Raw genomic sequence first — 57671 nt, 5'->3', positions numbered from 1 at the left:
TAAGCAGTGTTTCCAGCGGTTTTGAGAATCCAGGACACCCCGGGGCCGCTGAGGTGGAGAACGGTGCTCTCGCGTTCGGGCCAGGAAAGATCGCGCACCCGCACGGCATCCGGGCTGGTCAGCGCGCCGCCGCTAAGCGAGCCGCCGGAACGCCCGTCACCAAGGGCTCCGCAGCTAAGCGAGCCACTGCCGGGCGCCAAGCCACCACGCAGCTCCGCCCACGCGGCTGTAAACGCCGCATACTGCCGCTCGGTAAGCAGTGTTCGCAGTGTGAGCGGTGTGTGCAGCGGGTCCATGGCGCCTCGATGAATACCGGTGACTATCGCGGGCAAGCGCTTCCGTTAGCGGGTGACCCGGCTGAGCAGCGAGGCGACCCAGGTGCGCGCGGCACCGAAATCTTCGTCGGAAGTCCCGGCGTGCAGGCGCGTGGCCTGCCGATCCGCGCGCGCGTAACTACCCAGGAACGTCACCTCCGGGCAGATGCGATGCAGCCCGACCAGCGCCGCCTGCACCCGCTCGTCGTGAATATGGCCCTCGGCATCCAGGGAGAACGCGTAACGGCCCAGCTGATCGCCGGCCGGGCGCGACTCAATACGCGATAAATTAACGCCAACCGCGGCGAATTGTTGCAGCATCTCCAGCAGCGCGCCGGGCTTCTCCGAGGCTAGACGCACCATCAGCGTTGTTTTATCCGAGCCCGTCGCCGGGGGAATCTCCCCGGGTTTACTCACTTTAATGAAGCGCGTGACGGCATTGCGGTTATCGGCGATCTCATCGGACAGTGAGACGAGCCCGTACACGCCGGTGGTGGGCACCGCACAAATCGCCGCATCAAAATCCGCATCCGGGTTCTCGGCCAGTTCGCGCGCGGCGGCGGCTGTGGAGGTAGCCGGCACGTGCACGGCATCGGTCAGGTGCTCGGCGATCCAGGTGCGGCACTGCGCCCACGCATGCGGATGGGTGGCGACCCGGCGAATATCCGCGGCGCGCGTGCCGGGCCGCACCGCCAGCGAGAACGCAATCGGAACCAGCATTTCCCCGCGAATTTCCAGCGGCGAGCCGGCGGTGAGGGAATCGAGAGTGGCATTAACCCCGCCTTCCACCGAGTTTTCGATGGGGACCACGGCGGCGTCGGTCTGCCCGGCGCGTACCATCCGCAGCGCCGAGGGGACATCCACGGCGGGCACGAAAGTGGCGGTGTCCTCGCTGGCTACCTGCTGCAATGCGGCAAAGCAAAACGTGCCGCGCGGGCCGAGGAAAGAATAGCGGACCGGTTCGGTAGCGGGCGAGGATTGCATGGTGTCCTTTCGTGCGTGGAGATTGCGTGAAGAAATAGTACGACGGCGCAGCTGGGCGGCGGTGCACCTGCCCGCGCTGTCGCCTGGTTATTGTATCCCGCCCCGGGGTGGGGCGTTCGGGGCGTCCGAAAGTGTCGTAAGCGCCGAGTAGGCTGGTTCCATGCGGAATTCTCACGGTAATAGTCACGGCGGGCGCGCGATGCGACTGGCCGGGCTCTGGGCGGCGGTGCTTGCTGTTGTGGCGATGCTGGTTTTCGGGGCCACGCTGAGTGCGGCGCCTGCGTCCGCGCGCGCGGTGAGCCTGCCGGAAGCGCAGGGTGAGCCGGCTATGCAGCTTAGCTCGGCAGGGCAAGCGGCACCGGAGCAAGCGCGCCCCACGGTGGTGATCGGGGTGGCCGGGTTGCGCTGGGAAGATGTCAGTGAGAAAAGCACCCCGCGGCTCAGTGCAGCTTTGGCAGGTTCGGGCACGGAAAATTTGGGCGGTTACGGCGCTGCGCTCGCCAATATTTCCGTGCGCACGGCCGCGCCCACCACCTGCGCGGTGGATGGCTGGGTGAGCCTCGGGGCCGGTGCCCGCGCGGCGGTCACTCCTGCTGGCAGCGGCTGTGTAGCGCCGGAATCCCTGGTTACCCAGGACGGTACGGTGCGCGATGCGGCGCAGATAAGTGAAGAAAGCAGCGCCGCCCACTACCCGGTGGTTATGGGTGCGCTAGCGCAGGCCGTGGCTCCGGAGCGGGCGCTCGCGGTGGGCCCGGGCGCTGCCCTCGCTCTCAATCGCCAGGCAGAATCACGCATCGCCTACCGGGATCTCGCTGATGTCCTAGCGGATAGCTCGGTACTCGCCGGGCGGGACCTCACCGTCATTGACGCGGGGAGTTTTGATGCGGGAAATACCGATTCGGGAACTGTCGATGCGGGGAATACTAAGGCCGGAAGCGCCAGTGCCGGCAGTGTTCCTGCTGGGAGCCTCGCCAGCCTGGATGAACGCCTCGGGGATATCATCGCGCGTGTTACCGCGCACCAACCGCAGGCCCGCATCATCATCACCACTGTGGCCGACCGTGCGGAGCGGGCCGAACTTGGCTTCTTCGCACTGCTGGAGCCGGGCGAAACAACGGCGCTCGCCCGTTCCGCAACCACCCGCACCACTGGCCTCGTTCAGCTCATTGACCTGGCACCCAGCGTGCTCGCCTGGCACAACGGCGCCCCCACGCCGCTCACGGTAGATAACGGTGGAAAAACCACACTAGCCACGGCCAATGCCACCCTGCACGGCCAAGCACTGCGCGCAGATCTAACTGCGCAGCTGAGCCCGCAGTTCTACCTCCTGCTCGCCGGCCTCGGGCTGGTCTGCTTCGCGGTTATTGCCGCCCACCTGGTTCGTTTCCATCGTTTCCCACCCGCAACAGTGGCAGCGGCTGCTGACAGTTCTGCCGGGGCTTCAGTTTCGCAGGCTGTTACCGCACCCGCGCAGCCTACCCGGGCCGAGGCCCGCCGTGCCCGCCCCACCGGTTTCGCCCAACTCTTGGCCTGGCTCGCGGCCCTGCCCGTGAGCGCACTCCTCATCGGAATTATTCCGTGGTGGACCTTCTCCCGCCCGCTACTTGGCTGGTGGAGCAGCCTGGCCGTTCTTGCCGCGCTCCTCGCCACCTGGGCGCTAGCCGGGCCGCGCCACCGTGCCCTGGCAGGGGAGCGCTGGATCGCCGCCCCGCTAGCACGGCTGGGAACACTCAGCGCCACCGTGATCGCGGTAGACGTCCTCGTCAGCACCTTGGGCGGAGGATACTCCCTCGCCAACACCTCGGTTATGGGATCCCTCCCCACCGTTGCCGGGCGCTTCTTCGGCTTCAATAATTCGGTCTTCGCTATCTTCGCTGTCGGCACGCTTGCCGCAGCAGCCGCCCTCGCCGCACGCATACGCAACGCCGGCAGTTCGGCCACACCCAATAACCGGGCAACCCGTATGGCTGGCTTCGCCGTACTCGCGGTGGGTGCGTGCGCCATCGCCCTGGATGGGCTTCCCGTTTTCGGAGCGGATGCCGGCGGCCCGCCGGCCCTCACCCTCGGCTTCGCCTACCTCGCCTGGCACACCTGGGGAAAACGCTGGACCTGGTGGAATACCGCGCTTGCGGCCATCGCCGGGGTGGCGGTTTCGGCTGGCCTGGCTATGCTTGACCGCGCTGTGGGATCCACCACTCACCTAGGTAACTTCGTGGGCAGGGTGGAACACGGCGGGGCTGGCGCCGTCGTCGCCCGAAAACTATCTCAAGCATTCTTTGGCCTGCCGCCCCTAGTCGCCGGCGCGCTGGGTGCCACACTCCTCGTGGGAGTATGCGTGGCGGTGTGGCTAGTGACCTCGGGGCGCTGGGATCTGCGGGCCCGGCCAGCAACTGCGCAGGTACACGCGTGCGTTACAGCCCATCCGCACCTGGCTGCTGCGGCGGCCGCGGGCTTCCTCGCCCTCGGCTACGCCTCCCTTATTAACGACTCCGGCCTGGTCATCCTCGGAGTCGGAGTCGCACTACTCGCCCCCACCTTTGCCCTTGGGCTCATGCGGGCCGGGGCGAGCAGCGCGGAATATCTTGAAGATATTAATGGGCAAAAGCCGGGTGCAGCTGCGCCCAGCAACGCCTAGGAATCTGAGTCAGAAGACTTTGCCTCTTCCTCTTCTTTAGCACGGAGATACTCGTCGGTAATTTCCTTCACCTTGGCTGCAACTTCGTTCTGATCGTCGGTACTTAGGTTGCTCGCAAGATTTGCTAGACGTTCTATCGCTTTGTCGAGAATCGGATCAATGGCCATATCGGGTCCTCCTTTTTGGTTAATCTTCGGTTTCCTGTGCCATCCACCTTACCTGAGTTGTGTGACGCGAATCGGTAGAGTTCCCCAATAACCACAAGAAAAACCGGCTGGCAGATAGCAGCCAGCCGGAAAGAAAAATAGCGAGATTAGATTGCGGAGGACGGAGGGATGAGCGCTCAGGAATGCTCCAGCACCAGCGCGCGATAAGGAGCGAAATGCTCGATGCCGCTGGAACTGGCAGCGCCGCGTGACTCCGCGGGCACCTTGACACCGTGGAAGCGGCGCGACCACACCGCACGGAAAACATCACGGTACTGCCCGGCCCGGTGTAGAGTCCCAGCCACATCATTCCCGGTGGCGCGATGGCGAATATCGCACGGAATCTCCTGGAGAGTCAGGCCAGCCACCAGCATATCGATGGTCATTCCCACCTCAACGCCCCAGCCCTTCGCGAGCGGACGCGCCGCATCAAAAGCCGCCGCCGTCATACAGCGCTGCCCGGACAGCGGCTGAAGCGGAGACCAACCAGTAGCCCGCTCAATCGCGCGGCGCCCCAAACGAGTCACAAAACCGTGACCGCCCGCCCCCTCCTGCGGAGGCAAAGCTGCAATCGCGCAATCCACCCGGCCATCCACAACCGGCCCGATAAGCGGAGCGCACTCAATAGCCGAATCGCCCAGATCCGCGTCAAGGAAAAGTAAATGGCGGGGCGGGCGACCCTCAACATCGCGCATGCGGACCACCTTCGCCCCGGTCTCCATCGCCGAAGCCTTCCCGCGATTCACCGAATGGCGCACCACCGTAGCCCCGGAAGCGCGGGCAATAGCCTGGGTTTCGTCATCCGACCCGTCGTCAACAACCACCACGAGGTCCACACCCGGAAGCGCATACGCTGCGCGCACAGTACGCCCCACGTACTGCTCCTCGTCCTTCGCGGGCACGACCACCGCGACCTGACCGACTTTACTCACGGCATAAGTGTATAGGGAAAAACGGGGCCTTTGCTTACCGTTTCTATAAACTAGTGGAAGTTCACTAAAGAGGGCCGGCTGAGCGAGAGGCTACCCAAGCCGGGGCATCGGCGCTGCTGACCGCAAGGTCACCTGACGGGAAACCAGCCCGGCGCGCGCCCGCGCCGCTTAGCGCAAGGTCACCTGGCGGGAAACCAGCCCGGAGCGAGCTCGCTTTTCTTCCGAGGTGAGCGGCTCGGTTGAAGCAATAGCCGCACTCAGCTTTTCCGCGAACTTCGCCAGCGGCTCTTCCAATTCCTCTGCTTCGGTGCCGCGCGCCAATTCCCACACCGGGACCGACAATCCGTAGGCGCGGAACGCACCGATGAAGCGGGCGTCGTCGTCCCAACGCTCCTCGCAGGAAACGCGCAAACGCGCCAAACCGTCCAATACGGCATCGCGCGGTTCGGGGCGAACCCAGCGCAAAAACTCGCGCGACATCCGGCACCAGTAAGCACCGTTCACGGATTCGATGCGCGCGGCGGGAACCATATCCGCGCGGGCATCACGCAAAGCCGCCTGCGATTCGGGGGTGGCGGCTTCCTCTTCCGTCATCCAGAAAGCCGGATCTTCTTGCAGTTCCAGCTCGGAGAACGAGGCCACAATATCCTGCAAACGCGGGGAGCCGGCCTCCGGCTGCGTGCCACCCGGGTAGCTTTCGCCCGGCTTGAGCTCCAGACCGGCGAGCACACGCGTGGCAATATCCAAAGAAGCGTCGCCAGAATTCATAACCGTCTGCATCGCGACCAGGAGCTGGCCGTCCGTGCGCCGCAGCGCGCCGACCATATTCGGCAGCAGCGTGCCAAAAATAACCTCTTCGCTGCCGTACTCCTCGGTGAGGGTGACGGTCATGGTCGCCAGCGGCAGCAGATCGCGCATCGCCACCAGCTCCGCCTCGGCATCCAGCCCCTCAAAAGGCCGTTCAACGAAAGGAATAATCGCGCGCTTCTTCTTCGGGGTCGCCGAATCCTTCTTGCGGTTCTTCTTAGCCATAAGTCCTCGTCTTCTCGCTTCTATGCAGGGTGATGCCGTTTACCCTCGAGATTCTACGTGAGATGCGGCCCGCGGGCGATGGTCACGTTAGAGTTGCGTTATGGATCTGCTCATAACGACGACGCCGCAGCTTGCCGGCCTCACCGTATCTCCGGCCCTCACCGCATCCCTGGCGGGCGAGCTCCTTGCCGCGCCCGCCGCGGATCCGACGGCGGTATCCATTATCCGCTGGGTGGGAATCGCCGCGGTTGCCGTGGGTGTTGCCGTCATTATTTGGCGCTGGTGGGCGAATCGCGACTAGGGGCGCCTTGACTTTGCATCGGCGGAGGCCAGCGCCGGCGCGGCGCGAGCGCGGGGCGCTGCGGCGATAGGCCGGCGCGGCGCGACGCTGCGATAGAGTGACGCTGTGCTTGCCTGCGGAGTTGGAATTGCTGTCGGTTTCGTTGTTGGCCTGCTTGGGGCTGGCGGCGGCATCCTCACTATCCCTATTCTCCTCACCATTTTCGGGCATAGCGCGCACCAAGCTTCCGCCGAATCCATCATTATCGTGGGGGTCACGTCGTTAGTCGGCATGATCTCCGCGGCCCTGGCCCGGCGCGTGCGCTGGGGAACTGGCCTGATATTCGCCCTGGTGGGCATCCCGGGAACTCTGGCGGGAGCTTTCCTCGCCGGCGCGGTATCCGGGCAAGTCCTGGTGTGGTCGCTGAGCGCTCTGCTCGTGGTGGTGGCGCTGAGCATGTTCTGGCGCGCCGCGCGTTCGGGCGGCGAATCGGGTGCGGACGGCGAATCTCGCGATGGTGCTGGCACGCGTGCGGGTAGCGAATCACGTGTGGGTGCCGCGCCAGAAAATTTGGACACTCCGGAAAAGCTAGCCGCGCCGGAAAACCCTCCCGCCTCTGCCCCGCGCTGGCACACCTACCTCGTCACCGTCCTGGGAGCTTTCGGCGCGGGAGCGCTCTCCGGCTTCTTCGGAGTGGGCGGCGGCTTCGTGGTGGTCCCCGCCCTCATCTTGCTGCTGCGCATGCCCGCCCGCTACGCGAGCGCCACCTCGCTGCTCGTCATGAGCATCAATATGGCGGTGGCCGGGCTCGGCCGCATCCCGCAATTCGCGGCCGGCCTCGATGTGGACTGGCTGGTCGTCGCGCTTTTCACTGCCGGCTCGGCGTTGGGAAGCATCGGCGGGGAAGCCGCTGGCCGGCGCATTCCTGATCGCATCGCCACCATCCTCTTTGGCGTGCTGCTTCTCGCGGTAGCGGCCGGCACCCTGGCCAGCGACCTCCTCTAAGTGGGGCGTGGGCCAGGAGGCGGCGTCGTCGTTCTTAAAACCGGAACGGGTGAGCACTGTTCACCGTGTAAACGGTGCTCACCCGCGTGGTTCTGGTGTTTTAGTCGACGACGCCGTACAGGCGGTCCCCGGCATCGCCCAGACCCGGCACGATGTAGGCCTTCTCGTTGAGGCCCTCATCGATGGAAGCGACGACGATCTTGACGTCCGCATCCTCGGGCAGGTGCGATTTCACTTCCTCCAGGCCCTGCGGGGTGGCCAGCAGGCACACGCAGGTGACATCCCGCGCGCCGCGTTCGAGCAGGTAGTTGATGGATTCGTGGATGGTGTGGCCGGTGGCCAGCATCGGGTCAAGAACAAAACACTGCCTCCCGGTCAGATCATCCGGGAGGCGGTTAGCGTAGGTGACGGCCTCGAGAGTTTCCTCATCGCGGCGCAGGCCGAGGAAGCCAACTTCGGCGGTGGGAAGGAGCTTCGTCATTCCTTCCAGCATGCCCAGGCCGGCCCGCAAAATCGGAACGACGATGGGCGCCGGGCGGGCCAGCTTCACGCCGGTTGTGGTAGCCACCGGGGTGGTGACCGTTACTTCGTGCACCGCCACATTCCGGGTGGCTTCATAAGCGAGGAGAGTCACAAGCTCCTCGGTTAGCTGCCGGAAAATTGCCGACGGGGTGGTTTCATCACGGAGGACAGAGAGTTTATGCGCGACCAGAGGGTGGTCAATTTCGAGGATGTGCATGCTTTAAGGATAGCGGTACCCGGCGGGCGACGCGCGCGGGCGGCTCGGCTTGAGGCTCGTGACACAGGCGGCTCGCCGTGGGGCTCGTGACACAATGGAGCCATGCGGGGAGATATGCGAGCCGATTCGCGGGGGAGTGCGGATGCGCCCGAGGACACGCCTGAGGATAGGTGCGGCGATATGCGGGCGGCGGAAAAGCTATTTATGCGCGAAGCGATGGAGCTGGCGGCACGGGCCGCGGCGGGTGGGGATGTGCCCGTCGGCGCGCTCGTGGTGGTGGACGGCGCCGTGGTGGCGCGCGGNAGAGGAAATCCCGGTCAGGTATGCCAAAGCACGCCGGAAGTACTCTAGTTACGGCGGGGAGATCAGCCCGGCACCGGAAAACCTAGTCGAGCGTGACTTCCACGCTGATGAGCCCGGACGGCTTTGGCTCACGGATATCAGCGAGTTCCACGCAGCTAACGGGAAGGTTTATCTCTCCCCGATTATTGACTGTTATGACGGGAAAGTCGTGGCGTATACGAGGGGATTACACCCAACCTCAGTGTTGGCTGATTCCTCCCTTGAAAACGCCCTGGCAACCCTCCCGCACCAGCGTCTAAACGAGCTACAAGCCGGCCAGAGTGAGCATCCACTCGTGATCCATTCGGATCGGGGAGTCCACTACCGGTCTGTGTCCTGGATTGAGCTTACGCGGCGTTACGGGTTGACGCGGTCGATGTCGAAGAAGGGGTGTAGTCCGGATAATTCTGCTTGTGAGGGGTTTTTCGGGCGGATGAAAACCGAGATTTATCACGGGAAGAAGTGGGCTACAACCGATGAGTTATGCGAGGCGATAGACGAGTATATGTTCTTCTATAACCAGAAGCGTATTACCTTGAAGTTCGATGGTTTAACGATTGTGGAGCATCGTCAAGCGGTTTTAAGCGATAATGTCCAATAAACAGTCCGCAGCCCCAAAAGTGGGTCTAATGACGGCGTGTCGTTGGCTTGGATCCGGATCAGATCCGTACGAATCGGGTACACAAACGAAGTGCGAGGGAGAGCACCGTTTGTCCCCGATTTCGTGTCTCTAACGCGCACTATGGCGCCTACACGGCCCAGAAAGCGGCTCTGACGCCTCTGCCCACCCCGTGGCTGTGGCGCATGGCAGCCCGGACGGAACGAGTTTTCCGTCAAGGCATGTCACGCAACGGATGTCAAGGAAGCAAGCTTATTGAGGTGCCCGACCTCAATAAGGCCGACTTTTCGTTGGTATGACAGGGCAAACTCCCGGTATAAGACCCACCATTTGTCTATTAGCCCCGTAGGTGAAGCTTCAACAGCGAGCCCACAACAGGGTGCAAATCTACGCACTATTTTGGCCGGATTTCTGCTCTGGATTTGCACTACGCGACTCCGATGGTCCCCAATTTGCATCCTGAGGCATTCCCCGGTGCCCAGCTTCCCCGGCCGGTAGCTGCGCCGTCGGCCGAAGTGACATTGCTGGCCGAAGCTGCGCCGTCGCCGCAGCTGCGCCGTCGTACCGCACGAAACTGCGCCATAAACGCAAGCGCTCCAAAAATCTGCAAAATATTATTTATGTTACGTAAAACTGCGCGGCGTAAAATCAACATAAAACTTTTGTGAAAATGATCAATCACACAGCCGCGACCTGCGCAAACGCTGAATACCTTAAGAATTAACTCTCCAATTGTGATTTACTTGAGTTGAGTTTACTCATCACTCATCTAAGGTAAGGACACACCACATGCTCACGCGAAACCTTTCGAGGGTGCTGGCGGTGATCGCTGCTATTGCGATGGTCGTCGTTGGGCAACCCCTGCGGGCGGAGGCGGCGCCTCAGTCTGTTGATTTTAACTACGTGATCGGTGAGAAGATACAAAAATTTGAGTTCACCGCTCACAATCCAGATAACCCTTCGGAAAGTATTACCTATCCGAGCGACCCGGCCAAGCGTTACAACTACAAGCGAATTCCGGCGGGCTGGGTGCTCAACGGTCAGATCGTTATGCAGCCGGGCTGGAAGATTACCAGCACGGGCTCGGATCTGCTTTACCCCGATAACCTCGAGCAGAGCGTGACCGGGATCGGGAAGGACGCCGTCCTCACGTACCACGTGAAGGACGTGAAACCGACCGAAAATATTTACTTCCAGCAGATCTCCTACGAACAGTTCAATTACGCCACCTATGACCTCAACGGCGGTACCTGGACCGATAAGATTCCGACCGATCCGCTGCATCAGGCCCAGGATGGCTCGTTCTACAGCATGTTCATCACCCCGCACGGCACCGTGCAGAAGCCCACGGACCCGGTGCGCGAGGGTTACACCTTCCTCGGGTGGATTGGGAAGAGCACTCTCAATATTCCGGCCGTCGAGCCGCCCTACAAGTACAACGTGTACACAGTGGATAAACCTTACCGTTTCGACGAAATTGACCCGAACCGGCTGCTGGGATACCGCCGGCAAAACGTGGTCAATCTGACCGCGGCGTGGGCCAAGGAGCCGGCCCTCGAGGTGAAGAACATCGAGATTTGGGAGGGTGAGGCATTCACTCCTTCGGATATGGTCGTCTCCGCCACGGATTTTGCCGGCAAGGATCTGACCGATCCGGCCAACGGTGGCTCTGTCACGCCCGCGGGCGATTATGACAATGCTGTTGCTGGCGAATACCCCATCACTTTCACGGCGAAGGACAGCAAGGGCGGTATGGTTACTCGCACCGCGAAGCTGATCGTCAAGAAGCGTTGGACCCCGCTCATTCCCGCCCCGGAGCTCACGCTCAAGAACGTGGAAATCAAGGCCGGTGAGCCTTTCGATCCGGTGGATATGGTGGTTTCTTCCAGCGGCACGGCCGTGCCCAGCCCGGATAACGTATACGATCCGAAGACTCCCGGTACCTACACTCTCACCTTTACGGTGACGAACGAGCAGGGTGTGAAACGTACGGCGACGGCGCAGCTAGTTGTCAAGCAACCTTGGGTCATCATCGAAGCTGCTCCGGAGCTGAGCCTCAAGGATATGACCATCACCGTGGGTGATCCTTTCGATCCCGCGGATATGGTGGTGTCCTCCAGCGGCACCGCGGTGCCCAGCCCGGATAATGCCTATGACCCGAATACCCCGGGAACCTATGATTTGAGCTTCACGGTGACCGATGAGAAGGGTGCCACGGTAACTCGGACAGCGAAGCTGACCGTCAAGCCGAAGCCCGAGCCGGCACCGGAACCTGCGCCTGAGCCTGGAACGGAAACTCCGGAGCCGGGTGAGCCTGGAACTCCGGGTCAGCCGGGCAACCCGGGCCAGCCTGGTGACCCCGGTCAGCCTGGGCAGGCATCGGGTACGACGCCCAGCACGCCTGAAACTCCCGGAACTCCTGGTGAACCCAGCCAGCCCGGCACAACCGGTGCGACCGCTACCCCCGGCAAGCAGGGCACGGTAGCCAAGGCGGGCAGCCGTTCCCTCGCCCATACCGGTAGTGATGCGGCGGCGCCCTTCGCTCTGGGTGGCATGCTTGTTCTGGCAGGCGGAGCCCTCGTGGCTACTCGCCGCAAGAATTCTTAGGGCTGCTTGCTAATTGCCGGTGCTCTATTCTGCCGGTTATTCTGCCGGCTCGCTATCCCGCTAAGGCACTAGCAAAAACACGTGTGGGGGCACCTCCGATTGGGGTGCCCCCACACGTGTCTGCGGTTCTTATCAGCGGTCTGCGGTTGCTTTCGGTCACGCTCGCGGTATAGATGCTCGCGGCCCAGTGCTTACTCACCGCCCGCGCTTAGCGCCACTCTCTACCCATGCGGCACGTACTCACATTTGCTATGCTCGGCCGGCTCCAGCTGGAAAGTGGAATGCTCCACCTTGACCGGGAAATGCTCGGCGACGCACTGCTGGAGCTGATCGAGGATCCGCGGGGCGTGCCCGTCGAAGAAGCACTCATCCTCAACCACCACGTGGGCGCTGAGCACCGGCAGCCCGGTGGCGACCGTCGTCGCATGCATATCATGCACCCGAATCACGTGCGGCAGATTCTCCATATGCTGGCGCACTTCGTCCAGGTCCAGGCCCTGCGGCGTCGCCTCCATCAACACGTTGAGCGCAGTGGACAGAATCCGCAGCGCACGCGGAATAATAAGAATTCCGATGAGGATCGCGGCAATCGCGTCCGCGCCGCCCCAGCCGGTGAAGTAGATCGACGCCGCCGCCACGATCACCGCAACCGAACCGAGCGCGTCATTGCAAACTTCCAGGAAGGCGGCCTTCATATTGAGGCTGGCGCCGCGCCCGGTGAAGAGGATCAGCATGGAAGCGATATTGCCCAGCAGGCCGATAATGCCGAAAATCAGCAGCGGCGCAGCCGGCATCTCCGGCGGGTCGGTCAGGCGTTTGATCGCTTCGATGATCACGAAAATACCCACGCCGAGGAGCAGCGTCGCCTGCAAGCACGCGGAAATAATCTCCGCCCGAGCATAACCCCAGGTGCGGCGGTTGGTTGCGGGTTTGGTGGTGAGGTGAGCGGCCACCAGCGCCATGACCAGGCCGGCGCTATCGGTGAGCATATGGCCGGCATCCACAAGGAGGGCCAGCGAGCCGAGCCAGAACGCCCCGATCACCTCGGCGATCAGAATCGAGAAAGTAATACCGAGCGCCCAGGCGATGCGCCCGCGTTGCGCCCCGGCGCCGTGCACATGCCCGGGCCCGTGCTCATGGCCGCTGGCATGATCATGACCGGCAGCGGGAGCTACCGCGGTGGGCGTACGAGCCAGGTGGCATAGGTGCGCGTTGTCGCCATCCTCGCTAACTTCGCCATTTTCGCCGTTTTGGCCGGCCACGCTAAATGATTCGCCATCCTCCTCGGATGGCGTGCTCTCCTCCGACGCCGATGCGGCGGAGGCGCCAGAACTGCGCTGAGCGCAGGTGCATTGCCCGCCGGCGTGGTCGCCGTGCTCACAATGATAATAATTATTATTATGCATAACATAACCTCCTTGGGGCTCTGAGTGTACCTGCCCGCCCGTGTTTTCGGCAGGGTACGGCCTGTGATGCAGGGCATGTACGACGACGCCTATGTGGCCACGCGCATAATATGCAGTGATGTGGGCCGGGGAGGTGAGAAAGTCCGGGACGGTGAGCAAGTCCGGCGAGGCGGCGGGCGGAGCCAGCCGGTTGGGCCAGCGAGCCGCGGCGGCGAGGTAGCGGCCCGGGCCAGAATGCAAAGCACCCGGGCGCTAATTCCGTGAAAGGAATCGGCGCCCGGGTGAATGAATGCGCAATAGGCCCACGGGGGTGCTGATGAGGGCGACGCCCCTACTGCATTGTGATATCTATTCCGCAGGAGTCCATGACGAGGATGAAGTTGAGCAGGTCAGTCATGAACTTGGGGTCCTCAATTTCGTTGCCGGCCATGATGTCGCCCTTGCTGGCGCGTTCGATGACATCGATGAACTGGTCGGATAGCTTGCCCTGTGCGGCATTGCCGATGCAGGTGCCGACGTCGTCACGCGCAGGTTTACCAAATGCTGCGGTGAAGCTCGGGTCCTTGAGGAAGGTATCGAAGAGCGCTGCGATTTTTTCCGGCGGGTAGGTGTAGGTCAGCCCTTCTTTGCCGTCCTTACCTGTTGAGCTGCCCGAGTCACCGGAGGGTGCGGGGGCGGGCGTGGTAGGCGAATCAAGGATGGGTGCCTTGCTGGTTTCCGGAGCGGCCGTGGCGTCCGGGGTGGCGGGTGCGCTAACCGAAGGAACCGAGCTGGGATCGGGCTGCGCATCATCGCTGGCCTTATCCCGGTTGAGGAAGAAAATAAGGCCAACAACTAGAGCGATCAACGCGATGATTCCCACGCCGATACCAACAAACAGGCCGGTTTTGCTCTGCTTGGGCTGCTGACCGTAGCCGACCGGATAACTCCCGCGCGGACCATTCGGGCCGCCAGGTCCGTTCGGGCCACCTGCGCCGGGGTACTGATTGCCCGAGCCGCCCGGGTAGCCGGCGCCGCCATATTGCCCGCCGGGATAGCCCGGGCCGCCGTACTGCCCGCCCTGGCCGGAACCGTATTGCGGGGCCTGACCCGGATAATTACCCCGCTGCGGGTAACCAGCCTGGCTGCCGTAGTGATTGCCTTGGCCAGCCTGGCCGGGATACTGGGTGCCGGTGCCGGCGCCGGCCTGAGCTCCCGGATATGCGGGGCCGCCGTAGTGCCCGGCTTGCCCGGGTTGTCCGGCTCCGTACTGCCCGCCCTGCCCGGCGGCGCCATACTGGCCCTGACCGGGATAAGCGGCGGTAGGTGCACCGTAGGCCTGAGTGGGGTAATCGCCCGAAGGTGAGCTGGGCGTGGAAAAAGCTTGGGTGGGCGCGCTGGCAGCATCAGCTGCGCCGGCGGCTTCGGGCGCGCTGCCCGTGCCGGGAGTGGTGTTCTCGGAGCCGTGCGGAGGGAAAGCTCGGGTGGGTTCGCCGCCCTGCGGCGAACGGGTTGCGTCTTCTTCGCTCACGATAAATCCTAACGATGCGCGGGAGCGGCGCCCGGCAACTCCACGCGCTGACCGCGTACGGTAACCGGCGAAAACGCCCCCGATGTGACAGGTGGCTAGCCGCTTTCCGCGCGCCTCCGGATATGCCGGAGCGCCCGGTTACACGAGCCAAGCCACATTCATTCAATCAGAGAGCGGCCGGGAGCGGCAAGCAAGTTTCGCGTTTGCCAAGCTCAGGGGCCTTCGGCCAGCAGAGAAACATCCGCTACTTCGCGCTCGCATTCAGTGTCACGCGCGTCCAGCCTCACGCGCAGCTCAGCCCGTGCTACTTCACCGCAGCCGCCACACTCACCCTCGCGCCATCCCCCGCGCGCCGCTCCGCCGTCGCCTTCTTACGCAGCTCAGCCTGGGTGCGCTGCGCGGCCCGCTGCTCCGCGCTTTGCCAGAGCCGAGCCGGCTCCCCGAAGCGTAGCCCCAAGAACCACCACAGCGCCTCGATTAGCGCCGCGCCAACCGCACCCACCAGCGTGCCCAGGGCCATCGCCCCGGAGTTAGAGGAATCCAGCATGAACACGCGCTGCGTGAGGGGCCACAGGAAAATCACCCCGTAACCCACCAGCGGCAGCAAAATAAGAAGAATCTTCCACCAGACATAGGGCCGGGCCACCACCACGAGCACCCACGAGGAGGCAATAATCATCGTCAGGAGCGTCGCGGTGGACACCTGAGTCGCATATGCCGAGCTAGCTGCGCCGTCGTACAACATGACGTAGGTAATAAAAGTCGCAACCCCCACGATCAGGCCCGCCGGGAAACCGAAACGCATGACGCGCTGCACGAAACCGGGGCGGGCGGCGTCGTTATTCGGCGGCAGGGAGAGGAGGAAGGCCGGGATGCCGATGGTGAACCAGCCGGTGATCGTCACGTGAATTGGTACGAAGGGATAGGGCAGTGCGAAGAGTAGCACCGCGATGGCGAGCACCGCCGAATACACCGTTTTGGTGAGGAAAAGCCGCGCCACGCGTTCGATATTTCCGACCACGCGCCGGCCTTCGCCCACCACATGTGGGAGGGAGGCGAATTTATCGTCGAGGAGCACGATTTTCGCGACCGAGCGAGTGGCGGAGGTGCCCGAACCCATGCCGATGCCCAGGTCGGCGTCCTTGAGGGCGAGTACGTCATTGACGCCATCGCCCGTCATCGCGACAGTGTGTCCCGCCCCGCGCAGCGCCGCGACCATGGCGCGCTTCTGATCCGGGGTCACCCGCCCGAATACGGCATTCTCGTTGATCGTTTCCGCGAAGCTCGCCTCCGGGATGGTGCGCGCGTCCACGGGAGTGCCCACATCGACGCCGAGCTGCGTGGTCACCGCACCGACCGCCGCGGCATTATCGCCGGATATGACTNCGCCCAGCTGGGCCAGGGCTTCCCGGGCGGTGGCCTGAGCGCGCGCGGCGGAAGTGGCGGCGTCGTCGTGCTGTTCCCGCGCGGTGCCGGAACTGGAACCGGCGCAAGAACTCGCGCCGCCGGAATCAGAACCGGAATCAGAACCGCTGCTCACAGCCGCGCCGGGCACCAACTCGAGCCCCGCGAAACGCAGGGTATTTTCGGTAAGAGTGCCGGTTTTGTCCACGGCGACGGTATCCACGCGCGCGAGGCCTTCGATGGCCGGCAGCTCATTGACCAGCACGTTCAGGCGTCCGAGCCGGATCACACCCAGCGCGAAAGCGGTCGAGGTGATGAGCACCAGGCCTTCGGGGATCATCGGCACCAGCGCGCCGGTGACCGAGAGCACGATGTCGCGCCAGTGCGCGCCGATGGCGGCCCAATCCAGGCCCACCACGCGGATCTGGCCCCAGATGGTCAGCAGCCCCACGGGCACCAGCACCCAGGTGATGGCTTTGAGGATGCGGTCGATCCCGTTTTGCAGCTGGGAATCGACGAGCGAGAATTTCGAGGCGGCGGAGGTGAGTTTGGCGGCGTAGGCGTCGGCGCCCACGCGGGTGGCGCGGTAGCTGCCCGAGCCGGAGGAGACGAAGGAGCCGGACATCATCGCGGCGCCGGGTTCCTTGTGGATGGAATCGGATTCGCCGGTGAGGAGCGATTCGTCCACCTCGAGGTAATCGGCTTCGGTGACGAGGCCGTCCACCACGACCTGCTCGCCGGCGGCGACCACGATAATATCGCCGAGCACCACCTCTTCGCGCGCGATTTCGTGCACCTCGCCCTCGCGGCGCACTCGCGGATGTGCTTCGCCGATAACCGCCAGGGAATCGAGGGTGTGCTTGGCGCGCAGCTCCTGAATAATGCCGATAATCGAGTTCGCAATAATGAGCAGGCCGAAAGCGCTATTGATCCACGAACCGGTGAGAATCACGGCAATAAATAGCACGCCGAGCATGAAGTTAATGCGGGTGAAAACGTTATCGCGCACAATCTGCGCGGCCGAGCGCCCCGAGCGGTCCGGGAGGGTATTCGCCTTGCCCTCCGCGGCGAGCTGGGCGGCCTGCGCGGCGCTGAGCCCAAGGGCCGGGTCGCTCGCGGGCACGTGCTCGTTGCCGGTGGTGGGGTCGGTGGCGGGATCGGTCAGGGCGAGGGACTCGGGTTCCCGTTGCGCGGGTTTGCTTGCGGCGGGGGCCGGGGCGGTGGGCGCCGGGCCGGGCGCGGTCGAGTCAAAGTCCCGCTGCGCGGGTGCGGCGTCGTTCATAAAAAACGATTCTAGGCAAGGAAGCTGGACGGCGGGTGAATGTTTCTTGGGTGCGGGGCGCAATGGGGCTGGGACGGCGCGGGCGGTGACGCAACGGCGCGGGCGGTGCGCAACGGTGTGGGCGGTGCTCGAACGGTGCGGGCGCGCCGGGTTGCGGTGCCCGTCACACTTACGCGCCGTGCGGCGGTAGCATGAGGTATGGCACGAAAGAATATTTTCCGCAGCGTCGCGGGAATCTGCGCGGTTGCGGCCCTCGCTTCCTGTAGTAGCACGACGACGCCGCAGCAGGCCGCAAGCACCCCGGCACCGTCGGCCGGTTCGGCAAGCGCTACCCCAACGGCGGGCGCGGCGGGGTCATCAAGCAATGCAGCGCCCTCGCCTGCTGCGGCTGGCTCGCCCGGTGCGGAACCCGCATCGGGGGAGGCGATCATGGCGGAAGCTCTGCGTGCGGTCGATGGCATGACGGAGTTCGAGGTCGGGGTGCTGCGCACCAATAACAGCTCTGGCCTGGATGATTGGGCTTCGCGACTCAGCGTCAATGAGCTGGTGCAGCGCTATGACGGGGATAAGGTGCTCGAATATACCATCAACGGGCAGCCTCCCAATAAGGCGAGCCTGGCGCCGCTTTCGAAGGACGATATGCGGTTCCTGATTCGCAGCGCCGATTACGGCGCCGAAAATGAGCGCGGGGTTGTATCGGGGGAACTGCGTCAAGGCACGAAACTTCCTTCACTGGGTACCCAGCTCATGGATACCTGCGCGCAGGATGGCGACTGGGTCATTCTCGCGGGCAGCGTGGGATATAACCGGCGCACCGGGGTGATCGAATACGTGGATTACATGGTGGAAAGCCCCGATTTCACTCAGGGAGTGCGCGGGCCGGACGGACAGGCTCGGGAGGAAAATATGGCCTGCCGCACCGTCTGGGACTTCCGCTCCGTGAACGGCTCGGTGATCGATAAGCCACCGGCGAGTTAGACCTCTTCAACGAGAGCCGCAGCGGTGTAATCGTCGGTAATCAAGGCGTCAAGATAGCCACCCACCAGCACTGCTTCTATAGCGGCAACCTTTTCCGTGCCGTAAGCCACCCCCACCACAAAAGGGATATCGCGCAGTTTAGAGGGGTGGAGGCACACGGTACGGCGGCACAAGGACACATCAACATGCTTTCCCTGGGCGTTAAGGTAGTGCCCGTTGAGGTGCGCCACCGCGTGTTTCCGAGCCAGCTCACGTTGAATCGGATGGGTGATCCATTTGCGCAGCAAGGGGCTAGAACCAGCTATGGACACCGCCCCGACTCCCACCAATGCCACATCGGCACGAGCGGCTAAATCCAAGGTGCGATGCACCGATGGTTCCTGGCTCATCGCCTGCGCAGCTAACTCGGTTTCAAACACCAGCGGTACGGGAAGAACCCAGTGGTTGCCCCCGAGTTTCTTCGAGGCGGCTCGGCATAAATCCGGGCTATCTATGAAGGGGAGTCCCGAACCGGTCATTCCCAGAATAGGAACGACACAAGACGAGGTCCAGGTGCGTCGGGGCAGTTTCGCTACCGTAGCGGCCACCGCGCGACCATTAGAAATTGCCACGGTAGAACGAGGGTTGCAATGTGCCAGCAACACATCTGCCGCGGCGGAGTCAATGGCAGATTTAGTGTCCGCTTCGCTGGTGGCGACCACTCGTACTTCCTTGAGCTGGTAGGTATCGAGTAGCTGTTGCTCCAAACCAAGGAGACGTGCCGAGGGATGGGAAATTTCTATTTTCACAATCCCGGCCGCGCGAGCCTGTGCCAATAACCGGGAAACCGTCACTCGAGAGTAGCCAATTTCAGCAGCTATGTCGCTTTGCTTGGCATTATCAAGGTAGTACCTTTTGGAAACTTCCAGGAGTAATTCGAGGTGCTCGCGGTCATAAATAGTATGTGCTTCCTTGGACATATGTTCAGCATAGCTGATAGCACCACTTTCGGAGTGATGATTATCGCCGTTATTCGGCGTGAATCTGGTGCTCATTCATCAATTCACGGAACATATGTTCAAAATACTCCTTTTCTGCTTGACAAACTCTATCTACGCTGAATGCCAGGCCTCAGATAGAGGTAGTCAGTTGCAATCAAAGGAGAATGCAATGAGTTACGCACGCACAATCAAAGGTGATGTGGCGCCGGAGACCCTCGGGGTTGTAAATGCGCATGACCACTTGATTCGTACGGGAGCCGGGGAAGTGTACATTGACCCCGATCATTTGCTGGCGGATGTGGACAAGGCCGTCGAAGAAGGAACATACTTTGCCGAGGCTTCGCTGAAGTGGAGTCCTCACGGCGGCACGGTTGTGGACATGTGTCCGGCTAACTCGGGGCGTGACCTGGAGAAGTTGCTGGAAGTTAATAACCGGGTGCCGAATCTGCAGGTGATTGCCTGCACCGGTTTCCACCGCGAAAAGGTCTACCTCGAGACCCGTTCGCACTGGGTCAGCCGCTACACGGTCAACCAGATTGCCGACCTGTTGATTAAAGACATTACAGAAGGTATCGACCGTTTCGACTACTCCGGGCCTATCGTGGAACGCACCAAGATGAAGGCCGGGTGTATCAAAGTCGCGACTTCCTACGGCATGATTACCGATTTTGAATACAAGTGCATGCGGGCATGCGCTATTGCTTCCATTGAGACAGGTGCACCGATTAACACGCACACCACGTACGGCACCTGCGGGATTGAACAGGCTCGGGAGCTCATTAAGCTCGGTGTGCCGGCGGACCAGATTGCCATCGGCCACATCCAGCGCAATGCCGATGTGTGGTATTTGAAGCAAATCCTCGATACCGGAGCCTGGCTGGAGATTGACGGCACTCACCGAATCAAGTACCAACCGGATTCCAACCGGATCATGGAGCTGCGCGAACTTGGAAAACTGGGATACGGCAAGCGGATTATCCTGGGAACCGACTCGGGTAAGGCCTCCTATCAGAAAGCCTACGGTTCCGTGACAGGGGTTGACTTCAATCCTGCCGTGGATGGACCTCGCATGCTCGACGAAGGTTTTGATCGCGCTTACGTGGAAGACCTGCTGATGTACAACGCGCAGCGCTTCTTCACCATGCGTAAGGACAGCTAAGATGCGGCCACAACTGCAAATTGCCCTCGATACCTTAACTATGGAAGACGCGCTGGCGCCCCTGCAAAAAGCGCACTCCCAGATTGACATTATCGAGTGCGGCACCATCTTGATTATCAATGAAGGCCTACGGGCAGTGCGAGAAATCCGCGCTTTGTTTCCCGAAAAACCGATTCTGGCCGATGTACGCATCGCGGAAGCGGGTTCCCTCATTGCCCGGAATTGCTTCGAGGCGGGAGCGTCGTGGGTGTCCTGCGTGGCGGGTGCATCGCTGACCACTATTGAACAGGTGGTCAAGGTAGCCGAAGGTTTCCACGGCGAGGTGCAAGTGGAACTGGCTGAGGAACACTACACCCTGGAAAAAGCCCGGAAGTGGGCGGATATTGGGGTGAAACACGCCATCGTGAAGCGCTCGCGTGACTTGGAAGCCGCGGGGAAACTCACCTGGGGACCTCATGACTTCGAACGCATCGCGCAGTTGAAGGAACTCGGTTTCACGGTAACTATCACCGGAGGGATGAGCGTGGCTGACCTCGACGCATTCTCGGGGCAATACCCGGATATCATCATCGCGGGTCGCACTATCACCCAGGCCGAAGATCCCCTGGCGGCCGCCACCGCCCTGCAAACCAAGATAAGGCAGGTGTGGAACGCGTGACGCAGCGAAAAGAATCCACTGTCACCCTGGGAATCTACGAAAAAGCCTTGCCTAGCACAGATGACTGGGGTGTATTTTTCCGCAACGCCAGGGAAGCTGGGTTTTCCTTCGTGGATCTTTCCATCGATGAAAGCGTCGAGCGCATGAAGCGCCTCGAGTGGGATTACCGCCAACGGCAGAACGTGCGGGAAGCAGCAAGGCAGGCCCATATCCGTTTAGGGGGCATCTGTCTTTCGGCGCATCGGGCAGTCATGCCTGGTTCACAAGACCCGCAGATGCGCCAGCGAGCCCTTGAACTGTACCGGAAAGCGATTGATTTCTGTGTGGACATGGGTATTCCGGTCGTGCAAGTGGCGGGTTACTACGCCTACTACGAACCTCACGACCCCGATGCGGCGCAACGCTACCTGGAAACTCTTGCCCTCGCCTTACCCTACGCGGAACAACGCGGCATTATCCTCGCTATCGAAAATGTGGATGGGAACGACCTCGCAGCTATACCTGACGTGGTCAAAGTTCTCGAGCAGCTGCCCTCGCCCTGGCTGCGCATCTACCCCGATATCGGCAACATTGCCGAACACGGCGGGGATGCAACCAGCGAATTGGCAGCGGGGGAAGGGCGCATGGTCGCTTTGCACGTCAAAGACGTACTTCCCGGACAACCTCGACGGATACCGCTGGGCGAGGGATGTGTCGATTTCCCGGCAGCCTTCCGAGAACTCGCGCGTCAGAACTGGAGTGGCAGAATCATGCTCGAAATGTGGAACGACGACGCTCCGGACTCAATCGCGAAGTGCATCGCCGCACGCGAATATCTTGAGGTGCTCCTGAGGCAATCAAACATTATCGTCATTCCCCCAGAAAGGACGTAACCGTAACTATGCTCGAGCAATTACGCGAAGAAGTGTGTGCCGGCAACTTAGAACTACCACGTCACGGATTGGTTGCCTGGACAGGCGGGAACCTTTCCGCCATTGACGAGGAAACCGGCTACATCGTCATTAAACCCTCGGGGATGCGCTACGAAGACATGACACCCAAGGACATGGTGGTCGTGGCTCCCGACGGCCGGGTAGTGGAAGGGGAACACGGACCGTCCTCGGATACGAGCTCACATCTCTATATCTACCAACACAAAAAGGATGTCAAATCGGTCATTCATACTCATTCCCGCTACGCCACCGCATTTGCGGCGGTAGGGAAACCCATCCCCTGTTGCCTAACAGCCATCGCGGATGAATTCGGCGGCCCTATTCCTTGTGGAGGGTATGCCAGAATCGGCAGCGATGAAATCGGAGCGGAGGTCATCCGTTCCATCGGGGATTCCCCTGCCATATTGATGAAGCAGCATGGCGTGTTCACTATTGGTTCGTCTATTGCCAAGGCGCTACAAGCTGCTGTGATGGTAGAGGATGTGGCTCGCACCGTCGCGATCGCCACCGGCCTCGGGCAGATTGAGGATCTGCCAGCTGAGGAAGTATTAGCCAATCATGATCGTTACCAAAATCGGTACGGCACTATGAATGCAAGTTTAGGAGTTCGACAATGAAGTACGAATTAACCACCATTGGTGAAGGTCAGATTCGGCTGACCTGCCCCAAAGGAGAACACCTCGTTTCCTCCCGGGGATTAAAGATGACCGCCGCGTGTTCTGAAGCGAATGTTGCCGGATTACTGGCCCAGCTAGGCAAGAAAACGGCTTGGTGTACGGTACTGCCCGAAAGCGGCCTTTCCGAAAGGGTTCTCTCGGAATTCCGTTCGGCCGGGATCGACCTGTCTAACGTAGTGATGCGGAAAGAAGGGCGGGTGGCACTCTATTTCCTTGAACCAGGCGAGATGCCGCTACCCGGCAAGGTCACCTATGACCGTTTACACACCCCATTTCGGGACATTGACATCGACGATGTCAACTGGGATGACATGCTAGATACCAAGATGGTGTTCGTCACCGGTATCACTGCTGCTTTGACGGAAAAAACCGCTAAGGTATTGACCTACTTCGTTGATCAGGCCCATGAGCGGAAAATCAAAGTAGCGCTTGACGTCAACTACAGATCCCTCCTGTGGGACGGCGCCCAGGCACGTAAGGTGCTAGAACCGATTGCCCGGAAGTCTTCCATCGTGTTCTGTTCCCGCAGGGATGCTGGCTCGGTTTTCGGGCTCAAGGGTAGCGGCCCGCAAGTTTGCCACGACCTGCGCGAATTCCTCGAGGTTCCGGTGGTTGTTTCCACGGATCAACTGGACGGCACCTATTCTTCTACCGCTGAAGGCGAGAAGGTCTACGACGTGGAACGTGTGCCCGTGATGGATCGGCCCGGGGCCGGAGATTCCTTCGTAGGCGGTACCTTGTATGGCTATCTCAATGGCGATCTCGATGCCGGGGTACGGATTGGGATGCGAACCGCGAAGATCGCGCTAACACATCACGGTGACTTAACCCGTATCAGCCACGGCGAACTGGAAACTGCCGACAACTCTGACATCTTGCGCTAGAAGTGGCGACGTGTAAAGGAGAATTAATGATGAGTAGTTCTGTAACTGCAATGCAGCAAGTTGACTCCCGTCCGCTAACCCGCAACCAGCGCAGTTTGATCGGCATGACCGTGGTGGGTAACATTTCGGAGTTCTTCGATTTGTTCCTCATTGGCTTCGTCATCGCCCTGTTGATGAAAACTCCAGGCTGGGAACTCACCGGAATGCAAGCCGGCATCATCGGAGCGGCTTCCGGCGTGGGTACCGTAGTCGGAGCGATTATGTGGGGCCGCCTCGCCGACAGCTTCGGACGTAAAACCGCTTTCATTAGTTGCATCGTGGTTTTGGTGGTATTCACGGCTCTGTGTCTGACCATCACGCCCGGTCAATGGCTGTTACTGGCTCTCTACCGCGTTGGTGTGTGCATCGGGGTTGGGGGTCTGAACATCACTTCTATCCCCTATGTCCAGGAATTCGTTCCCGCGAAACAGCGTGGCTTACTCTCTGGTCTGACCTCGGTTTTCATTCCTCTGGGTATTTTCTTAGGGTCCTTGGCAACAAAGTTCCTCGGTGAACCCTTGGGATGGAAAGGACTCATTGCCCTGGGGTGTGTACCCGTTGTTCTCGTGGCGTGGGCCTTCTTCGTCCCGGAGTCGCCGCGCTACCTGGTGTCGCGCGGTCGGGTGGAAGATGCACGCAAGGCCTATGCCTGGGCACTCCAGATTCCCGTTGAAGAAGTGGGTGAGCTTCCTGTTTATGAACAAAAGCAAGCGGCATCATACGGAGTTATTTTCACCAAGTATCCCAAAGCGTTGGCGATTGTTACCTTTGGCTCCTTCTGTTTCATCTTAGGTTCCTTCACCATTCAGTCCTGGGGACAGGCCATCCTCGGCGAATCCTTCAAGTTCGATATCTCCACGGTGGTCTACATGTTCATGGGTGTTTCCCTGGCAGATCTGCTCGGACGCTTGGGCTCAGCGTGGATTTCTGACCGCATCGGGCGGCGCACAACCATGCTGATCTGGGGCGTCCTTGGCGGTATCGGCTGCCTAATTGCGGCCTTTGCCAGCCAAATGGATGGATACTCAGCCGGGATTATCTTCTTCATCGGCATCCTCATTGCCATGGCCTTTGGTGACGGCGCCTTCGGTATCTTGAACGCCTTCGGTGCCGAGCAATTCCCCAACGAGGCTCGCTCCACCGGGCTCGGCCTGGGGTACGGGATAGGTGCCACGGCAAAGATATTCGGTCCCTACATGGTGGGAGCGATGATCGGAGGAGGTAAACCGACCCCGGAAGTGGTTCTGGTGCCCTTCGTCATCTTCGCGGTATTGCTCTTCATCGGCGCGGGCATCTATATGTTCGCGAAAGAAACTAAGGCTTTGCAATTAGAAGAAGTCTAGTTTTCTTATGTCGCCATCCGTGATGGTGTAGCCTTGTGTTTCATCAAAGTCCTCCCGAGGAATGAACTGGCTAATTTGTCATTAACCAGGTTCACTCCTCGGGAGGTTCTGTATCAGGGTCAACGCAGGGCCTACATGAATGAAAATAATCTCCGTGCTGGGCCGTGCAATTCTCATTGCGCCCAGCACGCACGCCTCAGGCTAATAAATCGCGACCGGGCCGCAGGGGCCGGGGATCACGTCGATCTCCGCGTCGAAAATCGCGGAGAGGCGCTCCGGGGTCATAATATCCGCCGGGGTGCCGGCATCCATGACCACGCCTTCGCGCATGGCAATAATGCGATCCGAGTAGCGTGCCGCGAAATTAATATCGTGGATAACCAGCACGATGGTGCGGTGAAGCTCGTCCGCGGCCTGGCGCAGGTGGCGCATCATCTGCACCGAATGCGAAATATCCAAGTTATTGAGCGGCTCGTCCAGCAGCACGCAATCGGTTTCCTGGGTGAGGACCATCGCCACGTAGGCGCGCTGGCGCTGCCCACCGGAGAGCTCATCCAGGTAGCGCCCTTCCAGCTCGGTCAGCCCAAGGAAATCAATATAGCGGGAAATGATCTTCTCATCCTCGGCGGTCAGGCGCCCATTCGAATACGGGAAACGCCCGAAGCCGACCAGCTGACGCACCGTCAGGCGGGTAACGAAGTGATTTTCCTGGCGCAGAATCGCGAGAATCTTGGCAAGATCGGCGGATTTCGTCGTCGTCACATCAAGACCCGCCACCGCAATCGCGCCCGCGTCCATACGCATAAGCCGCCCAATCATCGTGAGTAGCGTGGACTTGCCCGCACCATTCGGACCCACCAGGGCCGTCACCCCGCCGTGCGGAATATCCAAGGTGACCGGGCCGATCCGCACCTCCGAACTGTAATCGCGGCGGGTGCCCTCCATACGGATCATCGGATCGGCGCAGCTCAGATCGGCCGCACGCAGATGCGGGGAGACCACCGGCGGCACCGGCGCGGGAACCTCAAGATGCGTGCCTGCTGTTTTCTTGCGGTGGCGCATTACAACCGCCCCTTTCTCAATACGACGACGAGGAACGTCAGGCCGCCCACCAGCTCAATAATGATGGAGACCACGCCTTCCGCCGAGAAAATATTTTTCATCACGAAGAAGCCACCCATGAGCACCGCGTAACCAATCACGGCGGCCATGGGGAAGAGGAAACGGTGATCGTAGGTATCCGCCGCCTGGTAGGTGAGGGTTGCCACGAGGAAACCGAAGAACGTCATCGGCCCCACCAGCGCCGTGGACACCGAGACCAGCACCGCGATAAGTGTGAGCGAAATGAGCAGCATCCGCAGGTGATTGACGCCCAGCGACACCGCCACATCGCGCCCCAGCGCAATCGCGTTGAGGGAACGCGAAATGAGGAGGAGCGCCAGGCCCGCCCCGAGCGCTAGCGGCAGCGCCGCCACGAACACATCCGAACGCGCATTCGCGATGGTGCCGAACATGCGCGCGGACAGCACATCAAATTCGGAGGGCGTGAGCATACGCTGCATAAACGCGGACAGTGAGCCCAAGCCAGTGCCGATAATAATGCCGATAAGCAGCATAATATGCAGGCTGCCGAGCTTACCGCGCAGCAGCCAGCCGTACAGCGCCAGCGCACACGCCACCATAATCGCCACCTGGATGAGGAAGGCCCGCACCCCGGTGAAAGCCACGAATCCGGCCACCCCGAAGAAGAAAATCGTGGAGGTGTGAATCACCGAATACAGCGACTCGAAACCCATAATCGACGGCGTAAGAATCCGGTTGGTGGTCACCGTCTGGAACGCGAGGGTGGCTAGCGACTGGCAAAAGGCCACCAGCAGAATCGAAAACACCGCCTCGGCTCGCATCCGGGTAATAATCCAGAAGCCCTCGCTTCCCACCGCCACCGGAATATTCCACACAAAATAGAGCGCGGTGAAAGCCACGCCGAGTAGCGCGATGCCGATGAGCAGCAGCCAGTAGCGCCGCCGCGCCCGCGGGGTCGCGAAGGCACCCGCGTGGCGGGGAGCTGCGCCCGTGGCACAAGATTTTTCGGGAGATTGTGGTACGACGACGCTCATGAGAGCCTCCGGCGCTGCCGCAGAATAAGGAAGATGAACACGGCCGCTCCCAGGGTGCCGAGGATCAGTGACACCGGGATTTCAAAGGGAGCGATGAGGGTGCGGGATACCAGGTCGCAGACCGTGAGGATCCCGGCCCCGAAAACGCACACCCAGGGGAGGTTGGAGCGCAGATCATCCCCGCGCAGCAGCGAAATAATATTGGGGACGATGAGCCCGAGGAAGGGAATGCGGCCGATCACCACGGTGACCACGCCGGTGGTCAGGGCGATCACCCCGGTGCCGAGCAGCACGATGAGGTTGTAATTCACGCCCAGGCCGGTGGCCACATCCTCACCCAGGCCCGCCACCGTGAGGCGGTCGGCCAGGATGAAAATAAGCACCGTGGCGATAAGAACGATCCACAGCGGTTCGTAGCGCCCGGCCACCACATTAGCGAAACTGCCCTGGAACCACACCCCTAGGGTTTGCAGGGTGTCAGTTTTGAGGGCGAAGAACGTGGAAATGGCGCTGACAACCGCGCCGAGCATAATCCCCACAATCGGCACAATCACCGAGGAGCGCAGCGTGACCCGGCGCAGCACCAGGAAGAAAATAATGGTGCCGATAAAAGCGAAAAGGATGGCGGCCAGCATCTGCTCGATAAGCGAGGTATGCGGGACCAGGAACATTACGACGAGCAGCCCGAGGCCGGCCCATTCGGTGGTGCCCGTGGTGGTGGGTTCCACGAATTTATTTTGGGTCAGCAGCTGCATAACCAGCCCGCACATGGCCATGGCGGCGCCGGCCAGCACCAGGGAGGCGGTGCGGGGGATGCGGGTGGCGAAGTACATGAATTCGCCACCTTCGTGCTCGGCGATATTGTAGGTGCCGGTGGTCATGGATAGGTAGACCAGGCCGGCCAGAATAATAATGCCGAGGGTCAGGGGCAGGGCGCGCAGCAGCCTGCTCGCGGTAGGTCTGCGTGAGGAAAGAGAACTCTGCGGTGGTGTTGTCATGGGCGTACATGCTGCGGGGGCCGGGTTCCCGGCCCCCGCAGGTTGGTTAGCCTCTAGCCTGAGCTACTTGGCGGCCTTGAAGGCCTTAGCCAGGTCGTTGAGGAATTCGATGTAGGTTTGCGGACCTTCATTGACGTAGGTATCCGCGGGCATGGTCAGGATCTGCTTCTTCTGCACCGCCGGCACATTGGCCATGGCGGGGGAGTTGGTTACCAGATCAGCACCGTGAGCTTCGTTGCCTTCGCCCACGCCGGCATCGCGGTCCATAATGAGGATCCACTCGGGGTTGGCCTGCGCCAGAGCTTCGTCGGAAACTTCGTCACCCTTGTGGTTCGAGGTTCCTTCACCCAGATCGAAGGCCGGGGTGAGGTTGAGGAGCGGGTAGAGCGGCCCGAGGGTACGGCCCACGCCCGGGGCGAGGTAACCCATCTTGCCACCGTTGGTGTTGATGGACAGCACCTTCTGGCCGGCCGGGTAGGCATCGCGCGCGGCGGCAATCGCGGCATCCAGATCCGCGTTGAGCTTAGCGGCTTCCTTTTCCTTGCCGAAGATCTTGCCCAGATCCTCGACGTCCTTCTTCATGCCGTCCATGAGGAGTTCGCCGGACTTATTGGCATCCGCATCCTGTTCTTCCTTGGGCAGCTTGATATTCAAGTCAATAATCGCGGCGTTCGGGGCGGCGGCCTTGATCTTGTCATAATGCTGGGCGAAGCGCTGGCCCACGATAACCAGATCGGGGTTGGCTGCGGTAATCGCCTCGAAATTCGGTTCGCGGTGGTTGCCGATATTCACGACCGAGTCATCCTTGACGTACGGATCGTCCTTCGGCATCACATCCTTGGGAGCCGCGAGGAGCTTGACGCCCCACTCATGCAGGGTTTCGAAAGTGCGGTTATCCAGGGAAACCACGCGCTCCGGATTGACCGGAACTTCCTGGGTGCCGTGCGAATCCGTAATCGAAACGCTGCTGGGGGCCTCCGAAGTGGCCTCAGCGGCGGGTTCCGAAGCGGCGGCCGAAGGGGAGGAGGTATCCTTGGCCGAGTCATTGGAGCAAGCACCCAGAGCGAGGGTGCCGGCAGCCACAAGCGCGAAAAAGCCGCGAACTGTCTTCTTCATCGTTTACCTTTGCGTAGAGTAAAAATACGTTAGGGAAGGAAGTCCTAACCCATCCATGAGTGTACTTATATGGGACACCTTAATTCAAGGCTATGTGCATAATGCGGCATTGTGCCAGTTACGCGCTGTGTATAGATCTTAACTAATGTGGCATTTTTTGGAGACACTGTCACGAAACAGGGTTTTGGGGTATCTGCGGTGCTGGCCCCTTAGGACCTCGGGCCGGCAGGCCGCGCGGTAGCGCGGCGGCGTCGTCGTGCTACTAACGTTCCCGCGGGTCGCGGCGGGGTAGAAGCACCTCGGCAGCAAGATGTGGAACGGATCTTGCCACCGAGGTGCAGTCGCTGTGGTGTATAGCCACTGGCGAGGGATAGTTATGCACCCCGTTGAGAATTCGGGAGGCCCACGCCCGCGGTACTACTCTTCAAGGTTACGCTACCGAAGGTTAGTGTGGCGGGAATGGCGCCCCGGGATATGTCACATCTGTGGATAACTCAACAAACGTTGACCAGACCCGGCGTGTTTGGCTCCAACGCGTCTAGCCCTGGCGCGCCCGGCCCTGGCGTTCTTAAACGCAGCGCCCTGGCCTGAGCGCACCTAGTCCCAGTGCTCTTCCGGGCGGGCGGGATCCTGCCACACGGTGTGGAACACGCCCTCGGTGTCGACACGGTGATAGGTATGCGCCCCGAAATAATCGCGCTGGGCCTGGATAAGATTCGCCGGGAGGCGTTCGGCGCGCACGCCGTCGTAGTAGGCCAGCGAGGAAGCGAAGGCCGGGATCGGCACCCCGCGCTGCGCGGCGAATACCACAATCCGGCGCCAGGCCTCGACCGCCCCGGAAATCTCGGAGCTGAAGTAGGGGTCGGCCAGGAGGAGCGGAAGATCGGGCTGGCGGGTGTAGGCCTCGGTGATGCGGTCGAGGAAAGCCGCGCGGATAATGCAGCCCGCGCGCCAAATCCGCGCCATCGCGCCCAGGTCAATACCCCAGGAATTCTCCAGGGAACCCTTGCGGATGAGCTCGAAACCTTGGGAGTAGGCCACCATCTTGGAGGCGTAGAGGGCCAGGCGGATATCCTCGATGAAGCGCTCGCGATCCTCCACCGTGACCTCGGTGGTGTGCCCGGGCAGGGCGCGGCCGGCGGCGCGTTCGGCGGCGTCCCCGGACAGGCTGCGCGCGAAGGTTGCCTCGGCGATCCCGGTGGCGGGCACCCCGAAAGCGGCGGCGTTTTGCACGGTCCAAGCCCCGGTGCCCTTCTGGGCGGCGGCGTCCGCAATCACATCCACGAGCGCGGCGCCGGTGGTGGCATCGCGCTGGCGCAGTACCTCGGCGGTGATCTCAATGAGGTAGGAGTCCAGCTCGGTGGAATTCCAGCGCTCGAAAACGTCGCCAATCTCCGCGGCGCTCATGCCCAGGGCGGTGCGCATGAGGTCATAAGCTTCCGCGATGAGCTGCATATCCGCATATTCGATGCCGTTATGCACCATTTTTACGAAATGGCCGGCGCCGTTGGGGCCCACGTAGGTGCAGCACGGTTCGCCGTTCTTGCGCGCGGCAATCGCCTCGAACATGGGGCCCAGGCGATCATAGGATTCGCGGGTGCCGCCGGGCATAATCGAGGGGCCCTTGAGCGCGCCCTCTTCACCGCCGGAGACCCCGGTGCCCACAAAATGCAGCCCGCGCGCGGAAATCTCCGCTTCGCGGCGCATGGTATCGGTGAAGAGTGAATTCCCGCAGTCCACGATAATATCGCCCGGCTCCATGAGATCGGCGAGCTCCTCAATCACCGCATCGGTGGGCTTGCCGGCCTTGACCATAATAATGGCCACCCGCGGGCGGGCCAGCGAGGCCACAAAATCCGCCATGGATTCGCTCGGGTAGAATTCCCCTTCGCTGCCGTGCTCGGCCATCACCCGCTCGGTTTTCGCGGCGGTGCGATTGTGGATAGCAACTTTGTAGCCGCGGCTGGCGAGGTTGCGGGCCAGGTTCGAGCCCATCACCGCCATCCCGGTCACTCCGATATCTGCAACGCCAACGGGCGGGGTGGGAATAGACATGCGGCTCCTTCTTCTACGACTTCTCAGAACGCCTGATTGAGGTTTCTAACGCATCTATTCTAGAGTCCCGCGCGCAGATCGTGGATGTGTGTTCCGTTCGCTTCCAAGGCGAGGGCGCGAAAAATGACAGCCGGATGAGAATCTTGTCATTTTTCCTCGAAATACGGTCGGTTTCGCGGGTGCTTGTTAGGGTGGCGGTATGAAAATAACACGATTCACGGCCCTCTTTGCCGCTGCTGCCACCGCTGCCGNGCGTGCGGCGCGGCGAATCTGGCAGCCAGATTCGAGCCCGGGGGTGCGGGCGGGGGCGCAGCTAGCGGTGCGGACAAGAGCGCGGCCGGCACGTATATTCTCACCCTCACGAATTCTTCACAGGCGGCCTGTACCCTGCATCCGGATGTGGACATCGAGCTGAAAGACGCCGCCGGGGATGGCGTGTCCGAGAATCTGGAACTGAGCTCCCAAGCTGGCAGCATCGCTCCGGGTTCCAGCGTGAGCTGGACTGTGGCGGTGGCCGATCCAGGGAGTGTGCCCGGGTGTGCGCCCGCTAAGCCTGCCACCCATCTTGAGGTGGATATCGAGGACGGCGGGGAGGATATTGACATTCCCGTCGATCTCACGGGCTGTCAGGATGATGATATCGACCTGCTGAGCGAAGTCCGCTAGCGGGGAATCAACCGGGGCGGGTGGCACAGTCACCCGCCCCGCGTCGTCGTAAAAAGTGTGCTGTGCGTAATGTATACGACGCCACATTTCTGCAATAGGCTGGAGTAAGAGACTCTGTCGGTTTTCAAGGGCTGTGAGGGGGTAGGTATGATCACCGTTTTTGATGTTGCGCGGTTTTTTATTCGGAAATCTCCTACGCGAAGCATTCCCGCTATTACCTTGCAGAAGTTGTGCTTCTATGCTTACGGGTGGTACGCCTACGAAACTGCCCGGCCCCTTTTCCGCGAACATTTTTACGCGATGAAGCACGGACCTGTCATATCCGACCTCTATTCGGCTCATGCTAAAACCATTGAGGTGACGGAAGAGCCGCTTGCGCGTGCCCAGGAGCGTCACGGTTTTTCACCTGCTGAGTTTTCTCTTTATGAAAAAGAGATTCTTGAGGCCGTGTGGGATTACTACAGCCCGCACGATAGGTGGGAGCTTCGGGATATGACTCACGAAGAACAGCCCTGGATTACTGCCTGGAATAACCGGGTAGAAGGAAGCGAGCGGGCCGATCTTCCTAGCTCCGATATTATCGATCACTTCATAGCTAAAAAAGTCCCGGAAGGATTGGAGTTGCCTGAGCGAGCGGTGACGGTTTTTGAAGAGGAACCTGTTGCCGATTTCGATCACGGGTCCTTCGTTGAGGATATTTTGGCGCTGTGTCGGGCATGAGCCTGTTATCGAAGCATGGCCTGGAGCTTACCCAAATTAGCGCAGGCCATGATCTTTCGTCTTTTTCCACGCTTGGCGATGGCGACTATCACGGAACCTGGCTGCGCCGTCATGCTCTGCGCGCGGATAGCGAAGATCTTTGCCGAGTGTGGGTGGTACTTCCGAAAAACAGCAACGTTCCTCTCGGGTATTTTTGTCTTTCCTCGTACTCGGTATTGTGCGATGATGTCCGGCGCAGAGACAAGTATTTCGATCCGAAAAATGGCGGGACCGCTGGCTCCTATAAAATGCATCCGGCTGTTTTGCTTGGAAAATTTGCTCTCGATGCTTCTTGTGCAGGGAAGCCGCCATTTGGTGTTCTCATGATGTACGGCGTTTTTTCTTGTTTCCTGGATAGCATCAGGTTTTCTAGCGCCAGGTATCTTGTCTTGCATACTGGCGATGACGCTTTAGTTCAGTACTATCGCAAAAAGTATGGTTTTNAAAAATGTCGTGAACTGCCAAAAAAATTCGCGAGGCCATCAAAAAAATTGCGGCGGGTTTTGGCGCCTACTTTTTGGATTCCCTGCCATATTGGGATGTTGGCAAGGGGCGGGGCGGGTGGCACAGCCACCCGCCCCGCGTCGTCATCGTTCCTATGTAGTGACGTTCTTAGTTACCCAACGCGGCCGCAACCACGGCGCGCGCTTCCTCCTGGACTTGGGCCAGGTGTTCCGGGCCGCGGAAGGATTCGGCGTAAATCTTGTAGACATCCTCCGTGCCGGAAGGCCGGGCCGCAAACCACGCATTTTCCGTGGTGACCTTGAGGCCGCCAATCGCCGCGTGGTTCCCGGGTGCTTCCACCAGCTTCGCGGTAATCGGCTCACCGGCCAGTTCCGTGGCCGTGACGTCCGCCGGGGAAAGCTTGCCGAGCTTGGCCTTTTCTTCCTTCGTGGCGGGGGCGTCGATCCGGGCGTAAGCCGAGGAGCCGTAGCGTTCCACCTGCTCATCGTGGAGCTGGGAGGGGGACTTGCCGGTTACCGCGGTGATTTCTGCCGCGAGCAGGTCGAGCACAAGCCCGTCCTTATCCGTGGTCCACACCGAACCGTCCTTGCGGAGGAAGGAAGCGCCGGCGGATTCTTCCCCGCCGAAGCCGATCTCGCCGCTCACCAGGCCGGATACAAACCACTTGAAGCCCACCGGGACCTCCACGAGGGTGCGGCCAATGCCGGCCACCACCCGGTCGATAAGCGAGGAGGACACCAGGGTTTTCCCGACGTTCACCCGCTCGGACCACTGCGGGCGGTGCGTGAAGAGGTATTCAATGGCCACTGCGAGGTAGTGGTTGGGGTTCATGAGGCCGGCATCCGGGGTGACGATGCCGTGCCGGTCGGAATCGGCGTCGTTCCCGGTGGCTAGATCGTAAGGAGCGCGGCCGCTTGCATCCGGTTCCATGCGGTGGAGCAGGCCCGCCATCGCGTAGGGCGAGGAGCAATCCATGCGGATCTTGCCGTCCCAATCCAGAGTCATGAAAGGCCAGGCCGGGTCCACTTCGGGATTGACCACGGTCAGGTCAATGCCGTAGCGGTCTGCGATTTCCTGCCAGTATTCGGCCGAGGCGCCGCCCATCGGGTCCGCGCCAATGCGCACGCCCGCCGTGCGGATCGCCTCGAAATCAATGATGGTATCCAGCGCGGTGACATACGCATCGCGGAAATCATAGGTGCCCACCTTCGCGGCCGCATCCTCATAGGGCACGCGGGCGATGTTCTTCCACCCCGCGGCGATGAGCTCATTGGCCCGCGCTGCGATCCACTTCGTGGCATCGGTATCCGCCGGGCCGCCATTGGGCGGGTTGTACTTGAAGCCACCATCGCGCGGCGGGTTGTGGGACGGCGTAATAACAATGCCGTCGGCCAGGCCCGGGCCGTCCAGGCGCAGCGCGTGCGGGGCGCCGTTCGCCTCCAGGATGGCCAGCGAGACCGCCGGGGTGGGAGTCCACGAGCCGCGAGCATCCACCCGCACATCAGCGCCGTTGGCTACCAGCACCTCGATAGCGGTTTTTTCCGCCGGGAGGGACAGCCCGTGGGTATCACGGCCCACGAAAATGGGGCCGTCATAGCCTTGCTTATTGCGGTAGTCCACGATCGCCTGCGTGGTTGCCGCGATATGGGCTTCATTAAAGGCGCCATCGAAAGCTGAGCCACGATGGCCGGAAGTTCCGAAAACCACCTGCTGGAGGGGGTTAGTCGGATCGGGTTCGATATCGTAATATGCCGCCACCAGCTCATCAACATTGATGAGATCTTCGGGGCGGGCCGGGGTTCCTGCGCGTTCGTTCATACATTGAGTATCCCACGAATTGCGCTCCAATCGCGGGACTTGTTCCGCGGGTGGATAACATCGCCGTTGCTGCCGTGCGTACGGCTGTGTTCGGTGCCCTGCGTGCGGCTGTGTTCGGTTCCCTGCGCACGGCTGTCCGCGGCTTCTGTGGTGCGCGCGAGTTCTTCGTGGAAATTCCCCCAGTGCCCGGCGCGCGCGGCCAGTGGAACTTCCTCGCCGGGAGCGACCGGCCCGGGCGCGGTGGAACGTTTCCCGCGGGTGGCCGGCCCGCCGAAAGGCGCACCACCCAGGGCTTCGCGGCCGTGCGGGCTGAGCCATCCGGAGGTATCCGGGCCCAGCGGCACGATCTGGTTGGGGTTCACGTCCAGATGAACCCGGTAATAATGCGAAGTGATGTGCTCAAAATCCACGGTGTCCCCGAAGCCGGGGGTCTGGAAAAGATCGCGTGCGTAGGCCCACAGCACCGGCATCTCGGTCAGTTTCTTTTCATTGCATTTAAAATGCCCGTGGTAGACGGCGTCGAAACGCACCAGGGTGGTAAAGAGGTGCACATCCGCCTCGGTGATGTGATCGCCCATGAGGTAGCGGCGCTGCTCCAGCAGCTCGGAAATATTGCGCAGTGCGGTAAAAAGGCGCAGGTAGGCGCGGTTATAGGACTCCTGACTGCCGGCGAAACCACAACGGTAGACGCCATTATTAATCTCGGTGTAGATATAGCGCATGAGCGCGTCCATGGGCTGGCGCAGTTCCGCGGGGTAAAGATCTGGGGCACCTTCGCGGTGAAAATCGCGCCACTCGGTAGAAAAATCGAGCGTCATCTGCGCAAAATCATTTGTGGCGACGGCGCCGCTAGCAAGATCCACCAGGGCTGGAACAGTAATTCCCAAGGAGAAATTCGGGTCGCGGGCCAGGTAGGCATCGCGCAGGAAATGAATTCCGAGCACCGGATCCACTCCGCCCGCATCGCGGTCAAAAATCCAGGACCGCTCATCGTGGGTGGGGCCGGGGATGCCTAGCGATATAGCATTTTCCAGCCCGAGCAAGCGGCGCACAATCAGCGTGCGATTCGCCCACGGGCAGGCGCGCGCCGCGATGAGGCGGTAACGCCCCGGCTCCACGGGGAAGCTGGTGCTGTCGCGGCTCACGCGCGTGGTGATATAGCGAGCGTCGCGGCTGTAGCCTTCGCCGCGGCGAGTAAATGTTGCTCCGATGGTCATTTCGCCTCCCTGCGCGTTGGTGAGTATTGGGTGTTGATCGGGGCATCGGTTGCTGATGAGCCCTGATCGTTGAAGAATATATCAGATTGGGTGGGCGGGGGCCAGGTCTCCGCGCGCGGTAAGTCGGGTGAAGCGTATAGGTTAGAATATAAGTAATGTAAGTCACTGCATATGCAGTGTGGGACTCGCGAATCAAAGGCGATACGGAGGAGACTTGCGGCAATGACGGTAGACGTGATCGGGCTTGATTTCGCATATAAAGCCCAGCAGGAACAACGCATTATTTTTTCGGGCGCCACGGCGAGCTTTTCACCGGGCCGTTTTTACGCACTCATGGGCCCTTCCGGTTCCGGCAAAACCACACTCTTCCGCATTCTTGCCCGCGAGTTAGAACCTGACGCGGGAAAAATAGTCATCGCAGGCAAAGACCTTGCCAGCATTCCACCGCGTGAATTGCGGGCATCAGTCATGTGCCGGATTTTCCAGGACTATCTTCTCATTCCGTTTTTATCACCCCTCGACAACCTTCTTCTAGCGGCTGAGATCACCACGGGCCGCTCAGGTAAAGAAGATAAAAAACGTGCCCTTGAGCTTTTAGACCGCGTGGGGCTAATAGAGCACGCGTATAGGAACGTTGATTTACTCTCCGGTGGTGAACAGCAACGAGTCGCTATCGCACGAGCATTAATGGGCTCGGCACGAATCCTCCTTGCGGATGAACCCACCGGGGCGCTCGACCGTGACAACACTGAACATATAGCTCTTTTACTCGCTGACCTTGCTCACGAAGAGGGCCTTATTGTTATTGCGGGGACTCACGATAGCCAGTTCGCTGCCCATGCCGATGCCATTGTTCGCATCAGTGAGCATCAGCTGATTCTGGAGTCATGACCATGGGTAAACAGCGCGTCCTCCTCATCCTAAAAATGGCGGGGCAGCGTTCTTTCGCTACCTTGCGAACCGCACTCCTGGCGCTTATTGCCGTAGCGCTAGCGGCCACGGTGGCCGCCTGCGTATCCGCACATGGACGTGCGGTGGAACGCGGTGCTACGGCTTCGTTTGGCTCGTATTTCCAGCAAGTGACGGGAAATGCCGCAGTGCAAAGCTATATGGAAAAGCTTGGGAGCAGCGGGCGCGCGGTGGCCCTTTCCCGAACCCGGGCGAATCTTCTCTCTGCACAAACCCAAAGCGCCACGGTTGCTGATGTGACTATGACCAGCGGCCCGGCAAACATCGGAGTATTGCGCCAGGGAAGTTATCCGGCGCGGCCGGGGGACATCTCCATCAGCGTGGAAGCTGCCCGGCAATTAAACCTGAGCGTGGGTGATGTTCTTGAACTCGTCGATACTCAGGTCGCAGAAGGGGATAAGACCGGAACCGCTGCGGAATTCCGGGTGAGCGGCGTGACCGAAAACCCCGCCTCCATTCGGGAGCTAAGCGGCGTTGCATTGACAGATAGCTCGGAGGTACTCGGTCAAGCCGATGTGTGGCTTACCAATGAATCGTTGGCGCCGATTGAAGTTGAGCTTACCCGCGGTGGCGGGCAGGCGACGACGGCCGCGGTAACGTCGGCACGAATGGGCGCATACACACTCAGCAATCAGGCTATCCCACCGCAATTGGCATGGTTTATTGGCTTGGTGATGCTCAGCGTGGTGATTGTGGCTCTCTACGGATCGGGCCGGTCGCGAAGGCGTGAGATCTACCGGATCCTCCTTTCTCTGGGTGATACCCGGTGGAAGGCTTCCGCAACAACGTGTGCATCCGCCACCGTGACCGCCCTGGTCGGAGGGATTCTCGGGTGGGGTAGTGCTGCCGCTGTACACGTGAGTTTCGCAGGGGCCCTCGGAGAGTATGTCGAACAGCGCTGGGAAGAACCGGAATGGGGAGCCATTAACTCAACAGCGGTAGCGGTGCTTCTTCTCATGCTTATCGGTGGTGTGCTCGCCGCTGGCACGACGGTTTTCTTCGAGGCGCGCCGGCACCGCAGAAAACTGCACGGTGAGATATTTTCACGGCGGCTGTTATTGGGGATTGGGATTATCGGCACGGTGCTCGCCGTAGCTTTCGTCGCAGCACGGCAACTGTATATCTTCCCTTACGGGCACTACGCGGCGATGATTGCGGGTGCTTTGAGCATTCCGAGTCTCGCCTACGCACTTCAGCCTGGAAGCCGGCGTTACCCTGTCACCGCGCGCTTGGCACAGCGAATGCAGAAAATGGCGTTATTGGGTATGGCTGTGGTTTTTGTCCTTTCCTATTACGCTTCCCTCTACGCGAGTAGTGTGGCGGTGCTAAGTAACTGGACTAGCCGTCAGGTGAGCGGCGAAACAAGTTATCTCTCCATCACGGGTGCTAATAAAAACGCGGTCGATAACCTGATGCAGCGCTACCCAGAAATCTCGGAGCGCGCCGCTATTTTCGGTGACGTAGCAACACACGACCGGATGTATAGAATTGTGGATTCGGCGGGAGCTCCGTGCATTAAAAGCGCATCTGATCTTGGTGATTGCCCTACCGCGGCACTGGACTTGGTCATGGTCGCTTCCGGTGGGCTTCTTGACCGTGGGTACGTTAACCACGCCCCGGCTTCTTTCGTTTCCGAAAGTGGGGCGACGACGCTACTCGGAATCGCGCTCTCTGACGGGCAGGTAACCGGGACCTTTACGGCTGATGGGCTCATCGCGGATGAGCGCCTGGAAAACAACGTGCTCAGCGGTTTGATTCTCCCACCCGATTCTCCGCTACTCACGCAGTTAGGCGTGGGGGAACCATATTCGTACACGGTTATTATTTTTGGCTTCGGAAGCTTTTCTGATGAAGTCCGCGACGGTATCCGCTCCACGGTTTTATTGGAAGCGCCCTTCGCGTTCCTTGTTGATCCAGATGAACCAGGAATACGGCAATTGAAGGCACAAGCGGTAGTGCGCCAGCTGCTGGCCCTGTTGGTAGCTCCCGTCGTGCTGCTAGCAACAGTGACGGCCGTAGTCTCTGAACAAACGACGGAACGCCGGCTCATTGAGCTGGGCGGCGGAGGGAATCGCGCTCGTTGGCGTTTGGTGGCGCCGTTGATCACCAGCTACGTGCTCAGCCTTGGCTCCGGGGTTGTTCTTGGCCGGTTGGCCGCAATGGACCGCCTGCCCTTCACGTATTCTCCGGTGACGCATGACTATGGATGGTTGTGGGCGCTCACGCTCGTGGGGTTGCTTGCCGTACTTCCGGCGCTGCGATTGGGAATCCGACCTTTCGCAGAAAATGTGAACCGCCGGTGAGCTCCCTAGCGTATCGCTTCATGAGAACTCGCTCTACCTGGCTCTACCCGAGCGCCAGCCCGGCGAAGAACGCTGCGATGCCGAGGATGAAATTCCCGAGCAGGAGGCTGATGCAGGCCCAGTAGCGGCGCTTTTCGAAGAGGCCGAGGGCATCGGTCATCGCCGTCGAAAAAGTAGTGAAACCACCCAAAAAACCGGTGGTGACGTAAAGACTGTACGGACCGATCCAGGCGGAAAGCGCCCCGCCGCCGGTCACGAGCCCGAAGAGGAAACAGCCGATCACATTCACCGTGAAAATCCCGGCCGGCCACGTCGGCTTGAGCCGCGCGGTGAGGAAAGAATCGAGAATCCCGCGGCACAGGGCACCCAGCCCGCCCGCTAGACCAAGAAGCAGGAGCGTCATGCCGCATCACCGCCCGCGCGCCGGCATGTCGGGAGGAAGTGCCGACCCAGCGCTCGCCCGCAGGCCATCCCGGCAAACGCAAGCAGGAAACCACCGAAAAGAGTGCCTCCCGCAGCCAGCCCGGCCAGGCGCGCCAGCTCGCTTGGTGCACCGCTGAGGACCTCGCCGGTGGCCAGGTGGGAGCTGAGCGCCACGAAGCTCGAATAGGTGGTGAAACCACCGCAGAAACCGGTGCCGAGCAGCAGTCGCAACCGAGCCCCGTATCGATGCCCGCCCGTGGTGAAGAAGCCGGTGATGAGGCCGAGGAGGAAAGCCCCCGCGAGATTGACGATAATCGGCGCCGCCACGCTCGGGACGAGCGCGCGTGCTACCGTGCCGGCCCCGCCACCGAGGAACACGAGGAGCAGCCCGGTCGCGTCCCGATAGAGTGGGCGCGTTTTATCCGTAGAAGTAGACCCAGATGTAGCCGTGTTATTTTCCCTCCTCGCGCGCGGGGGCTTCGCCGGGTAGCACGGTCACGTAGCCGCCCTTATCGCTAGCAATATGCCAGGTGCCCCCGAAGGTTGCGCTGGCCCAGTCGAGAATCTGCTGTGCATCCCCGTGGTTAGCCTTCGATTGGGGCGCGAAGACCACCGCGTTCGCCCCGGCATTCCCGCGGGTTCCCTCCCAGTACACCGTATTATTCGGCACCAGGTAGGCCAGCATATGAATATCGGTAACCACGTGGGAACCATCCGGCACCGCGGCCAGGGCTTCCCGCGCGCCGGCGCGCTCCTCCGCGCTCGCTCCGTTGTAACGCCCCTGGATCCACCAGCCCACCGCGTTGGTGCGGGTACCGACCAGCGTGGCAATCACGCTGGCGGCCAGCGCGAGCGTGATCAAGCCGCGCTTGATGTGCCCGCTGCGCGTCGCACGTTCGCTGCGCGTAGTGCGTTCGCGGCCCGTGGCGCATTCGCTGCGCGGGGAGCACTCGCCATGCGTCGCGTGCTCGGCATGTCCACGCCGCGCCCGAAGCCATACAGAACGCTCCAGCCGCCCCAGCCCATCGAGCAGCGCAATGGTGGCAATCGGCATGAGCACGGCGGAATAATGCCAGTCCAGGCCCCAGTAGAATTCCACGTTTCCCGTGAAACGCCAGGCCAGGGTCGGGAGCATAAGCAGAATCCACGGGCTGACCAAGCCCACCACTCCGGCGCTGCCCAGCAGCACCGCCAGGGTCATCAGCTTCGTAGCCGCGCCGGTGAAAAGCCCGGCATCGCCCGTGAGGCGATCCGTGTAATCCCAGGCACCGTCCGGATTGAAAGCCGGCAGCAGCACCCAGATAGAAAGTACAAACCACACCGCGCCCCATATCGCCAGGCCCACCGCCCAGCGCCCCGCAGGGCTCGCCCAGAGTGCCTGAGCTCGCGCGCTCCGAGTTTGCGCCGCCGTGGCGGCGCCGTCGTCGTTCTGCTCCGTTGCGCCGCAGACCGCCCGCCTCTGCGCGAAAAACTCCGCCAGTAGCGCGGCTACGCCGAAAGCGATCAACGTGAGGCCGAGGTCTTCTTTGACGAAAACGAGCGTTCCGAGCGGGAGCGCGGCGCGCCGGTAGCGACCCTCCACCCAGGCCGTCAGCCCGTAGGCGAGGAGGGGCACCGCGAAGGCGATCTCGTGGAATTGCGCGGCCACCGCGGCCGACAGCCCCCAGGACACCGCGTAGAGCAGGCCGAAAGCGGTCCCCACCCCTGCCCCGCAGCGTGCCCGCGCCAGGCGGGTGAGCGGAATCGCGGAGATCGCGAAGAGCGCGTTTTGCACAATTAGCAGGGTGGCGCCGCTGGGCCACAGCGCGAAAATCGGGCCGAGCACCACGAGGATGGGATGGAAATGATCGCCCCACAGGTTGAAACCAGGGCCTTTAATATCCACGATGGGCGCTTCGAGATGCGCGTAACGCTGGGCGAGCTGCGTGAAAATGCCCAGGTCCCAGGAGGACGTCTGCATAGAAGCCCACTGGTGCAGCGAAAAAGCGGTAAAAAGAATAAAACTAAGAAGCGCAACCAGGTAGGGAACCGGGTCGGTGCGCAGCGGGCGGTACCAGGTCGCGGTGCGAGCCAGCGTCATGCGGTGCGGCACCGGCATGCGGCGCGATACTGCCGTGCGGCGAGTCATCATCATCCGTTTCTCACCTTCCGTCCGTGCCGTCGCGAGCCACCACCACATAGCCGGCATCCTCGGTGACAATATGCCACTGCCCGCCCACTTTCGCGGTAATCCACGCCACCACCTGGGCGCCGTCCCCGTGGTTGAGCCGGTTGGAAAACACCACCGTGTCAATATGCGCGCCCCCGTAGCTGTGCTCCCAGTACACGGTATTGCCCGGCACCACGTAGGCCATCATGACCACGTCGGCGAGGATATGCCGCCCGGTGCCGGCCGCCGCCNAGCCAGCACGCCCAGGGCATCGCGTTGCGCGGGTGCGGCCGCGGGAGCTTCAGATTCTTGCGTCTCCGGTGGTGGTACGACGCCGCCGCGCGCACCCGCCCGCGCGAGCCCATCGGTCAGCGCTACGGCGATCATCGGCGCGAGCACCGCCGAATAGTGCCACAAAATAGTCCAGTAATAGGGGTTATCCCCCACGAAACGCCAGGCGAGAGTGGGGAGCAGCAGCGCCGCCCACGGGCTGCGCAGCCCCACGATTCCCAGGGCAGCCACGATATAGCAGAGGGTGCCCCAGCGGTTAGGCTCGAGGAGCATGCTCGCCAGGTCGAGGCCTTCGCGCACCCGCCCGGCGTAGTCCCACTGCCCGGAATTATTGAAAGCCGGGAGGATAACCTGGGTGGCGGCCAGGAACCAGGCGGTGCCCCAGGCGGCCAGGAAGGCGCCAATGCCGGCCAGTTCGCGCGCCCCGCGCCAGCTGAGCAGCGCCACCAGCACCCCGAAGCAGGCTACCGTGAGGCCGAGGTCCTCCTTGACGAAAACCAGCAGGGAGATGAGCACGGCGGCGCGCCGGTAGCGGCTCTCCAGCCAGGCGGTTAGCCCGAAAGCGAGCAGGGGCACCGCGAAGGCTATTTCGTGGAATTGCACCACGAGCGCGGACGTGAGCCCCCAGCTGGTCGCGTAGGCCACCCCGATGAGGGTGCCCGGCACGGAACCCACCCGCGCCCGGGCGAAACGTGCGATGGGATACACCGAGATCCCGAAGAGTACCGCTTGGAGGGTGAGGAGGCTCAACCCGGAAGGCCAGAGCCAGAACAGCGGCCCGGTCAGCAGCAAAATGGGATGGAAATGATCGCCCCACAGGTTGAAGCCCGGGCCTTTAATATCCACGATGGGTGGGAATTGCCAGCGGGCGTACTGGTCGGCCAGTTGGGTGAAAATACCCTGATCCCACGACGGGGAGGAGAAGNGCCGGCCCGCCGCGCATTAGATAATGTCCTTCTTCTGGAGGTGACGCAGCGCGAACCAGCCGATGGGCACCCGCGCCCAGAAGGTGAGCAGGCGGTACAGGATCGCGGTGGAGAAGGCCACCGAATACGGCAGGCCCGCGATGGTGAGCCCGCCGGTGAGAGCCGCTTCCACCGGGCCGATACCACCGGGGGAGGGCACCAGGGAGCCCACCGAATTGGAAACCAGGTAGGTGATCGCCAGGGTGACCACCGGCAGGGTCTCCCCGAAGGCCGCCAGGGAGAAACCGAAAGCCGCCACGAAACTCACCGTCATGAGAAGGGAACCTCCGAAACCCGCGAGAATCCGGGACGGGTGGGTGGCTAGCCACACCACGCGCGGCCACACCTGCTCGATGGTGGGGCGCACCAGCTCAATGACCTTGCGGCGCAGCGGGCGAATGAAGTAGACGGCCGCGCCCAGGGCTGCCACCGTCGCCACGATGAGCATCACGGAGGTGCTCGGGATGGAAAGATTCCCGAAGTCGCCGGTGAGCAGCCCGAGGGCCAACAGCAGCAGCACCGTGGTAATAAACTGGGCGATCTGCACCAGAGATACCGTGGCCACCGCAACCGGGGTGGCCACCTGGTTGCGTTGCAGGTAGCGCAAATTGAGGGCGAGCGGCCCGATGCCGGCCGGCATAACCAAGCCCAGCACCGAAGCGGCGATCTGCACCTCGCTGGTTTCCCACAGCGGCAGGCGTTCGGCTGTGTAGGCCTTCAGGCACAGTGCCGCGCCCACGTACGTTGCGAAACTGGCGATAAACGCGGCGAGCATCCACCACGGGTTGGCGTTGCGAATCGTTTCTTGCAGCTCGGTGAAATTAATGGAGCCGAGCAGAATAAAGATGGCAAGCACCCCGATGACGATGGTAATAATCGTCTTCGCGGAGAATTTGCGCAGCTGGATGGTCTGGGTGGCGGTGCCAATATCCTGCGGGAGGACCTCCAGGAGCACCTCGCGCATGCGCTGCACGCCCTTTTTATCCTCGAGTTCGGCCAGGGTTTGCGCCGGCATAATGGTGCGCTGGATCGTCGGGGCCACCGAGGAGAGCCGGTCGCGGGAAATGCAGCGCAACGCGGAAGCGACGGCACGTTCCGGGCCCACCGCCACCGCCTGGAGCAGGTACAGCTGCGCCAAATCAATATGCCGGGAAAGCTCATTAGAAGAAAAACTGCCGTTGCGCCAATGGGTGATGAGGGCTTCGTCTCCGCGCACCGCGACCACCCCGGCGCGGATATCGTGGTGGGTGAGCCCGCGTGCGTGCGCGCGTTCGAGCGTGGACCACATGGAGTCCAGCGCCGCGTCGGAGATATCTTCCGGCTCCAGATCCGTGAGGGGAACGGCCTCGATATCAGCAAAAGCGACGACGGCGGACGCGCCGGCCGCCGCGTAATGTGCATCGCGCCGCGGGGCCACCCCGGCGTTCACCGCGAGGGCTTCCATGAGGAGGGTGCGTTCGGCAGTTTCCTCCACGTTATCCCCGGTCCGCTGGGTGACTTGGGTGAGGGTGGCTCGCTGCCAGGCACTGGCCAGGCGCCCGAGGACCGCGCGATCCGAGTCAATGAGGGCGGCAACGTAATGGGCGCCGTCGGCCAAAGTAACCACGTAGTGGCGGGAATTGACGTCCCCGATAAGCGGGCGGACCTCGTGGCGGGCCCGGGTGATGAGGGCGCGCACGTTAATATCGTCTTCCGGTTCGCCCAGCTGGTAGGCGTCCGCCGCGCTCGCGGGGAGCGCGCCTTCGCTTTCTGCGCCCGCATCGGCGGTGAAAGCGGCGTTGGTCTGCGCGCTGTGGCCGGTATCGCCGCCCGGCGCGCTATGCCCGGTGAGCGCCTCGCGCAGTTCTTTGAGAATCGCGGTATCCACATATCCGAGCGGGCCGGTTACGGGAACGGACCACGCGTGCATATCGGCGTCGTCGCCCGCATCCACGCGGATAATGCTGCGCGCGTCCAGGCCGGCGCGGCGAATGAGAGTGACGACGGCGGCGCCGGTGGCGCGGTCGGGCGAATCCCCAAAAGCGTAGAGCGCGAAATAGCCGCAGGCCATCCCCACGAACACGGTGGTGAGCGCGCCGGTCAGGGTTTGGGCGCCCTGGAGCACGGACAGCACCAGCACGATTCCCAGTGCCCACCAGCCGGTGCGCACCAGCCGGCCCTGGCGTTCGGAAGCGGCCACCACCAGGATGGTGGCGATAATCGAAACGTAGGGGAGCATACCCACGGCGGCTTGTTCTTGGATGGTATCCGAGAGGTCGATGGTGATTTGGGAGGTGGGCATGAAACGCTCGAAAAGCCACAGCGAGCCGTAACAGATGGCGAGTGCGCCGGCCATGGCCACCAGCGCGGTCACGAGGGTGCGCCAGCGCCGGTAGCGGATGATATCGAAGAAAAGCAGGAGGGGGAGGAAGAGTGAGACGAGGCCCTCGAGCACGTTAATGGGCATGGAGAAAATGGTGCGGAGGGTATCCGGGGCGGCGTTGGCGACGTCGTGCGTGACGGCCACGGTGGTGGTGTAGCCGAAGCGGGAGATGAGGAGCATCCCGGCGATGGCCAGGGTGAAGAGGATGCCGCGCAGCAGGTTGGCGGGGCGGCGGGTCCAGCGCGCGATTTCGTCCACGAGGAGGACGCGGTGCACGGCGGGTTCGGCAGGTTCCGCGGGTTCGGCGGGGAAAGTTTCCGCAGGCGCCGGTGAAGCGGTGGAAACGGAAGCGGGTGCTTCGGGCGCGCTTACCGCAGCCGGGGAGGCTTCTACCTCCCCCGGCTGGACCGGGCTTGTTTCCTCGTTGTGGCGCACCAGCCCAGTCTAGTTGATAGGTATTAGTTTCTCCTGTGACCCGGCGCGGTTATTCGGTGGGCGCGGTGCCGGTCGCGGTGTGCGTGCGGCGGTGTGCGCCCAGCGATTCGGAGCGGCACTACTCGGCGCGGCGCAGCCGCAGCGAATTGAGCACCACGATGACCGAGGAGGAAGCCATGGCCGCCGCGGCCAAACCCGGCAGGATAATCCCGGCCACCGCCGCCGGAATGGCGATGAGGTTATAGCCGAAAGCCCAGGCTAGGTTCTGGCGGATAACCCGCAAGGTGGCGGCGGAGATGCGCAGCGCTGCTCCCACATTGCGCAGATCGGAATTGACGATGGTGATATCGGAGGCGGCTTTGGCCACGTCCGTGCCCGAGCCCATCGCGATGGAGAGGTCCGCGGCGGCCAGAGCTGCGGCGTCGTTCACCCCGTCCCCGACCATCGCAACCCGCCGGCCCTCCGCGCGCGCCGCTTCCACCACGCGGACTTTTTCTTCGGGGAGGACCTCGGCGTGCACGATCTCGATCCCGGCGGCCCGGGCCACCGCGCGCGTGGTGGCCGCGTTATCCCCGGAGGCCAGAATCGGGGTGAGGCCCAGGTCTTTGAGCTCGGCGACGGCCGCGGCGGAGGTGGGGCGCAGCTGATCGCGCACCGTCACGAGGGCGAGCGCTTCGCATGCACCGGCTTCGCGTGCCTCGGTTTCGCGCCCGGCGGCTTCGCGCGCGTTCCCCTCACGCCCGCGCGCCGCGCCGTCGTCACCTAGGCGCGCCAGCATCACCAGGGACGCCCCGCCGCTCGCGGCTTCTTCCAGAACGTTTTCCCACTCGGAGAGATCCACTCCGGCCTCCCGCAGTGCCCGCGGGGACGTCGCGTAGTAGCGCTGCCCGCCGATGGTGGCGCGCACGCCCTGCCCGGCCAGATTCTCAAAATCGGTGGCGGGGGCGAGCTGCAGCCCCTCTTCACGCGCCCGGGTCACAATGGCGCGGGCGAGGGGATGCTCGGAATAGTTTTCCACGCTCGCGGCCAGGGCCAACGCTTCTTTCGCTTCGTTGAGCGCGTATTCTTGGTGGGCGGTTTCTTTGTGAGCTGCCTCTTTTTCAGCCGCTTCTTTTTTGGTGGCTTCTTTTGTAGCGACGACGCCGCCAGCCGCGCCATCGGCCCCCGCCGGCGGGAGAATCACCCGGTCCACGGCCATGGTTCCGGTGGTGAGGGTGCCGGTTTTATCCAAAATAATGGTGTTGACGCTGTGGGCGCTTTCCAGGGTTTCCGGGCCGTGGATAAGGATGCCGCGCTGGCTGGCCCGCCCGGAACCCACCATGAGAGCGGTGGGTGTTGCCAAGCCTAGAGCACAGGGGCAGGCCACCACCAGCACCGTAATGGCGGTCATGATGGCCAGGTCCAGGGGGTTACCGAGCGCCAGGCGCACCCCGAATGTCGCGAGCGCAATGAGGATAACGGCGGGCACAAATACCGCGGAAACCCGATCCGCCAGCGCCTGCACCGGGGCTTTCCCGGATTGGGCGCGGGTGAGGAGGCGACCCATCTGCGCCAGGGTGGTATCGCGGCCCACCCGGGTGGCCCGCACCCGAATCGCGCCAGCGGTGGTGAGGGTTGCCCCGGTCACCTCATCGCCCGGGCCCACGTCAATGGGGGTGGATTCGCCGGTGAGGAGGCTGGCGTCCACCGCGGTAGTCCCGGAGACCACCACCCCGTCGGTCGCAATTTTCGTACCGGGGGCCACGAGGAATTCGTCGCCGACGGCCAGGTCGCTGGCAGAAATAATTTCATCAACATCCGCTCCGGAGGCGGTGCGTACCCGGCGTGCGTCGTCGGCCCCTAAAGCGAGGAGGGACCGCAGCGCATCGCCGGCGCTGCGGCGCGAGCGGGTCTCCAGCCAGCGCCCCAGCAGGAGGAAGGTGACAATCATGGCCGCGGTTTCGAAATACACGTGGGAGCCGTGCGTGGCACCGGTGGCGAGCGTGTGGATGCCGGTCATGGACATGCGGTAGTCCGCGCCGCCGGCCCCGCCCCACAGTAGCGCCCAGATCGACCAGCCCAGCGAGGCCAGGGTGCCCAGCGAGATGAGCGTGTCCATGGTGGTGGAGCCGTGGCGCAGCGCGGCGGCGGCCGAACGGTGGAAGGGCCAACCGCACCAGAGCGCGATCGGGAGGGTGAGCGCACCGATGACCCACTGCCAGTACGGGAATTGCAGGGCCGGGATCATGGAGAGTGCCACCACGGGGATGGAGAGGGCCAGCGAGATCCAGAAACGGCGCCGCAGCGAGGCGATGCGGGCGCTTGCTTGGGCGTCGGCTGCTTCACGCGTAGCTGCTGCGCGGGCGGATTCGGCGAGCGTGCTCGGGTTGGTGGTGGCCGGGTGTGCGTCGTCGTGCGGATTGGTAGTGCCCGTGCGGGCGCCCGCGCCTGTAGTAGTGGCGCTCCCGGCCGTGGGGGTGAGGTCCGTGCGGGAAATGAGCTGGGCTTCGTAGCCGGCCGCGCTGACCTGGGCGAGGAAATCGGCGGTGCCCAGCTGCGCCCCGGTTTCGCTGAGTTCGAGGCGCGCTTCGTCGGTGGCGAGATTGACGGAGGCGCGTACTCCGGGCAGTTTATTGAGTTTCTTTTCCACACGCGCCACGCAGGAAGCGCAGGTCATCCCGGAAATCGCCAGGTTCACTTCGGCAACGGGCACGGCGTCAAGTTTTTCGGTCGCGGTGCTTGTGGTGTTGCGTGCGATGGGGTACGACGGCGCAGCTGCGGCCTGCGAGGGCTCGGACACGAAAAATCTCCTTACGTGGGCGCACTGAATGGGCCGCCGCGGGTGGTGGTCCGCGGCAGTGTTTGTCAAGGCAGCAGGTGCCTACATTATTTGTGCGAGCGGGTGGTGTTTAGCGGATGATCTCGGTCACGGTGTAGTCGCCGGCTTCGGATACCGCGGCTTTGAGGTCGTCGTCGGAAAAATCGTGCGGGGTGTACACGAGCACCGATGAGGTGCCTTCCGGGTTTAGGGTGACGAGCACGCTGTTGACATCCGGGAGAGCATCGAGTTCCGCGCTCACGTGCTTGACGCAGTTTTCGCAGGTCATCCCGGTGACTTTCAGCTCGATAGTGCGATCAAATTCTTCTGTTGCCATGGTGCGCCTCCTTCTTCAGCCCCGAGGTGGGGTGCACCCGGTTTAACACGAATCCTGGCGGTGCTATTCCCGCATGGCTTGTGGCTCAGGAAACCTAGTAGCGTTCTTCTTCGCGCATCTGTTGCAGAATCTCGCTTGCTGTTGGCCCATCGGGCGTCGGCTCGGCGGGCGTAGAGGCAAGTTCAACAAGCCCCGGCCACGGAATTGTTGCTTCCTGTACTTCCCCGTTTTTCCACAGCCGCAGCAGCGGCGAATCTTTCTGCTCGAGTGGCTTTTTATCCATGTGTTTCATTGTATGGCCCAAGGAATCGCTTGCTTCGAATTCGCGATCGCTGCGCGGCTAGAGTGTGCGCCGTCGCCGTATTTACGCGCCCAACAGAGCGAGGGGGATAACGTAAATTCCGTCGGGGCGGCGGTATGCCTGGGCGCCGGTGTTGAGGACCATGAGCAGCGGGTCGTGTTCGGGAATTTGCTTGCGTAACCACAGCAGGTGCTGCACGTCATGCTCGCTAATCGCGTTGGCGAGTTTCACTTCCACCCCGGCGATTTCTCCGCTCGGGCCCTCAGCTATCAAGTCCACCTCGTGGTCTCCGTTGCGGGTTCGTAAATGGAATACGCGGGCCCGGTTGGCTTCGGCTGCGACTCGCACGCTCAGCGCGGCTAGGGACTCGAATAATTGCCCCAAGAACTTCTGCCCGCGCGCGCCCAGCAATGTGGTTTCGTTCAGATTGAGTAGCCGCAGCGCCAGTGCCGGATCAGCTAACTGGTGTTTCGGGGCGAGCTGCAGCCGCTTCAAAGCAGTGCCGGCGGGTGCCCAACCGGGGATGGGATCCAGAATCCACAGTGCGGTCAGGTGTTCCCGATACGTAATCGTGGTACTTTTTGCGGGCTGCGTGCCATCCCCACCGGTGGTGGCATCTAATAAATTCGCGTACGACGTTGTGAGGGAACTTGCCGCCGCGTACGCGGCCAGCCAGCGGTGCAATACTTCCGGGCGGCGCACCGTTGCCCCGTAATCGGGTAAATCGCGGTCGATAATCAACCGCAGATACGAATCCAGTAACTCTTGGGTTACTTCAGCGGATTTCGTCATGATCCCGGGGAAGCCGCTCCGGGCTATGGCGCGGCAATAATCCGGCAAAGCAAAATCCGTATGGCCGGCTATGCCTTGATTCGGGTTCCGGAGCAGTTCGCCGAAACTCACGCTAGGTTCAACAAGTTCGCGTTCGAATAATGCCATCGGGCGCAGCCGTAAAGAGAATACTCGTCCGGCTCCGCTGTGCAGCCCGCTGGCATCGAAAGGCATGGCTGATCCGGTCAGCAGGAATCTTCCCGCAGGTGCACCCCCGTCTACCTGGCGCCGCACAGAATCCCACACCGCAGGGACTTTCTGCCATTCGTCCAATAAGAGGGTGCCGGGCGGGACGGTGGTGAAATCTGGGTCCGCGGCCGCCACATACTGAGTTTCGGGGCGGTCAAGCAGCCATACCGTATTCGCGCGCTGCAAGGCGGTGGCGGTTTTCCCTACGCCTTTCGCGCCGTCAATCGCGATTGCGGGAACTTCGGGAAGTAATGCGTCTAGCCGCTTATCAATCGCTCGCTCATGGTAACGCATAGCCCTATCCTACCGTTAGCAGGCGCCCTACGCTACCATTAGCCGGATTTCTATCCTACTTTTAGCCGGACTTCTACGCTACCTTGAGCCGGATTTGATTGAGAGTTTTACGTCCTAACGCCCGCGCCGGTTCACAACCACGCGGTGAATAATCCACCCCACCGCGATCACCAGGCACACCACCGCCACGATCTTCGCGAAAATCCCCACGTAATCTTCCACGATGGTCCAATTCGCGCCGAGCAGGTAACCGGCGTAAATCAGAATCGTATTCCAGATCGCCGATCCCACCGCCGTCAGCGCGGTAAATTTCAGCATCCCCATATTCGTTACGCCGGCAGGCAGCGAAATAAGGGAGCGGAAAATCGGCACCATGCGCCCGAAGAACACGGTCCAACTGCCGTGCTTATCGAACCAGGCCTCGGTTTTATCCACGTCGGATTGTTTGGTGAGCGGGAACCACAGCAGAATTTTGCGAGTGCGTTCCCGCCCGAGCCAGGCGCCCAGCCCATACAGCAGCCACGCCCCCGCCAGCGAACCGGCGGTACACCACAGAATTGCGCCGATCAGCGTCATATTCGAGGTGGGCGAGGAAGCCGTGAACCCGGCCAGCGGCAAAATCACCTCGGAGGGCAGCGGCGGGAAAATATTCTCCAGCGCAATAAGAAGCGCCGCCCCGAACCCGCCGATAGCGTCCATCACACTGACCACCCAGCCTGTGATCCCGCCCATCGCGCCCGGGTCACCGCCCGGCGCAGGTGCGGTCGCCAGGACGCTCGTCCATGCTGCTACGTTCACGCTTCTCCTCTGGTTGCGAACGCCGCGAAGTGCGGCACATATGCCGTATTTTTTACGACGACGCCGCCGCGCTGCCGCGCGGCCTGCCGGTTACCTTAGCAGGCTTAGCTGGCTGCGGTCCCGGGCGTGTCCTCCAGGAAATCCACGAGGCGGGCAGCCAGGCCGGTGTACCCGGCCGGGGTGAGAGCAAGAAGACGTTTCTCCACGTCCCCGGGCAAACCCAAGCCCGAAATAAATTCCCTCATATCTGCCGCGGTGACCTTCCGCCCGCGGGTGAGAGCCTTGAGCCGTTCGTAGGGATCTTCCAGGTGTTCGGCCCCACCCAGGGCCGCCGCCCGCATGGCCTGCTGGATCGGTTCGCCCAGCACTTCCCAATTCGCGTCCAGATCCGCGGCGAGTTTGGCAGGATTGGGATCCACCCCGGCCAGCCCGCGCCGTAAATTATCGAGGGCCAGATAGGAATGCCCGAGCGCCACCCCGATATTGCGTTTCGTGGAGGAATCGGTGAGATCGCGCTGCATCCGGGAGGTCACCAGCGTCTGGCTGAGTACCCCGAAAAGCCCGGAGCTGATCTCCAGATTCGCTTCCGCATTTTCGAAGCGAATGGGGTTGACCTTATGCGGCATCGTCGAGGAGCCGGTCGAGCCCTGCGCCGCCAGGTTCTGATGGAAATAATCCAGGGAAATATAGGTCCACATATCGGTGGCGAGATTATGGGCGATGCGATTGACGTGCGCAATATCGTCGAAAAGATCGGCGAGCGCATCGTAGGACTCAATCTGGGTGGTGAGCGGATTCCAGCTCAGCCCTAAGGATTCCACAAAATCGCGGGCCAGGTCCGGCCAGTTCGCCTCCGGAACCGCGGTGGCGTGCGCGGAGAAAGTCCCGGTGGCCCCGGAGAATTTCCCGTAGTATTCCGCGGCTTCCACCCGGCGCAGGGAACGGTGCAGGCGGTGCGCGAAAACGGCAAGCTCCTTGCCGACGGTGGTGGGCGAGGCCGGCTGCCCGTGCGTATGGGCCAGCATGGGCAGCTCCGCGTGCGTGCGGGCCAGATCGCTCAGATCCGAAACCAGGCCCCAGGCGCGCGGCAACCAGCAGCGGCGTACCGCATCGCGCACACCCAGCGCCCAGGCCAGGCTATTAATATCCTCCGAGGTGCAGAAAATATGGACCATTTCGCGCAGGTGGCCCAGCCCGCCAGCGTCCATGCGCTTCTTGATGAAGTATTCGACAGCCTTGACATCGTGCCGTGTTTCCGCCTCAATGGTGGCCAGCTCGCGTGCCGCGGCGTCGTCGAACTTTTCAGGAAGTGACCGCAAATATACGACGGCGCTGCCGGGCAACGCCCCCACCCCGGGAATCACCGCGCGTTCGCACAGGAAAATCAACCATTCGACTTCCACGTGAATCCGGTAGCGGTTGAGCGCGGCCTCGCACAGGTAGGGCTGGAGCGGGGCGGTGGCGCTGGCGTAGCGGCCATCTAAGGGGGATAGCGGCCCGGAAATATTCGGGACGGGGGTGGGTTCGGAAGCTGATTCTGGCGCGCGCTGCTCACTCATGGCTCTATTCTGGCAGATCCGCGCCCGGCTGGCAGAACCGCGCGGGCACATACCGCTGCGTCCGGTGCCCGTTGGTGGCTGGGAATGCACGCCCGCCTGGCAGAACTAGAGGTAGGGCCGGGCGGCGGCCAGCGTTTCCGCGCCGTAGGAACCGCCGAAAAGTGCGGCGTGGAGGATGAGGATGTGCAGACTGTGCAGGCCGATACGGTGCTGCCACCCGGAAGCGAGCGGGGATACCTCGTTATAGCCGGCGTAGATTTCCTCCGCGAACGGCGCGCGGAAAACCGTGAGGGTGGCCAGGTCGGTTTCCGCGTGTCCGCCGTGGGAAACCGGGTCGATGAGCATCCCGCCGCGCTCCGTCCACATCACATTGCCGCTCCATAAATCGCCGTGGAGCAGGGCGGCCGGGCTGTGCACCAGAGCCGGCTGAGGGCTATCGAAAGTTCCGTCGCGCAGGCGCTCGCATAAACGCTCCAGGGCGTGGGTGCCGCTCGCATCCAACGCACAGTTATCGCGGGCGGGGCCCAGGTAGGGCTCGATGCGATCCGCGGCGTAAAACTCCCCGAAGCTGCGGGTGGGGAAATCGGCGGGAACCACCGGCAAATCCCAGGAGCCGAGCCGGATCCGGCGGGATCGGTCAGCGGTGGATGGGGCTGCTTTTCCGGGTTCGGCCGGGCTATCCGGCGAAATCGTGTTGCTGGCCGGGATCGCGCTGCCGGGAGCCTGCCCGAAAATCCGGTGCCCGGAGGGATCCCAGGCGTGAGTGCGGGCCAGGCGGGCCCCGAATTCCCGCGCGGCCAGCGCGGTGGCGCGCACAGAGCGCAAGCGTTCTTCACGAATAACACCGCGGTCATGATCCGCGGCGGTGGACAGAAGGGGCACGACGGGCGCCCCGCCATGCGGCGTGGCCTCGGCCAGCTCCGCCAGCGAGAGCGCCTCACCCCAGATCTCGGCCGGATCGCCGGTTTTCACAAAGGTCTCCATACCCGCATCCTACGGCGCCCCGTGCCGGGCGGCGCACCGTTCCGGATAAAACGGTGCGGGCGGACGGGGTGGGACGGTGCGGCGGACATGGCGCGGACGGACACGGTGCGCAGTATGGAGCCGCCGGTGCGGCGGACACGGTGCACGGCGCGACGGTGCGGCGGCGCGGAACGGCCCCGGGGTGGCTCGCGGTGATGGTGCACAATAGAAGAATGCAATGGTTCCGCCCCGAATTAGCCGATCTGCCCAGTTACGTCGCCGGGAAACGCCCCCGCAACGCCGATAGCGTCAAGCTCTCCAGCAACGAAGTTCCTTTCCCGCCCACCCCGGCGGTGGCCGCCGCGCTCGCGGCCGCGGTTGCTCAGGGCGGGGAGCTCAACCGCTATCCCGATATGTCCTGCGCGCAGCTCACCGCCGCGCTCGCGACCTACGAGAACTGGGATCCGGCCGGCATCGTGGTGGGCAACGGCTCCACCGCCCTCATCGAAAAATTCTTGCAAGCCGTGGTCACCCCGGGTGGCGACGTAGTCAGCCCGTGGCGCTCCTTCGAGGCATACCCCATCGCCACCATTGCCGCGGGCGGGCGCTTCGTGGGCGTGCCGCTGCGCGCGGATGGCACCCACGACCTGGACGCCATGGCCGCCGCCATTACGGACAATACCCGCGCCATCCTCCTGTGTTCGCCCAATAATCCCACCGGCACCACCATTCCGCACGCCGAGCTAGCGAGCTTCCTCGCCAAGGTTCCCGCCCGCATGCCGGTGCTTCTCGACGAAGCCTATATCCACTTCGCTCCCGCGGTGGGCGAAAGCCAGGCGAGCCGCGCCGTCGTACAAAACGGGAAGGAACTGGCGCGCCAGTACCCGAATGTGGCGGTGGCGCGCACGTTTTCCAAGGCGTTTGCGCTGGCCGGGCTGCGGCTGGGTTACCTGCTCACCAGCCCCGCGCTGGCCGAGCCGCTGCGCCGTATCGCCACGCCTTTTGGCGTGAATCGTCTCGCTCAGGTGGCCGGTCAGGCGGCGCTCACCGAAGCGGATACCGTGCTGGAACGCGCCGCGCAGCTCGCCGGCGCCCGCGATGAGCTGGCTGCCCAGCTCGCGCAGGCCGGCTGGCACACGCCCACCTCGCACGCGAATTTCCTGTGGGTTTCGGCGGCGGAACTGGACCGGCACGGGGTGAGCGCCGCGCGTTTCGAAGATGCCTGCATGGATGCCGGGGTGCTGGTGCGGGTACTCGGCGAGGGCGTGCGCATCAGCGTGGCCGAGCCGGAAGGCAGCACGCGGGTGCTCGCGGCCGTGCGCGCGCTCGGCGAACGCAGCAGCTAAAGCCGCGCCAGCTAGACCAACGGTGCGGCCGTTCCACACGCGCCGCGTACCAACAAGCGCCGCGCCAGCTAGAACACTTCTTCGGCGGCTCGCCGCACCGTAAACCCGTGGCCGGTCAGCTCTGACCAGCAGGAAATCCCGGCGTATTGGTCGGCGGTGCAGGCGAAACCGTGCGCGGCCACCACGCTGCCGTAGGGTACCTCTTTGGCGGTGCTCACCTGGGTGGAACACCCGGCGGTGGTGGTGCCCGTCAGGCCCACGGTGTAATTAGCCGGCTCGCCTTCGCAGCCGGGCGGCGACACATAGTCATAGGTGAAAATCGTGCAATTGGCGGCTTTTTCGTCGAGGGAGCAGCGCACGTTATTCATCGGGGTGGTGAAAGATTCCAGGCGGGTGGCCTCCGGCGGGGCGGGCCGCACCAGTTTCCACCACTGGCGCGAGGCCGCGAAAGATTGGAAATCCGCCGGTGCAGCAATATCGCCGAGCGCCGTGCTCAAGCTCAGGGTGTATTCGGCCCCGCAGCTGGAGGAGAGGGTCCGCAGGGCCTCGGTGAGCAGCGGGGCCTCCGCGGTATAGGTGCCGCCCGCGGCCGCCGCGGTGGCGTAATCAGCCAGGGTTGCCGCCGCGCTCTCCGGATTCGGGCAGGAGCCCGAGCTCAAGTCGTGGACCTGTTCGCGCAGCTGGGTGAGATCGGCGGAGGCGCTGCGCCCGGGTTCGGAACCGGCGGCGGTGGGCACCGGTGCGGCGGCGTCGTCGCCAGAAAAATACGAAACCCCCACCAGGGCGAGCACGCCCGCGAGAACGGCAGCGGCGAAAAGCAAGAAATACAGCGGCCATCGCGCCGGGCCGTGCGCGCCGTGTTTCATGCGTACTCCTTGTGCTGGGGATTGTCCTCCTAGGTTACGGCACCGCGCGCCGTGCGTCATCTTAGGTACGACGGCGCAGCTAGAGTGCCTGCCCCACGCGGCCCCGCCGTGGCCTTCGGCTAGCGCCCACCCAGGGCGGCGCGCAGCACGGGAAGAATCTGGATATCGCCGGGCAGCCACTCCACGCTATCGAGCTCCGCGGCGGTGAGGACGCGGGCATCGCGGTGCGCCGGGCCGAGGGTGATTTCCCCGAAGGGCCGCGCCAGCCACACCATCATCCGCAGCCCGGCGTTATGCTCCCCGGAACTGAGGTCCCAGGAGCCATCCGGGCTATCGGGATTGGCCAGCTGCCGGCCGATATCAATACCGCAGCCCAGCTCCTCGGAAATCTCCCGGTGCAGGGCCTCGCGCGGGGTTTCCCCAGGTTCCACTTTGCCGCCGGGGAATTCCCACAGGCCGTCCGCCCATTCGGGGTAGGAACGTTGGGTGGCCAGCACGCCGCTGGGATTGGTGAGGTCGGCGACGAGGGCCGCGCCCACCACCAGGCGGGGCGCAGATTCGGATTCGGATGTCATATCGGATACCTCCTCGCCGCCCATATTAATTCCTGGGGTGGGCGGTGCGGATATGCGTTCACCTTGTGAGTGAGTTCTGCCACCGGATAAACTGGCCGCGCATTGCCCCTCCCTACGGGCGCCGTTCACGCACCGTCCCCGCGCGTATCCGCACCGCTCCCATGTTGCCGATCACAGGAGATCACCATGACCCACCACTGGAGTTCTGAGGCGCTTTTCGGCTCCGGGGAGTTCCTCGCGCAATCGGTTAACCGCTCGTTGATTGCCTGGTCCGCGGAGCAGATCGCGGAGGGCGACAGCTTTGAGCTGTGGGCCTGCCCGGATGGGGCTGGGGTGCTCGGGGGCAGTGCGCGTGGCGATAGGAGCGCAGAACAGCTCGGCGTCAAGCGGCTTTGCGCCCTCACGGTGGACCCGGGCGGTATCCCGGCCGCGGCCATTCCCACGCGCGCCCATCTGGCCGGCTATGCCGCGTTGCGCCTGAGCGGCGTGCCTTCCCACCGGCTGCGCGAGGCCCTGCGCGGGCAGCTCCTGGTGGCGCGTCGTAGTGGCTCCGGTGAACTGAACGCTCTGACCGGGGTGCAGATTGCCGGGATGATTGATGATCTTTACGCGGGTGCCCGCAAGGAAAAGCTCGGGGTCACGTGGAACGGGGATGCGCCCGCGGTGGCACTGTGGGCGCCCACCGCCCGCCAGGTTCGTATTGCGGTGACGGGTGCGGGCGACGGCGCTGGTGCGGGGCCCGCTGGCCCCGTCACTGGCG

The 57671-nt window shown here is 62.4% G+C and carries 50 protein-coding genes and 1 pseudogene (1 of these 51 only partly in view); 18 read left to right on the top strand and 33 right to left on the bottom strand.

Translation table 11 applies throughout. The features are described from left to right. Positions 1–296 carry the 5' portion of an aminoglycoside phosphotransferase family protein gene (locus CZ322_RS02475; RefSeq protein ID WP_087070071.1) on the bottom strand. 823 nt of this gene lie to the left of the window's left edge, so only the first 296 of its 1119 coding nucleotides appear in the window; it begins with the start codon at positions 294–296; the stop codon falls past the left edge of the window. A gap of 45 nt (positions 297–341) precedes the next feature. Further along, entirely contained in the window at positions 342–1298 is a 957-nt protein-coding gene (gene pheA / locus CZ322_RS02470; protein WP_087070070.1) for a prephenate dehydratase, read from the bottom strand. A 160-nt stretch (positions 1299–1458) separates the two neighbouring features. Between pheA and CZ322_RS02465 the strand changes: the two genes are divergently transcribed. After that, positions 1459–3933: a hypothetical protein gene (locus CZ322_RS02465; protein ID WP_101657674.1), complete on the top strand. Its 2475-nt coding sequence runs from the start codon at positions 1459–1461 to the stop codon at positions 3931–3933. Here CZ322_RS02465 and CZ322_RS09965 read toward each other — a convergent pair. From CZ322_RS09965 to CZ322_RS02455, 3 genes are all read right to left on the bottom strand, one after another. After that, positions 3930–4100 carry a hypothetical protein gene (locus CZ322_RS09965; RefSeq protein ID WP_159454978.1) on the bottom strand — a complete coding sequence of 57 codons (171 nt, stop codon included), beginning with the start codon at positions 4098–4100 and terminating at the stop codon, positions 3930–3932. The two genes, CZ322_RS02465 and CZ322_RS09965, sit on opposite strands and share 4 nt — an antisense overlap. 176 nt (positions 4101–4276) lie before the next feature. Then, positions 4277–5071, bottom strand: coding sequence for a glycosyltransferase (locus CZ322_RS02460; RefSeq protein WP_087070068.1), 795 nt, complete (start codon positions 5069–5071; stop codon positions 4277–4279). A gap of 168 nt (positions 5072–5239) precedes the next feature. Then, entirely contained in the window at positions 5240–6103 is an 864-nt protein-coding gene (locus tag CZ322_RS02455; protein WP_087070067.1) for a DUF5926 family protein, read from the bottom strand. Positions 6104–6203: 100 nt separating this feature from the next. On the opposite strand from CZ322_RS02455, the gene CZ322_RS02450 reads away from it, so the two are divergent. Next, the gene (locus CZ322_RS02450) at positions 6204–6404 is read left to right on the top strand and encodes a hypothetical protein (RefSeq protein ID WP_087070066.1); all 201 of its coding nucleotides are present in this window, start codon (positions 6204–6206) and stop codon (positions 6402–6404) included. Positions 6405–6509: 105 nt separating this feature from the next. Next, positions 6510–7388 carry a sulfite exporter TauE/SafE family protein gene (locus CZ322_RS02445; protein ID WP_087070065.1) on the top strand — a complete coding sequence of 293 codons (879 nt, stop codon included), beginning with the start codon at positions 6510–6512 and terminating at the stop codon, positions 7386–7388. Positions 7389–7488: 100 nt separating this feature from the next. Here CZ322_RS02445 and upp read toward each other — a convergent pair whose 3' ends face one another. Then, positions 7489–8127, bottom strand: coding sequence for a uracil phosphoribosyltransferase (gene upp / locus CZ322_RS02440; protein ID WP_026429144.1), 639 nt, complete (start codon positions 8125–8127; stop codon positions 7489–7491). Positions 8128–8221: 94 nt separating this feature from the next. Here upp and CZ322_RS02430 point away from each other — a divergent pair, with 94 nt between their 5' ends. Then, the gene (locus CZ322_RS02430) at positions 8222–9070 is read left to right on the top strand and encodes an IS3 family transposase (RefSeq protein WP_459543372.1); all 849 of its coding nucleotides are present in this window, start codon (positions 8222–8224) and stop codon (positions 9068–9070) included. A gap of 807 nt (positions 9071–9877) precedes the next feature. Beyond that, positions 9878–11695 (top strand): InlB B-repeat-containing protein, encoded by a 1818-nt coding sequence (locus CZ322_RS02425; protein WP_087070063.1) that lies wholly within the window; start codon positions 9878–9880, stop codon positions 11693–11695. 221 nt (positions 11696–11916) lie between these two features. On the opposite strand, the gene CZ322_RS02420 is transcribed toward CZ322_RS02425, so the two are convergent. The 3 genes from CZ322_RS02420 to CZ322_RS02410 form a co-directional block, all read right to left on the bottom strand. Next, positions 11917–13101, bottom strand: a complete 1185-nt coding sequence (locus CZ322_RS02420; protein WP_180948684.1) for a cation diffusion facilitator family transporter — start codon at positions 13099–13101, stop codon at positions 11917–11919. Positions 13102–13432: 331 nt separating this feature from the next. After that, positions 13433–14611, bottom strand: a complete 1179-nt coding sequence (locus CZ322_RS02415) for an SKG-like transmembrane protein (RefSeq protein ID WP_087070062.1) — start codon at positions 14609–14611, stop codon at positions 13433–13435. Positions 14612–14915: 304 nt separating this feature from the next. Then, positions 14916–16991, bottom strand: a complete 2076-nt coding sequence (locus CZ322_RS02410) for an HAD-IC family P-type ATPase (protein WP_459543371.1) — start codon at positions 16989–16991, stop codon at positions 14916–14918. A 504-nt stretch (positions 16992–17495) separates the two neighbouring features. Between CZ322_RS02410 and CZ322_RS02405 the strand changes: the two genes are divergently transcribed. Continuing rightward, the gene (locus CZ322_RS02405) at positions 17496–18275 is read left to right on the top strand and encodes a hypothetical protein (protein WP_143231815.1); all 780 of its coding nucleotides are present in this window, start codon (positions 17496–17498) and stop codon (positions 18273–18275) included. Here the strand turns inward: CZ322_RS02405 and CZ322_RS02400 are convergent. After that, positions 18272–19309 (bottom strand): sugar-binding transcriptional regulator, encoded by a 1038-nt coding sequence (locus CZ322_RS02400; protein ID WP_234984426.1) that lies wholly within the window; start codon positions 19307–19309, stop codon positions 18272–18274. The two genes, CZ322_RS02405 and CZ322_RS02400, sit on opposite strands and share 4 nt — an antisense overlap. Positions 19310–19424: 115 nt before the next feature. Here CZ322_RS02400 and CZ322_RS02395 point away from each other — a divergent pair, with 115 nt between their 5' ends. From CZ322_RS02395 to CZ322_RS02370, 6 genes are read left to right on the top strand one after another with little or no spacing between them, the layout of a single operon-like run. After that, the gene (locus CZ322_RS02395; RefSeq protein WP_026429010.1) at positions 19425–20414 is read left to right on the top strand and encodes a phosphotriesterase family protein; all 990 of its coding nucleotides are present in this window, start codon (positions 19425–19427) and stop codon (positions 20412–20414) included. 1 nt (position 20415) lies between these two features. Beyond that, positions 20416–21072, top strand: coding sequence for a 3-dehydro-L-gulonate-6-phosphate decarboxylase (locus CZ322_RS02390; RefSeq protein ID WP_087070059.1), 657 nt, complete (start codon positions 20416–20418; stop codon positions 21070–21072). Then, complete coding sequence (locus tag CZ322_RS02385; RefSeq protein WP_234984425.1) at positions 21060–21944, top strand: L-ribulose-5-phosphate 3-epimerase; 885 nt, start codon at positions 21060–21062, stop codon at positions 21942–21944. Before CZ322_RS02390 ends, CZ322_RS02385 begins: the two co-directional genes overlap by 13 nt. A gap of 8 nt (positions 21945–21952) precedes the next feature. Continuing rightward, on the top strand, positions 21953–22621 hold the full coding sequence (locus tag CZ322_RS02380; RefSeq protein ID WP_026429007.1) for an L-ribulose-5-phosphate 4-epimerase: 669 nt from the start codon (positions 21953–21955) through the stop codon (positions 22619–22621). Then, positions 22618–23565, top strand: a complete 948-nt coding sequence (locus CZ322_RS02375) for a sugar kinase (RefSeq protein WP_087070058.1) — start codon at positions 22618–22620, stop codon at positions 23563–23565. The genes CZ322_RS02380 and CZ322_RS02375 overlap by 4 nt, the downstream gene beginning before the upstream one ends. Positions 23566–23594: 29 nt before the next feature. Further along, entirely contained in the window at positions 23595–24947 is a 1353-nt protein-coding gene (locus tag CZ322_RS02370; protein WP_087071139.1) for an MFS transporter, read from the top strand. 201 nt (positions 24948–25148) lie between these two features. On the opposite strand, the gene CZ322_RS02365 is transcribed toward CZ322_RS02370, so the two are convergent. The 5 genes from CZ322_RS02365 to gndA all read right to left on the bottom strand — a co-directional run bounded on the left by CZ322_RS02365 (position 25149) and on the right by gndA (position 31233). Then, the gene (locus CZ322_RS02365; protein WP_026429004.1) at positions 25149–25901 is read right to left on the bottom strand and encodes an iron ABC transporter ATP-binding protein; all 753 of its coding nucleotides are present in this window, start codon (positions 25899–25901) and stop codon (positions 25149–25151) included. A 107-nt stretch (positions 25902–26008) separates the two neighbouring features. Beyond that, a complete protein-coding gene (locus tag CZ322_RS02360) occupies positions 26009–27064 on the bottom strand; it encodes an iron chelate uptake ABC transporter family permease subunit (protein WP_087070057.1) in 1056 nt (351 codons plus the stop codon). Further along, positions 27061–28062: an ABC transporter permease gene (locus CZ322_RS02355; RefSeq protein WP_026429002.1), complete on the bottom strand. Its 1002-nt coding sequence runs from the start codon at positions 28060–28062 to the stop codon at positions 27061–27063. Before CZ322_RS02355 ends, CZ322_RS02360 begins: the two co-directional genes overlap by 4 nt. A gap of 63 nt (positions 28063–28125) precedes the next feature. After that, a complete protein-coding gene (locus tag CZ322_RS02350; protein WP_087070056.1) occupies positions 28126–29178 on the bottom strand; it encodes a siderophore ABC transporter substrate-binding protein in 1053 nt (350 codons plus the stop codon). 597 nt (positions 29179–29775) lie between these two features. Then, entirely contained in the window at positions 29776–31233 is a 1458-nt protein-coding gene (gene gndA / locus CZ322_RS02345; protein ID WP_087070055.1) for an NADP-dependent phosphogluconate dehydrogenase, read from the bottom strand. A gap of 183 nt (positions 31234–31416) precedes the next feature. Here gndA and CZ322_RS02340 point away from each other — a divergent pair, with 183 nt between their 5' ends. Then, complete coding sequence (locus CZ322_RS02340; protein ID WP_087070054.1) at positions 31417–31899, top strand: DUF4232 domain-containing protein; 483 nt, start codon at positions 31417–31419, stop codon at positions 31897–31899. 147 nt (positions 31900–32046) lie between these two features. Further along, complete coding sequence (locus tag CZ322_RS02335) at positions 32047–32619, top strand: Panacea domain-containing protein (protein WP_087070053.1); 573 nt, start codon at positions 32047–32049, stop codon at positions 32617–32619. 5 nt (positions 32620–32624) lie between these two features. Here the strand turns inward: CZ322_RS02335 and CZ322_RS02330 are convergent, their stop codons facing one another. The 3 genes from CZ322_RS02330 to CZ322_RS02320 form a co-directional block, all read right to left on the bottom strand. Beyond that, positions 32625–33053 carry a hypothetical protein gene (locus CZ322_RS02330; protein WP_143231814.1) on the bottom strand — a complete coding sequence of 143 codons (429 nt, stop codon included), beginning with the start codon at positions 33051–33053 and terminating at the stop codon, positions 32625–32627. Positions 33054–33270: 217 nt separating this feature from the next. Then, positions 33271–34941, bottom strand: a complete 1671-nt coding sequence (gene pgm, locus CZ322_RS02325; RefSeq protein WP_087070051.1) for a phosphoglucomutase (alpha-D-glucose-1,6-bisphosphate-dependent) — start codon at positions 34939–34941, stop codon at positions 33271–33273. Next, positions 34938–36158 (bottom strand): glutathione S-transferase family protein, encoded by a 1221-nt coding sequence (locus CZ322_RS02320; protein WP_087070050.1) that lies wholly within the window; start codon positions 36156–36158, stop codon positions 34938–34940. The genes pgm and CZ322_RS02320 overlap by 4 nt, the downstream gene beginning before the upstream one ends. A gap of 222 nt (positions 36159–36380) precedes the next feature. On the opposite strand from CZ322_RS02320, the gene CZ322_RS02315 reads away from it, so the two are divergent. Together CZ322_RS02315 and CZ322_RS02310 are read left to right on the top strand one after the other, a co-directional pair. Further along, on the top strand, positions 36381–37049 hold the full coding sequence (locus CZ322_RS02315) for an ATP-binding cassette domain-containing protein (protein ID WP_159454977.1): 669 nt from the start codon (positions 36381–36383) through the stop codon (positions 37047–37049). Continuing rightward, positions 37046–39430: an ABC transporter permease family protein gene (locus CZ322_RS02310; RefSeq protein ID WP_145989827.1), complete on the top strand. Its 2385-nt coding sequence runs from the start codon at positions 37046–37048 to the stop codon at positions 39428–39430. The genes CZ322_RS02315 and CZ322_RS02310 overlap by 4 nt, the downstream gene beginning before the upstream one ends. Before the next feature lie 43 nt (positions 39431–39473). On the opposite strand, the gene CZ322_RS02305 is transcribed toward CZ322_RS02310, so the two are convergent. From CZ322_RS02305 to CZ322_RS02245, 13 genes are all read right to left on the bottom strand, one after another. Continuing rightward, positions 39474–39833, bottom strand: a complete 360-nt coding sequence (locus CZ322_RS02305) for a fluoride efflux transporter FluC (protein WP_087070047.1) — start codon at positions 39831–39833, stop codon at positions 39474–39476. After that, positions 39830–40231, bottom strand: coding sequence for a fluoride efflux transporter FluC (locus CZ322_RS02300; protein ID WP_159454976.1), 402 nt, complete (start codon positions 40229–40231; stop codon positions 39830–39832). The genes CZ322_RS02305 and CZ322_RS02300 overlap by 4 nt, the downstream gene beginning before the upstream one ends. Positions 40232–40304: 73 nt before the next feature. Next, positions 40305–41987 carry a DUF2079 domain-containing protein gene (locus CZ322_RS02295; RefSeq protein WP_159454975.1) on the bottom strand — a complete coding sequence of 561 codons (1683 nt, stop codon included), beginning with the start codon at positions 41985–41987 and terminating at the stop codon, positions 40305–40307. Between the two features lie 7 nt (positions 41988–41994). Then, complete coding sequence (locus CZ322_RS02290) at positions 41995–42216, bottom strand: hypothetical protein (RefSeq protein ID WP_143231813.1); 222 nt, start codon at positions 42214–42216, stop codon at positions 41995–41997. Beyond that, the gene (locus tag CZ322_RS02285) at positions 42207–43178 is read right to left on the bottom strand and encodes a DUF2079 domain-containing protein (RefSeq protein WP_234984540.1); all 972 of its coding nucleotides are present in this window, start codon (positions 43176–43178) and stop codon (positions 42207–42209) included. The genes CZ322_RS02290 and CZ322_RS02285 overlap by 10 nt, the downstream gene beginning before the upstream one ends. A 57-nt stretch (positions 43179–43235) precedes the next feature. After that, positions 43236–46055 carry a lysylphosphatidylglycerol synthase transmembrane domain-containing protein gene (locus tag CZ322_RS02280; protein ID WP_087070042.1) on the bottom strand — a complete coding sequence of 940 codons (2820 nt, stop codon included), beginning with the start codon at positions 46053–46055 and terminating at the stop codon, positions 43236–43238. A 118-nt stretch (positions 46056–46173) separates the two neighbouring features. Continuing rightward, positions 46174–48834 (bottom strand): heavy metal translocating P-type ATPase, encoded by a 2661-nt coding sequence (locus tag CZ322_RS02275; protein WP_087070041.1) that lies wholly within the window; start codon positions 48832–48834, stop codon positions 46174–46176. Positions 48835–48943: 109 nt separating this feature from the next. Next, positions 48944–49189 (bottom strand): heavy-metal-associated domain-containing protein, encoded by a 246-nt coding sequence (locus tag CZ322_RS02270; protein WP_087070040.1) that lies wholly within the window; start codon positions 49187–49189, stop codon positions 48944–48946. 94 nt (positions 49190–49283) lie between these two features. Next, the gene (locus CZ322_RS02265) at positions 49284–49472 is read right to left on the bottom strand and encodes a hypothetical protein (RefSeq protein WP_087070039.1); all 189 of its coding nucleotides are present in this window, start codon (positions 49470–49472) and stop codon (positions 49284–49286) included. Positions 49473–49553: 81 nt separating this feature from the next. Further along, positions 49554–50804 (bottom strand): ATP-binding protein, encoded by a 1251-nt coding sequence (locus CZ322_RS02260; RefSeq protein WP_087070038.1) that lies wholly within the window; start codon positions 50802–50804, stop codon positions 49554–49556. A gap of 114 nt (positions 50805–50918) precedes the next feature. Then, complete coding sequence (locus CZ322_RS02255; RefSeq protein ID WP_016441929.1) at positions 50919–51602, bottom strand: DedA family protein; 684 nt, start codon at positions 51600–51602, stop codon at positions 50919–50921. A 104-nt stretch (positions 51603–51706) separates the two neighbouring features. Further along, on the bottom strand, positions 51707–53161 hold the full coding sequence (gene purB / locus CZ322_RS02250; RefSeq protein WP_234984424.1) for an adenylosuccinate lyase: 1455 nt from the start codon (positions 53159–53161) through the stop codon (positions 51707–51709). A 105-nt stretch (positions 53162–53266) separates the two neighbouring features. Beyond that, positions 53267–54145 (bottom strand): fructosamine kinase family protein, encoded by an 879-nt coding sequence (locus CZ322_RS02245; RefSeq protein WP_087070037.1) that lies wholly within the window; start codon positions 54143–54145, stop codon positions 53267–53269. A 212-nt stretch (positions 54146–54357) separates the two neighbouring features. On the opposite strand from CZ322_RS02245, the gene CZ322_RS02240 reads away from it, so the two are divergent. Beyond that, positions 54358–55470 carry a histidinol-phosphate transaminase gene (locus CZ322_RS02240; RefSeq protein ID WP_234984423.1) on the top strand — a complete coding sequence of 371 codons (1113 nt, stop codon included), beginning with the start codon at positions 54358–54360 and terminating at the stop codon, positions 55468–55470. Positions 55471–55538: 68 nt separating this feature from the next. On the opposite strand, the gene CZ322_RS02235 is transcribed toward CZ322_RS02240, so the two are convergent. Continuing rightward, complete coding sequence (locus CZ322_RS02235; RefSeq protein ID WP_087070036.1) at positions 55539–56336, bottom strand: hypothetical protein; 798 nt, start codon at positions 56334–56336, stop codon at positions 55539–55541. A 119-nt stretch (positions 56337–56455) separates the two neighbouring features. Beyond that, complete coding sequence (locus CZ322_RS02230) at positions 56456–56911, bottom strand: (deoxy)nucleoside triphosphate pyrophosphohydrolase (protein WP_087071136.1); 456 nt, start codon at positions 56909–56911, stop codon at positions 56456–56458. Between the two features lie 186 nt (positions 56912–57097). Here CZ322_RS02230 and CZ322_RS02225 point away from each other — a divergent pair. Beyond that, positions 57098–57671: pseudogene (locus CZ322_RS02225) on the top strand (DUF3372 domain-containing protein); the annotation flags it as partial.

The sequence above is a fragment of the Actinotignum timonense genome (assembly GCF_900155575.1).
Classification (GTDB): Bacteria; Actinomycetota; Actinomycetes; order Actinomycetales; family Actinomycetaceae; genus Actinotignum; species Actinotignum timonense.
The sequence above is the reverse complement of the archived record's forward strand: the minus strand, read 5'-3'. Positions and strand labels throughout refer to the sequence as shown.

Bases quoted from the DNA above. Each gene is read 5' to 3' on its own strand.
- CZ322_RS02400 (WP_234984426.1), bottom strand. From the start codon at position 19,309: ATGAGCACCAGATTCACGCCGAATAACGGCGATAATCATCACTCCGAA.
- CZ322_RS02365 (WP_026429004.1), bottom strand. From the start codon at position 25,901: ATGATCCGTATGGAGGGCACCCGCCGCGATTACAGTTCGGAGGTGCGG.
- CZ322_RS02425 (WP_087070063.1), top strand. From the start codon at position 9,878: ATGCTCACGCGAAACCTTTCGAGGGTGCTGGCGGTGATCGCTGCTATT.
- CZ322_RS02380 (WP_026429007.1), top strand. From the start codon at position 21,953: ATGCTCGAGCAATTACGCGAAGAAGTGTGTGCCGGCAACTTAGAACTA.
- CZ322_RS02450 (WP_087070066.1), top strand. From the start codon at position 6,204: ATGGATCTGCTCATAACGACGACGCCGCAGCTTGCCGGCCTCACCGTA.
- CZ322_RS02230 (WP_087071136.1), bottom strand. From the start codon at position 56,911: ATGACATCCGAATCCGAATCTGCGCCCCGCCTGGTGGTGGGCGCGGCC.
- CZ322_RS02355 (WP_026429002.1), bottom strand. From the start codon at position 28,062: ATGACAACACCACCGCAGAGTTCTCTTTCCTCACGCAGACCTACCGCG.
- CZ322_RS02320 (WP_087070050.1), bottom strand. From the start codon at position 36,158: ATGACCATCGGAGCAACATTTACTCGCCGCGGCGAAGGCTACAGCCGC.
- CZ322_RS02375 (WP_087070058.1), top strand. From the start codon at position 22,618: ATGAAGTACGAATTAACCACCATTGGTGAAGGTCAGATTCGGCTGACC.
- pgm (WP_087070051.1), bottom strand. From the start codon at position 34,941: ATGAACGAACGCGCAGGAACCCCGGCCCGCCCCGAAGATCTCATCAAT.
- CZ322_RS02465 (WP_101657674.1), top strand. From the start codon at position 1,459: ATGCGGAATTCTCACGGTAATAGTCACGGCGGGCGCGCGATGCGACTG.
- CZ322_RS02305 (WP_087070047.1), bottom strand. From the start codon at position 39,833: ATGACGCTCCTGCTTCTTGGTCTAGCGGGCGGGCTGGGTGCCCTGTGC.
- CZ322_RS02240 (WP_234984423.1), top strand. From the start codon at position 54,358: ATGCAATGGTTCCGCCCCGAATTAGCCGATCTGCCCAGTTACGTCGCC.
- CZ322_RS02360 (WP_087070057.1), bottom strand. From the start codon at position 27,064: ATGAGCGTCGTCGTACCACAATCTCCCGAAAAATCTTGTGCCACGGGC.
- purB (WP_234984424.1), bottom strand. From the start codon at position 53,161: ATGAGTGAGCAGCGCGCGCCAGAATCAGCTTCCGAACCCACCCCCGTC.
- CZ322_RS02420 (WP_180948684.1), bottom strand. From the start codon at position 13,101: ATGCATAATAATAATTATTATCATTGTGAGCACGGCGACCACGCCGGC.
- CZ322_RS02315 (WP_159454977.1), top strand. From the start codon at position 36,381: ATGACGGTAGACGTGATCGGGCTTGATTTCGCATATAAAGCCCAGCAG.
- CZ322_RS02235 (WP_087070036.1), bottom strand. From the start codon at position 56,336: ATGAAACACGGCGCGCACGGCCCGGCGCGATGGCCGCTGTATTTCTTG.
- CZ322_RS02395 (WP_026429010.1), top strand. From the start codon at position 19,425: ATGAGTTACGCACGCACAATCAAAGGTGATGTGGCGCCGGAGACCCTC.
- gndA (WP_087070055.1), bottom strand. From the start codon at position 31,233: ATGTCTATTCCCACCCCGCCCGTTGGCGTTGCAGATATCGGAGTGACC.
- CZ322_RS02245 (WP_087070037.1), bottom strand. From the start codon at position 54,145: ATGGAGACCTTTGTGAAAACCGGCGATCCGGCCGAGATCTGGGGTGAG.
- pheA (WP_087070070.1), bottom strand. From the start codon at position 1,298: ATGCAATCCTCGCCCGCTACCGAACCGGTCCGCTATTCTTTCCTCGGC.
- CZ322_RS02265 (WP_087070039.1), bottom strand. From the start codon at position 49,472: ATGGATAAAAAGCCACTCGAGCAGAAAGATTCGCCGCTGCTGCGGCTG.
- CZ322_RS02295 (WP_159454975.1), bottom strand. From the start codon at position 41,987: ATGATGATGACTCGCCGCACGGCAGTATCGCGCCGCATGCCGGTGCCG.
- CZ322_RS02335 (WP_087070053.1), top strand. From the start codon at position 32,047: ATGATCACCGTTTTTGATGTTGCGCGGTTTTTTATTCGGAAATCTCCT.
- CZ322_RS02390 (WP_087070059.1), top strand. From the start codon at position 20,416: ATGCGGCCACAACTGCAAATTGCCCTCGATACCTTAACTATGGAAGAC.
- CZ322_RS02370 (WP_087071139.1), top strand. From the start codon at position 23,595: ATGAGTAGTTCTGTAACTGCAATGCAGCAAGTTGACTCCCGTCCGCTA.
- CZ322_RS02310 (WP_145989827.1), top strand. From the start codon at position 37,046: ATGACCATGGGTAAACAGCGCGTCCTCCTCATCCTAAAAATGGCGGGG.
- CZ322_RS02405 (WP_143231815.1), top strand. From the start codon at position 17,496: ATGGCACGAAAGAATATTTTCCGCAGCGTCGCGGGAATCTGCGCGGTT.
- CZ322_RS02455 (WP_087070067.1), bottom strand. From the start codon at position 6,103: ATGGCTAAGAAGAACCGCAAGAAGGATTCGGCGACCCCGAAGAAGAAG.
- CZ322_RS02350 (WP_087070056.1), bottom strand. From the start codon at position 29,178: ATGAAGAAGACAGTTCGCGGCTTTTTCGCGCTTGTGGCTGCCGGCACC.
- CZ322_RS09965 (WP_159454978.1), bottom strand. From the start codon at position 4,100: ATGGCCATTGATCCGATTCTCGACAAAGCGATAGAACGTCTAGCAAAT.
- CZ322_RS02260 (WP_087070038.1), bottom strand. From the start codon at position 50,804: ATGCGTTACCATGAGCGAGCGATTGATAAGCGGCTAGACGCATTACTT.
- upp (WP_026429144.1), bottom strand. From the start codon at position 8,127: ATGCACATCCTCGAAATTGACCACCCTCTGGTCGCGCATAAACTCTCT.
- CZ322_RS02270 (WP_087070040.1), bottom strand. From the start codon at position 49,189: ATGGCAACAGAAGAATTTGATCGCACTATCGAGCTGAAAGTCACCGGG.
- CZ322_RS02330 (WP_143231814.1), bottom strand. From the start codon at position 33,053: ATGCAAGACAAGATACCTGGCGCTAGAAAACCTGATGCTATCCAGGAA.